Raw genomic sequence first — 57671 nt, 5'->3', positions numbered from 1 at the left:
CTGCTGCAAGAGACCGAGCTTTTCTAGCAGAGGCAGGACAGTATCTAGGTGATTGGCCACCTTCATCAGCACAATCGAGTCATGCAGCTCAAGCGCCGCCTCAATCTTCTCAGCTGAAGCCGTAGCCGGCATGACCGCCAGAGACTCCTCATCCATGGTCAGAGGCTGACCTAGCTCAGAAGCCATGCTACAGAAAGAGGTGATACCAGGGATGGTCTGACAGTCGATTTCCTTTTCCAGCAGGGCCAGCAGATAGCTGTAAGTACTATAGACCATGGGGTCACCCAGTGTGATAAAGCCGACATTCTTGCCAGACTTGACATCCTCTGCGATTTCAGCAGAGATGGCCTGCCACTGGACTTCTTTGGTCGAATTGGAACGGACCATAGGGAAATGCCGCTGCTTGATTTCCAGTTGCTCTTTCAGGTAGGGCTCTGCAATGCCTAATGCAAAGCTCTTACTCCCTTTCTTAGCCTCAGGTGTATAGAGAATATCTAAGTCTTCCAAAAGCCGACTGGCCTTGATAGTCACTAGCTCGCTATCACCCGGTCCCACACCAATTCCGTAAAATTTTGCCATGCCTTCCTCCTATTCGATGATTTCTTCTAAGTGCTGGATGTAGAGCTGCTGAACTTCAGGATATTCGCCCAGACCGACCAGATGGGCCTTGACCTCATATCCCCGCTCCTTGAAGAAGTGATACCAAGAAACTTCCTCATCTGAGCTCATATCATTGGTCGCATGGTCACCCGCTACCAGCATGAAGGGTGCTAGATGAACTTCTCGGACACCTTCTTTCTTCAGTTCCTGCTCAATCAGCTCAACCGGAGGATAGCTTTCTACACATCCGATATAGACTGAGTTTCCCTTCATCATATGATCCAAGGCTGCATAAGCTGTAAAGGCATAATGCTGACTGCCGTGGCCCATCAGAACTGTTGCTGCATCCTGACCTTCATGGCCATACCGTTCCAGCAGAATATCCTTGACAGCCTCATAGTCTTCCTGACTGTTGAGCAGAGGCTTGGCAACGACCAGCTTTTTAAAAGCTGATTCAAACTCTTTGGCTTGAGCGAGAATCTTCTCATACTCGCTGCCCAAAATGACATGGAGAGGCTGGATATAGACCTCTTCAGTGCCCGCCTCCAAGAGCTGCTCCAAAACCTCTTTGACCGTAGGAATATCTAGCCCTTCCTGCTTCTTAATCCGCCGTCTAACGACATTGGATGTAAAAGCTCGGTGTACCGGATAGTCTGGAAAATGTTCCTGAATAGCCTGCTCACAAGCCTCAATTGTTTTGCGTCTGGTCTCGGGATAGGTCGTTCCGAAACTGACTACTACTATAGCTTTACTCATGACCTTTATCCTTTCAGAGAATTTCCCGACATTTATCAATGATGGAAGCAATCGTCGCTTCATCTGTCTCAACAATATTGCTAAAGCCTGCTTCCTCTAAAACAGCCCGCGTGCTAGCACCCATGACAACGATAGGGACATCTGTCCAGTCGAATCCAGCTTCCTGACTGGCTGCTACAAAGTTCATGGCCGCAGCAGAGTTCGGAAGACAGACAACTTCAATCTCTGACCAATTGTCACTGCTAATCTGACTGTCAAAGGCCAGCCTGTGGCTAGCAATAATCGGCCGAGAATATAGTTCTGCCAGACTGGCTTTCTTATGCTCAGCTGTTACAATATACCAGTTGCCGCCTTCTTTTTCAAGAGCAGCTGCAAAATCCGCATCCGACTGCTGAGGCGTCATCCGATCCAGCACAATCCCGCTCGCTTCGATAGACTTAGCCGTATGATGACCAATAGCCGCAAAGCGGATGTCCGGCAGACTGCGCAAGTCTCTGCCTGCCTTGCGGAGGGCTTTCAAGAAGAGCGGCCAGCTCTGCATGTCTGCAAAGAGGAGACCGTCTACCTGCTCCAAGTCCGGCAGCTGCAATTCTAACCCTTCAACCAAATCTCGAGCAGGGAAAGTGGTCAGCGCAGCTCCAGCATCCCTGAGCAAGCGAGGAAGTCTGCCCGTCTCTGACTGCTGGATGAGGATTTTCCGGCCAAAAAGCGGCAGATTCTCATGGAAATTCAGCTGCTGTCTATAGGCCACGACATCACCTACCACGATGACACTCGGCGCCTTAAAGTCCTCAGCTTCTGCTAGTTCTACTATGTTACCCAAGGTTCCATCCACCGAGCGCTGTTGAGGATGGGTTCCCCATTCAACGATGGCGGCTGGCTTGTCCTTGCCATAGCCTCTAGCCGTCAGCTCTTGGACGATGGAAGGCAGATTTTTCATGCCCATGAGAAAGACCAAGGTTCCTTTGAGCTCAGAAATTGCTTCCCAATTGAGCATTTCTGTCTCATCCTTGAGATGGGCTGTAAAGACATGGAAGCTAGTCGCTACATCCCGATAAGTCATAGGAATCCCTGCATAGGTCAGACCAGCCACAGCAGAGGTGATACCTGGCACCACTTCAAAGTCCACACCAGCTTCCACCAGCTTGACTCCTTCTTCTCCGCCTCGGCCAAAGATATAGGGATCACCGCTCTTGAGGCGGACTACCCGCTTGCCCTGACGGGCTTTTTCGATGAGAATCTTTTCAATCTCTTCCTGTTGGATGCAGGGCTGGCCTGGCTTTTTACCGACATCTATCTTTTCGCAGTCAGACTTTAGATGCTGAAAGAGCTCCTGATTGACCAAGCGGTCAAAGACCAAGACATCTGCTTCTTGAAGCCGTCTCTTACCTTTGAGGGTCAACAGCTCCGCATCGCCTGGGCCTGCTCCCAGTAATGTTACTAAACCGGACATTTTTTCTCCTTTTATTAGCTATTTTGTCAGATAAGCCTCTAGCTCTTCTAAGCTAGAAACCATCTGCGGATAGGCCACAATTGGCCGAGAGATGATAATGCAGTCCATCCCCAGCTCTTGACAGCCATCAATCTTTTCACGAATACCACCGACCGTACCGCTCTCCTTGGAAACAAAGACATCTGCTCCCGAGCGCAGTAAGAGCTCTTTATTACACTCTTTGGAAAATGGAGCCTTAATCGCATCAATCTGATCCGCTACCAGTCCCAGCTGCTCACAAGCCAGAAGCACTTCCGAAGTCGGCAGAACGCGAACGACAATCCGCTGCTCTGGTAGGCCATTGACAAAGAGCGGCAGGGTCTTACTGCCCGTTCCCAGATAGACTGTTTTGTAGCCGCGCTTAGCAATCTCATCAATGGCTTCTTGGGTCGAATGCACCACGATGGCCCCGCTCAAATCCAAGGTAGCCTGACGCTCAAAGCGCAGGTAAGATACACCAGCCATCTCTGCCGCCCGAATGGCTTCCTTGGAAACGATATCCGCAAAAGGATGGGTGGCATCAATGATTTCATCCACATCATTCTCTTTGATGAAGGCAACCATATCATCGGCTGTCAATCGCCCCTGAATGACCGGCTGGCCGTATTTGGAAGCCAAGTACCGGCCGTAGTCTGTGACAACAGAGCTGGTCACATCGATTTTCAAGCGGTCAAGCACTTCTAAAATAGCGGTGCTGTCGGATGTCCCTCCCAGCAGTAATTTCATCATAAAGTATATCCTCGAGGTGTGATCATGCGTCCGTTTTTAACATAAGTTTCTTTGTTACCAACGATAACGATTGTCGTCATATCTACCAAAGTCTCATCCAAGTCTTTGATAGTCGTCAAGATGATTTCCTCATCCTTACGGCCAATGTCCTTACCGATACCGACAATAGTATCCTCTGACTTGTACTCAGACATGATAGAAAGTGCTTTTGCCAAATGGTCTGGACGTCCTTTACTCCGAGGGTTATAGAGACAGACAACAAAGTCACCTTGAGCTGCGGCATGCAGACGCTTCTCAATCATTTCCCAAGGAGTCATCAAGTCACTCAGACTGATATGACAGAAGTCATTCATAAGAGGAGCTCCCATAGCAGCAGCGGCACCCAGACTAGCTGTGATACCTGGAACCACCTTAACTTCTACATCACTGGCATCTCCCAGCAATTCTAAAATCAAGCCAGCCATTCCATAGACTCCGGCATCTCCACTGGAAACAACTCCAACATTTTTGCCGGTCTCTCTAGCCAAATCAATAGCCTTTTGGCAACGGTCGATTTCCTGACGCATACCATTCGCTACGAGCTCCTTGTCCTTGACTAAATCAAGAATCAACCGCATATAAGTCGAGTAGCCGACGATAATTTCACAATCTGCTATAGCAGCCAATGCTTCTTGTGACATCAATTCTTCTTTACCTGGGCCTAATCCGATAACGTATAACATATATTTTTTCTCCTTTATGGGTATGATAAAATTTTATAAGGGCAGTTGGTTCATAGGACCATCTGCTTTTTCTTCTGATTTACTTTTTGGTTATTGCTTTTGCAAGCGCATAGGTACAGCCGTTCTTGGCAAAGCGCTCTGTCAGGACTTGACCCTGACTGGCCAAATCTGCGCTGGCCAAGGCGACACTGCCGACCCCGACTGTCTTTTTGACAAAATCTGACTGAGGATAGCGGTCTGCTACAACAGACAGCTCCTCCTTAGTAAAGGTCTCAAAGGGACAGCTCAATTCCTCAGCCAAGGCCAGAATGGCTGCTTCATCCTTCTTGACATCAATGCTGACAATTTTAGAAATCTCGCTGGCAGAAATCCCCTGCTGCTGACAAAATTCCTCAAAGCCTTCTCGGAAGACAGCAGGAGCCACATCTTTCCTAGCACCAACTCCTAAGATATAGGGTTGAGGATAGATGAGAGCCAGATTTTCTCTTTGAAGGTCCTTTTTTTCTGTAGTCAGCAGAATCAGCGGTTCCGTTCCCTTGAGAACAGCCACAAGTCCTTCCTCATCCACCAGAGTCAGACCGCGAAGGTCCGTAACCCAGTCCTTTTCCTGATAGAAATAGACGGTTCGGCCGCTGCCTAGATAGCTGTTGAAAGGTTTGATGAATTCTCTCAATTCCGGCCGCCAGCCATTGACTGATTTGGCCAGATTGTCCAAGGCTGTTACATTCTGCACATCTGTCGCTGTCGTGATAACAGGATTGGAACCGAGCAATTCTGCGATGTCTAGCGTCACTTGATTGGCTCCGCCTAGATGTCCGCTCAGCAGACTAATGACATTGGTCGCTTTCTCATCCATGACTACCACAGCTGGGTCAGTCGCCTTGTCTTTCAAGACCGGAGCAATAGCTCGCACAACTGCACCGATAGCCATGATACAAATGAGGACATCCACTTCCTGAAAGAGCTGACCAAGCGCCTCAATCACACGTCCTTCGATGGCAATGACCCTGTCATCTGCCAATCGAGGTGTCGTATAGATAGGGATTTCCTTGACCAGCTTTTCTCGCAGAGTCAGAGCCAAGTCCTTGCCGACCGCTGTCACTGTTGCGATTGCGTAGCGAGGTTGAGAATTACTTGGCATGGCTGCTCTTCCCCCGTCTAAACTCATGCTGGAAATCTGCATGATAGAGCTTGGAATAGTAGAATTCCTGACCTAAAAAGTCACCGACCAAAATCAAAGCTGTTTTTCTAATCTTAGCTTCCTTGACCTTCTCAGCAATGTTTGTCAAATCGCCAAAGACCTTCTTTTCATCCGGCCAAGTCGCCTTGTAAATAACAGCCACAGGCGTTTCTGGAGGATAGCCACCCTCGATCAGCTCGCTAACGACCTTTTCGATGCCTTGAACGGACAAGAAGATGGCCATAGAGGTCCGATGCTGAGCATAGCTTTTCAGAGATTCCCGATCTGGCACAGGCGTCCGGCCGGCCATCCGAGTAATGATGAGGCTTTGAGAAACCTCTGGCACGGTGTACTCTGCCCCGATACTGGAAGCAGCTCCCAGAAAAGAACTGACGCCCGGCGTACAGTCAAACTCTATATCGCGCTTCTTCATCTCTTCGATCTGCTCTCGAATGGAGCCATAAATGGAGAAATCTCCCGTTTGCAGACGAACCACATCTTTACCAGTCTTGACTCCAGCCTCCATGACATCGATGATTTCCATCAAGTGCATGCTGGCACTGTCGTGAATCTCAGCTCCTTCTTTACAGTAGTTGAGCAAGTCTGGATTGACCAAGGAGCCTGCATAAATGACCACATCAGCCTCAGACAGCTGCTTGTAACCTTTGAGCGTAATCAGCTCCACATCACCTGGGCCTGCTCCAACAAAATGTACTTTGGACATCAATTAGCCTCTCTTTCTTTTTTCTTGCAGGAAACGATAATAGTCGGATTCTGAGGCTTGAAGTAGTGCCCCTTGCCTATAGCTGTCCAGCGGCTAGCCTGAACCGAGACAATCTCTAGATCCTCCCAGTCCATCTGCTCCGCTATTTGAGCTGCTTCCAGAGCATTCTCCAGCAGGATAAAGTTCAAGACCAACCGACCGCCCGGCTCCATGAGCTGGGCACACCAGTCGAAAATCTCCTGCATGTTGCCCCCGGTCCCTCCGACAAAAATGGCATCAAAGCTGCCTTCCAGCTCAATCGGAGCCAGTCCTTGATGGAGACGGACATTGTGGCAGCCAAAGTGCTGGATATTCTCCTGCGTCAAGGCCACCGCATCTTCATTGCGCTCCACTGCCACCACTTCCAGTTCTGGATAGGTTCGGGCTGCCTGAATCGTAACACTGCCAGTTCCAGAGCCGACATCCAGCATGCGCTTGGCTCGATGCAGCTCCAACTTATCCAAACTGATGGCTCTGACTTCTTCCTTAGTCATAGGGACTTTAGCCCTGATAAATTCCGAATCCCTCATCTAACACCACCACCACATTCATTTCATATTCTCTGTCTTCTACCTCACTCGCAGGTAGAATGGTAATACGCTCGTCTTCATAACTCAGCTGCTCACCGATGACCAGCACCTTATCTAAACCTCTTTTAACAGCCTCTTGAGCAATCTCGTAGGGACCTACTTTCTGATCCGTCACCATAAAGACTTTTGACAGACTCATAATCAGGTCAAAATTAGGCACCTTAGCATGACTACTCGTCAGATAAGCATCGTTCATTGGCAGGGCAATTCTGCTGGCCAGATACTGCATAGCGCTGATACCCGGCGAGATGACCACGCGCCCCTTGAACTTCTCTGACAGCCACTTGCCCAAGCCGTAAATCAGCGGGTCGCCTGAGGCCAGATATAGAATTTCTTCATCCTCACCAAAGCTTGCCAGCAATTCCGCCAGCGCAGCTAATTTTTTAGGCGGGACTAGGCCCTTATCCTTATAAGCTGGCGGCAAAATTTCCAGATGGCGTTCACTGCCCAAAATGCGGTCAGCCTTTTCAAAATAGGCTTCCTGTCCCAGAAGACCATAGCTCGGATCTCCCGGACCAATTCCGATAACATAAATCATGTCCATTCCTCCTTTATCTGCTCTAAAGGCTGGGTTGATGCCAGATAGCCTTCCTCAGTCCCAAAGACAACCACTTCAATACTGACTTCTGGTTTACGATAGCGGAGCAGACGCTCACTTCTAGCCTTGATCTTATCCGCCAAGACCTGATAGACACCCTCGTAAGAAAATTCTTTAATGGCTGTTCCAGCTGCCTCTGTCGTCAAACACTTATCAACCTTTTCCAGCAGCTCCATAGGCGCTCCCATCAGGGCTAGATTAGATACCAGCGTTTCCATACGGGCATCCGAGTCCTTGCTATGGGTAGAGAAAATCCCAGCCGCCACTTTGACAAACTTGCCCATGTGACCAATCATCAAAACCTTGGTAAATCCGATGCGCTGGACTTCTTTGAGGACGTGGCCGACAAAGTTACTCATATTGACGATACGCCCAGCTGGAATCCCCACAGTATTAGTAGCAAAATCTTCACCATAGTTCCCCGGTACCAAGACGACTGAGCGATGCCCTTGATTGTAGAGCATGGTTAGCTCGATCGTGATGGACGCTTTCCAGCTGTCCTCGGACATTGGATTGACAATCCCTGTCGTTCCCAAAATTGAAATGCCACCTACAATACCTAGTCTGGAATTGTAGGTCAGTTTGGCCGTTTCTTCCCCACCAGGAACGGAAATGATAACCCGTGCTCCACAGTTGGGACCGATAATCTCACGGACATGCTGCTCAATCATCCGTCTAGGAGTTGGATTGATGGCTGCCATGCCGACATCGCAAGCCAGCCCCTTCTCGGTCACGCGCCCGACGCCCTGACCTCCGTCAATCTCGATTTCCTTCTGATCTGGAAGAAGGGTCACGGTCGAATAAATCAAGAGACCGTGTGTCGCATCCGCATCATCACCGCCATCTTTTTCAATGGCCGCTGTCGCTTCTTCTGTCCCAAAGGAAGGATTGTGAACATCCATGGTCACTTCTACACCTGAAGCCGTATGAACAGTAACCTTTTCTTCTCTTTCCTGATTTAAGATCATGCTCAAGGCTGCAACAGTCGCTGCCGTCGCGCAAGTACCAGTTGTAAAACCTTTTCTTAATTTTTTTCCATTGACATAAGCGTATTCATCCATCATCAGCCCTCTCCTTTCTCCGGAGCCTGCTTTTTATCTGAAACACTGTAACGCTCATAGTCTGTAGTGCCTAGCTTGAGCTGGTAGAGAATGGCATTGACCACAGCTGCTGCGATGGTACTGCCGCCCTTTTGACCCAGTGCCGCGATAGAAGGCACCGAACTTTCATGCAGTTTGAGCTTGGATTCTGCCGCTCCGACAAAGCCGACCGGAACTCCGACAACCGCATCCGGCTGCAAGCTTCCTTCTTCGACCATATCCAAAACCTTGAAGATGGACGTTGGAGCATTCCCAAAGACAAATAGTTTTGGACCGTCCACTTTAGCTGCATATTCTACAGCGGCCATGGAGCGAGTAATTCCCTTTTCCTTAGCTTCCTTAAAGACTGCCGGCTCATTGACCAGACAGCGATAGGAAACACCTAAGTCATCCAGCAGTTTTTTATTAAAACCACCCAAGACCATGGTCGTATCCGTAAAAATCGTACCCTTGTTTCGGAGGACATAGAGGATTTTTTCAATAACCTGATTGGAAAACTTGATATTGTAGAGGTAGTCAAAGTCTGCACTGGTAAAGACAACCCGCTTGAGTACTGCCTCTTCAAAAGGATCCGAAAATTGAATATCTGGATGCTCTTGATCAATAATTTCCTGAATCTTGCTAAAACTAGCTTCTTCAATCTTGTGCGCTGCTTTTAGATAGGACATCTAGTTCTTTCCTCCTTCTTTACTGGATGGTGTAGAGTAGCGGACATAGTCATCCGTCACCACTTCTCTCAGCTGGTAGATAATGGCATTAACAATGGCTACTACAATCGTGCTGCCGCCTTTTCTGCCGAGATTGACAAGGGCAGGAAGACCTGACTTAAGCAGTTCTTCTTTTGACTCTTCGACATTGATAAAGCCGACTGGAACCCCAATCACTGCATCCGCTTCTACCAGTCCCTGCTCTGCTAGCTCAATCAGATAAGACAAGGCAGTCGGAGCACCACCAAAGGCAAATACTTTAGGACCTTCAATCTTGGCAGCTATCTCAACAGCCGCCATAGCTCTGGTAATCTGCTTTTCCTTGGCCAGCGCAACCACTTCTTCATCGCTGATCAAACAGCGGTAGCTCACACCCAGCTGGTCAAGCACGCGCTTGTTAATCCCATTGAGAGAGATATTGGAGTCCAGCAGGATAGTCCCCTTAGCTCTGATTACTTCTTCTATTTTTTTAAGGACATCATGCTCAAAGCGCATGGTGTAGAGATAATCGAAATCTCCCGTCGTATGGATAGCCCTCTTGATAATGGATTCTTCCATTTCCGAATGGAAGACATAATCAGGATCTTTTTCAGTAATCATAGACTGAATAATTTGAAAACTCTTTTCCTCGATAGAGGAAGGATTTTGGATATATGTCATAGTATACTCCTAGAAATATGCTTGCTTTACTAAATAAAAAAGAGTGAACAAGATTAAACCTGTCATGGTGCTTGTATAAAGCAGAGAGATAGCCGTCTGAATATCATCCGCCGCAACCGGCTTGGAAGCCTCTCCAATGGTCGGCTTCTCGATTAGCTCTCCGTGATAGACGTGCGGTCCGCCCAGCTGAATCCCCAGAGCTCCAGCTACAACTGCCTCCGAAAAAGCACTGTTGGGACTGGCATGCTGATAGCGATCCCGCCAGCCAATTCGCAGGGCTCCTTTGACATCCAGCAGTAAAATCTGACTGCTGAGAATCAAGAAAAGCCAAGTCAAACGTGCAGGAATCAGATTGGCCAGATCATCCATCTTGGCAGATATCAGGCCGATTTTACGGTATTTCTCCGTCTTATAGCCTACCATAGAGTCCAAGGTGTTGATGGCCTTATAGGTCATAGCTAGAATGGGTCCGCCCAGAAAGAGGCAGAGCAGCGGTCCGATAACCCCGTCACTGGTATTTTCAGCCACCGTCTCAATCGTCGCCTTGCTGATTTCCTCTGGTGTCAGCTGAGAAGTTTCACGGCCGACAATCATACCAACTTGCTTTCTAGCTTCTTCCAAAGTGCCAAACTTGAGTGTATGGTAAACCTTCTGGGCCTCAAAAGCCAGACTTTTAGCTGCCAGACTGGCATAGGCCAGATAGATCCAGACAATCCAGTAGAGGACGGGATGAACCAGACCAGCCAACCAAAGCAGCCCGTAGCTCACTCCCAGCGCCAGTCCAACTGTTGTCAACCAGAGGAAAAAGCCAAATAGATAGGGCGAAAACTGCCTTTTCTCCTGCGAGCGCATACATATATAAATATAGGAACCCATCCACTTGACTGGATGAGGCCAGCTATAGGGGTCGCCAATCAGCCAGTCCAGTAAGACGGCCAAAAAAATTGCAATGAGTGTCATATCAATTCGCCTCTTTGATATAGTTCAGCCAGTTGGCTAGCAGCTGCTCATCCTGATAAAAATGAACATGCAGGTAGCTGGCAAAGGTACGGCCCTTTTGATAACCGCCTGTCCAGGCAGCTACGACCTGACCGTCTCTGACCTTCTCCAGCTTGAGGACAGTATCTTCCTCCGTCTCAAAGACCGAATGGTGAAACTCATGTCCCCTGACAGCTGTACCTTTAGGACCAAAAAGGCTGTCTATCTGCGTTTCTGCTTGGCAGTAGCCAAAGCTTTTCAGGCCGGGGGTCATCAGGCTCTTGCCCTTGAAAATGCCGACCATTTCATAGACCTGACCCTCTACTTCCAGCAGCTCTCCCAGATACATGAGGCCACCGCATTCTGCGTAGATTGGCCGGCCCTGCTCGTGAGCTTTCTTAACCGAAGCCCGGAAATCAACATTTGTCATCAGCTCCTGAGCATAGACTTCTGGAAAACCACCGCCAAAATAATAAGCATCTGCAGCTGGCAGTTCCTTATCTTTCAGGGGGCTGAAAGGTACCAGCTGGACATTGAGTTCTCTTAAAAAGTCCAGATTGTCTTCATAGTAAAAGTGGAAAGCATCATCCAAAGCATAGGCCAAAGTCAAGGGCTGATCATTGTGGATATGAAAAGGATTGGTCATCCGCTTATCGGGAAGTTCTGCCTTTTCCAGCAGCCTGTCTAGATTAATATGCTTGGCTGCTGCCACTCCCAATTCCTCAAATCGACGGTCCAAATCATCCATTTCTACGTCAGGGATTAGACCCAGATGACGCGATGGCAGCTCTTCTGTTGCATTTTTAGGAAGATAACCCAGCACTTCCACATCCGTGTAACGCTCTATGGCACCCTTGATGAGTTCATAGTGATTCTGAGAAGCCACCCGATTGATAATGACCCCAGCAATATCCAAATCCGGATCAAAGGTCGCAAAGCCATGGACCATAGCAGCTGCCGAGGTAGATGTCGCCTTTCCATCGATAATCAAGACAACCGGAATACCTAACTTTTTAGCAACAGAAGCAGAAGACGCACAGTCCTTGTCCGTGCCCAGACCATCAAAGAGCCCCATGACTCCTTCGACTACTGCCACATCCGCGTTTCCATGCCATTTGTAGTAGGACCAAGCCAGACTCTGATCGTCCGGTATCATAAAGCTGTCCACATTCCGTGAAGGCCGCTTGGTAATCCGACTATGATAAGCTGTATCAATATAATCAGGTCCTACCTTATAAGGCTGGACCTGATAACCTCTGTCTGCCAGAGCTTTCAAAATCCCTAGGGTAACTGTGGTCTTTCCGACACCGCTGGAAACACCAGCCAGCATAAATTGCTTCATTACTTTACTCCAGATTTGCTGATAAAAAAGTACTACAAAAAAAATAAGGAATTTTTATTTTTTGTAGCACCGTTGCTTACTTATATGTAGAGCAAACACCCCGTTGTGTTCGCTTTCAGTTCTTATATTAAATTTATTTTAATATAAAGCGTAGAAACTGTCAAGTTTTTGATAGAGCATCTGTGAAAAAAGTCAGGATTTTAGAGCGTCTTCACTGAAAATTGAGCATTTTTTACAATTCTGTTAAATTTAAAAAAACATCAGAAAAACGAACATTCCTGATGTTTTCTTTGAGCATCAACCTGCATCTTCCTCTACAAACTGGCTATTATAGAGGTCCGCATAGAAGCCATTCTGTTCCATGAGTTCATCGTGGTTGCCCTGCTCGATGATATTTCCATCGCGCATGACCAAGATAAGATCTGCATTACGGATAGTGGACAGGCGGTGAGCAATGACAAAGGAAGTCCGACCCTCCATGAGTTTGTCCATAGCCTTTTGAATGAGCTCCTCCGTCCGCGTATCGACTGACGAAGTTGCCTCATCCAAGATCAAGAGCGGTGCATCTTTCAGCAGAGCACGAGCGATTGTCAACAGCTGCTTCTGACCGACCGATAAGTTGACCGTATCATCCAACACTGTATCATAGCCCTGCGGCAGAGTCATGATAAAGTGATGAACACCGACCGCCTTCGCTGCGGCAACAACTGCTTCATCCGTGACATGCTCCTGATTGTAAATCAAGTTTTCTCGAATAGTTCCTTCAAAGAGCCAGGTATCCTGCAAGACCATTGAAAAGGCATCGTGAACCTCGGAGCGTTTCATATCCTTAATATCTATACCATCAATGCTGATACGCCCTTTATTAATTTCATAGAACTTCATAAGGAGATTAACGATAGTCGTCTTACCAGCACCCGTTGGGCCGACAATGGCAATCTTCTGTCCGGCTTTGGCTTGGGCCGAGAAATCATTAATGATTGTATGGTCCGGTTTGTAGCCAAAGAAGACCTCTTCAAAGGCAACATTTCCCTTGACAGCAGTAAGCTGCTGCTCTTTATGCCGGTCGTCTTCCATCTCAGGCTCAGCCAGAAATTCAAAGACACGAACCAGTGCAGCACCAGCCTGCTGCAAGACGGCGATACCTTGAGCAATCTGTGACAGGGGCTGAGAGAAGGTCCGCACATAAACCATAAAGGCGACAATAATTCCGATACTAATAGAGCCATTAATCGCCAGAGCAGCACCGACCAAAATAACCATCACATAGGCAAAATTCCCCGTAAAGAACATGAGCGGCATCATCATGCCAGAGATAAATTGAGATTTCCAAATACTGTTATAGAGATTGTGATTGAGAACTGCAAAGCGCTCCTTAGACTGCTCAATGGCATTATAGCTGGTAACAACATTATGACCAGAGTACATCTCCTCCACATAACCGTTTACCGCAGCCAGATCGTTTTGTTGGGCGGTGAAATAACCCTGAGACTTGCCCATGATGAGACCGACAAAGACAAAGCCTAATACAGTAGCTAAGATGGTTACCAAGGCCAAGATCCAGTTCATGAAGAACATGGTCAAAACCACAGCCACCAAGAGCAGGCTGGCAGAGATAACATTTCCCAGACTCTGGTTGAGGGATTGGCCGACCGTATCCACGTCATTGGTCACGCGCGACAGAGTATCCCCCTGAGAATGAGCATCGAAATAGCCCAGCGGCAGCTTGTTAATCTTCTCCGCAATGGCCGTCCGCAGCCGCTTGGAGAAATACTGGATAACCGTACTGATGATAAAGGACTGACCGTAGTTGAGCAGAGCTCCGACTGCATAGAGCACGGTCAGCAGAAGGGCAATCTCAGACACAGCTTTTAAATCAATACTGGTAGCCAGACCATCAGAAATGAGATTGGTAATTTCTTTTAATTTATTTGGCCCATAGACCGTGATAATGTTTGACAAGACAGCTCCCACAAATGCCAAAGCAAGAGGAAGCTGGAAGCCTTTGAGATAAGGCCGTATCTGGCTAAATAATGAAGGCTTCTTATTTTCCATTTTCTAATTCCTCCTTTGATAATTGTGAGTAGGCAATTTCTTGATAGACTTCGTTGCTGGCCAAAAGTTCTCGGTGGGTACCTTGACCGACCACCTTACCAGCATCCAAGACCAAGATTTGATCCGCATCCATGATAGTAGAAATCCGCTGCGCCACGATTAGCTTGGTCATATCCTGCGTCCGCTCAGCCAGTTCCTTGCGCAAAATGCGGTCTGTCTTATAATCTAGCGCTGAGAAGGAGTCGTCAAAGATGAGGATTTCTGGCTTACGAGCCAAGGCTCTGGCAATGGCCAAGCGCTGACGCTGGCCACCAGAGAAGTTGGTTCCGCTTTGAGCCACTTCAGCTTTCAGCCCCTTTTCCTTCTCTTGGACAAAGGGCTTAGCCTGTGCAAGGTCAAGAGCCTCCCACATTTTCTGCTCATCCAGCGGGCTTTCTTTGCTTTGACCGAAGTTCAGATTGCTCTCGATATCGCCAGAGAAAAGCACCGCCTTTTGCGGGATGTAGCCGACCTTATTATGCAGGTCTTCCAGCTGGTAATCCTGAACATTGACACCATCTACCAGAATCTCTCCTTCAGTTACATCGTAGAAACGAGGAATGAGATTGACTAGCGTGGATTTCCCTGAACCAGTTGAACCGATAAAGGCCACGGTATCACCAGCCTGCGCTGTAAAGCTGACATGCTCAATGACCGCTTCTGAATTCTTGGAATAGCGGAAGGACACGTCTCGAAAGACCACCTCTCCCTTGCTATCCGCTGCTGCCTTAGGCTGTTCCGGACTGGTGATAGAAGAATGCAGGTCCAGTACTTCATTAATCCGGCCAGCGGATACAATGGTCCGAGGCAGGACGATGAAGAGGGCACCCATGAGCAAGAATCCAATCACAATCTGCATAGCATAGGACATAAAGACGACCATATCACTGAAGAGTGGGAGACGCTCCTGCAGCCCAGCCTCCTGGATCAAATAAGCACCAATCCAGTAAATAGCCAGTGTCAATCCGCTGGAAATCCCCATCATAACTGGATTCATCATGGCCATCAGACGACCGATGAAAAGATTGAGCCGGGTTACTTCATCATTGGCCGCCGCAAATTTCTCATCCTGATAATCCTCAGCATTGTAAGCCCGGACCACGCGAATCCCAGTCAGACTCTCTCTAGTGACACTGTTTAGCTTATCGACCAAGCGTTGCGCAACTGACTGTTTGGGAAAGGCCAATGTCACCAAAACTACTGTCAGCAGGATATTGACTATAACAGCAATAAGAACTGCTATCAGCCAGTTCTCGGACTTGCCAATAATCTTGGTCATGGCCCAAATCGCCATAATCGGTCCCCTGGTCACCACCTGAAGCCCCATGGTAATTAAGGTCTGTACCTGGGTAATATCATTTGTCGTCCGAGTCAGCAGACTAGGGATTGAAAATTTCTTAATCTCCGTCTGCGAATAGTCTAGCACACGGTTGAAAATATCGCTCCGCAAGCTCTGGGTAAAGCTGGCTGCTATACGAGCGGCAAAAAAGCCAACCACAATAGCTGACAGCAAGCTAGCAAAAGACAGGCCGATCATTTTCAGACCTGGCTCCCACAAATCTGCCAAACCAGTCCCTGGTGTTTGCAGCAACTCTGTAATCGTCGAAATATAGGTCGGAACTTCTAATTCCAAATATACCGTCAGGAAGGTGAAGAGCACACTGAGAACAATCATGCTCACTTCCCTTGCCGTCAGCCGTTTAAATAACTTAAACATCTTTTCCTCCATTTTCTAAACTTTCGATATTCTGATAAAACTTGGCCATGACTTGAGAAAAAATCAGCAGTTCCTGCTCAGAAACACCATTCAAAATAGAACGGTTCATTTCATCAAAAAAGTCACGGATTTTCTTCATTCTTTCCTGCGACTGCGGAGTAAGACGGATATACTTTGCCCGCTTGTCCGTCTTGCTCATTTCCAGCTGGATAAAGCCATTCTTCTCCATCCTTTTCATTAAGTTAGAGGCCACCGATTTGGAAATATCCAACTCCTGCTCAATATCCTTGATAAGAGTGTCCTTCCCCTCTTCCATACGACAAGCGACAATATGCAAGACCTGCCCCTGCGGCCCAGCCATGGACTCAATCCCTTGCTCCTTAGCAAGCTTTTCTACTATGAGGTGAATCTTTCGTCCAAAACGCTTCATTTCTAACAAAGGCTTTTCCATCAAAATTTCCTTCCTAGATTGGTTCTCGTGAGAACTAATTAGTTTTCATGAGAACTATTTTACCACATAGAAGAAAGATGTCAAGAAAAAAGTTTCTATGAGAACTATTTTTTTGATAAAAAAATTCAGCCCTTCTCAGGCTGAATTACTTCCTTAAATCAAGATTCCTTCCAAATGATCCAATTCATGCTGGCAGATTTGGGCAGGCAGGCCTTTCAAGGTCATGGTCTGCTGCTGCCAATGTTTATCCAGATAATCGACTGTGATTTCCTGATAACGTTGAGTGGGACGGCTTCCAACCAAGGACAGGCAGCCCTCTTCTGTCTTATAAGGGCCTGACTTAGAGAGCAGCACCGGATTAAACATGACTACCGGCACCAAGCCATATAGAAAGATAATGACCCGCTTACGGACACCAATCATATTTGCTGCGAGCCCTATACAGTTTTCTCGATTGGCCTGCAGAGTATCCTGCAAGTCTTGAGCCAGATAAAGGTCTTCTCTGCTAGCCCGCTCAGACAGCTGCTGCAGAAAGAAAATATCTTTGACAATTGCTTTTTCCATTGCTTTCCCTCATAGAGAAGAGCCTGATAAATCAGACCCTATAAGCTTATTTTGCGTGGCGTTCACTAACTTCTTTAGCCAGTACAAAGTTGCCCAGCGTTGCGGAGCCATTTCCAGCCACAGCCGGTGTCACGATATAGTCACGAACATCAGGAACTGGCAAATAGCCATTCAGAAGAACTGTGAATTTCTCACGAACTCGATCCAGCATGTGCTGCTGAGCCATAACTCCGCCACCAAAGACGATGACATCTGGACGGAAAGTCACTGTCGCCTGAATAGCCGCCTGAGCGATATAGTAAGCTTGAATATCCCAGACAGAACTATTGAGTTTAATATTTTCCCCACGAACTCCGGTCCGCGCCTCTAAGCTTGGTCCAGCCGCCAATCCTTCCAAGCAGCCATTGTGGAAAGGACAAACGCCATTGAACTCTTTTTCCACATCCATAGGGTGCTTAGCTACATAATAATGCCCCATCTCTGGGTGTCCTGTCCCCCCTACAAATTCGCCTCGCTGGATAGCGCCAGCACCGATTCCTGTCCCAATCGTATAATAGACCAGATTTTCAATACGGCCGCCAGCATTGTTGCGGGCTACTACTTCACCGTATGCCGAGCTATTGACATCCGTTGTAAAGTAAATGGGCACATTGAGGGCTCGGCGCAGAGCGCCAACAATGTCCACATTAGCCCAGTGCGGCTTAGGAGTAGTCGTGATAAAGCCGTAAGTCTTTGAATTAGGGTCAATATCAATTGGCCCGAAAGATCCAACAGCTAGACCAGCTAGATTGTCGAAACGAGAAAAGAACTCAATCGTCTTGTCTAGCGTTTCAATAGGCGTGGTCGTTGGAAACTGTGTCTTTTCAACAACTTCAAACCGTTCATCGCCTACAGCACAGACAAACTTAGTGCCGCCCGCTTCCAAACTTCCATACAATTTTGTCATTATAAATCCTCTTTTAACATTTGATTTTTACTCTATTCATTATAGCATATCTCTTGCAGACTTCTTGCCAAAAACAGTCTTTTTAAAGCTTTTTCAACAAGACTGTACTTATGACATAAAAAACGAACAAAAGCTGATTTGTTCGTTTTCTAAATTCCATTAGGCTTTCACTTCAATAACTGCGTCACCTTTAGCAAGTGCTCCTTCTGCTACTGGAGTCACAGAAGCGTAATCAGCTGTGTTGGTAACGATGACCATAGTCGTATCATCCAGACCAGCGGCTGCAATTTTCTCAGCTTCAAATGTTCCCAGAACATCACCAGCTTTGACCTTGTCGCCTTGAGCAACCTTTTGGTCAAAACCTTCGCCATTCATAGACACTGTATCAATTCCGACGTGAATCAGAATTTCAGCACCATTAGCTGTCTTCAAACCATAGGCATGGCCTGTCGCAAAAGCGATCGTAACTTCTGCATCAGCTGGGGCGTAAACCACACCCTCACTAGGCTTGATGGCAAGTCCTTGCCCCATCGCTCCGCTAGAGAAAACAGGATCATCAACATCGCTCAAAGCTACTGCCTGACCAACAATTGGAGAAATAATTGTTTCATCTTGGAGGGCAGCTGGCACATTACCAGTTGTTTCTTCCTCAACCAGTTTTTCAGTTTCGGATTTTTCATCTTTTTTATCAAGTGCAACTCTCAAAGCAACGCTAGGAATTGAAGCTTTTGATAAAACATCCGTCATTTTATCTTGCCACTCATCTTTCTCATCTTCAAAACCAAACATATACGTCAAAGCAAATCCAAGCGCAAATGATACAGCAACCATGAAGAGATATTGTAAGAGTTGTCCATTACCGATATAAAGCATTGTACCTGGGATGATAGTGATACCATTACCAGTACCAGCAAGTCCAAGGAGAGATGCCAAGCCACCACCAATTGCACCAGCAATCAATGAAAGGAAGAAGGGTTTGCGGTAACGCAAGTTAACCCCGAAGATAGCCGGCTCTGTAATGCCAAGAAAGGCAGAAAGAGCAGCTGGGAAAGCAAGAGCTTTTAATTTAGGATTTTTCGTTTTGAACGCAACGGCTACAGTAGCTGCACCTTGGGCTGTCATGGCAGCAGTGATAATCGCATTAAATGGATTCACCTTATCAGTAGCGAGTAACTGAATTTCAAGCAAGTTGAAGATATGGTGAACACCTGATACGACAATCAATTGGTGAACTCCACCAATCACCAAACCACCTAAACCAAACGGTAAAGCAAGGATTGCTTTTGTTCCAAACAAAATGTAGTTTTCAACAACGTGGAATACTGGTCCTATGACGAAAAGTCCAAGGATAGACATTACCAAAAGTGTAACGAACGGTGTCACCAAGAGATCCAAGACATCTGGCACAACCTTGCGGAGAGCTTTTTCAAACTTAGCTCCAACAACCCCGATAATGAAGGCTGGAAGAACAGAACCTTGCAAACCAACAACTGGGATGAAGCCAAAAAACTTCATCGCAGTCACTTCACCGCCAGAGGCTACTGCCCAAGCATTTGGAAGCGAGCCGGACACTAGCATCATCCCAAGGACGATACCAACAGCTGGATTTCCACCAAATACGCGGAAAGTTGACCAAACAACCAAACCTGGCAAGATAATGAAGGCTGTATCCGTAAGGATTTCTGTATAGGTCTTCACATCATCTGGAAGTGTCATCCCAAGAGCGTTCAAGAGTCCACGCACACCCATGAAGAGACCTGTCGCTACGATAACTGGGATGATTGGCACAAATACGTCACCAAATGTACGGATGGCGCGTTGGAACCAATTCCCTTGCTTAGCAGCTTCTGCTTTCATGTCATCTTTTGATGAAGTTGGCAATCCTAAAGCTACAACTTCGTCATAGATTTTATTAACCGTACCGGTACCAAAGATAATCTGGTACTGGCCGGAGTTAAAGAAGGCACCCTGAACTTTTTCCAGATTTTCGACAGTGTTTTTGTCGATTTTACCCTCATCTTTAACCATCACGCGCAAGCGAGTCGCACAGTGAGCCACACTGTTGACATTCTCACGTCCACCAAGGGCTTCGATGACTTTTTTTGCAATTTCAGTATTATTCATTTGCAAAAATCTCCTTATAAATATTTTTAACTTTTTTGAAAGCGATTTTATCACCTTTACGAATATTATTTTACCATGATTCAAAAATATGTCAAGCGTTTTGCAGAAAAAATATTTTTTTACTGTTAAATGTTGATTTTTCATCGGAAAACGTTTACTATAGTAATAAGAAATAATATGATTCGGAGGACAAAAGATTGGCTTGGACGACTGAAAAACGCTACAAACGCTATGAAGACTGGACTCAGGAAGAGATACAGCACATCAAAGACAATATCGTTAAATCTCCTTGGCGGGCTAACTACCATGTGGAGCCTCAGACAGGTCTCCTCAATGACCCCAATGGCTTTTCTTATTTTGACGGCAAGTGGGTGGTTTTCTACCAAAACTTTCCTTTCGGAGCAGCTCACGGTCTCAAGTGCTGGGTCCAGATGGAAAGTGATGACCTAGTCCACTTCACGGAAACTGGTCTTCGGGTGCTGCCAGATACTCCTCTGGACAGCCACGGTGCCTACTCTGGCTCTGCCATGCAGTTTGACGACAAGCTCTTTCTCTTCTATACTGGTAATGTTCGTGATGAGAACTGGGTACGTCATCCTTATCAAATCGGTGCCTTGTTAGATAAATCAGGCAAGCTCGAAAAAATTGACAAGGTCTTGATTGAACAACCTGCTGAAGCGACTGACCACTTCCGCGATCCCCAGATTTTCAACTACAAAGGGCAATTCTATGCTATTGTTGGCGGGCAAAATCTAGACAAACAAGGCTATGTCAAGCTTTACAAGGCAGTTGATAATGACTATACCAACTGGGAAGTTGTCGGCGATTTAGACTTCGCCAATGACAAGACAGCCTATATGATGGAGTGTCCTAACCTAGTCTTTATCAACGACCAACCAGTCTTGCTTTATTGCCCTCAAGGTTTGTCCAAGGACGTACTGGACTATGGTAACATTTACCCGAACATGTATAAAATAGGTCAATCGTTTGACACAAGCAAGGCTGCTTTGATTAATCCTAGCCCTATCCAAAATCTGGACTACGGTTTCGACTGCTACGCCACCCAGGCTTTTAACGCACCTGACGGTCGGGCACTCGCTGTCAGCTGGCTAGGCTTACCTGATGTGGAATACCCATCTGACCGCTTCGACCATCAAGGGGCCTTCTCCCTCGTCAAGGAATTAAGTCTGAAAGACGGAAAACTCTATCAATACCCAGTGCCTGCTATCAAGAACTTGCGAACAGATGAACAGCCTTTCACTGCTTTGGCAGAAAGCAAGAACAGCTACGAACTAGAACTGAAGCTTGCTGCGGACACCGAGCATGAAATCGTCCTCTTTGCGGACAAGGATGGCAAGGGCCTACGCATCAATTTTGACCTCAAAGCAGGTCTAGTAACGGTTGATCGTAGTCAAGCGGGTGAGCCATTCGCTCTGGACTTTGGAACCAGCCGAAGCTGTGATATTGACAAAGAAGCAACGAGCGCTACTATCTTCATCGATAAATCGATTTTTGAAATTTTCATCAATAAAGGAGAGAAAGTATTTTCCGGCCGTGTCTTCCCGAGAGAAGACCAAACAGGTATTGCTATTACTACGGGCAATCCAACCGGTACTTACTATGAATTAGATTATGGTCGCAAAGCTAACTGATGTAGCAAAACTAGCAGGAGTCAGCCCCACAACTGTTTCCCGCGTCATCAACAGAAAAGGCTACTTGTCTGACAAAACGATTTCTAAGGTTGAGGCAGCCATGCGAGAATTGGCCTACAAGCCCAACAATCTGGCACGCAGTCTCCAAGGAAAATCAGCCAAGCTAATTGGACTCATTTTCCCTAATATCAGCAATGTCTTTTATGCAGAATTGATTGACAAGCTGGAGCATGAGCTTTTTAAACAAGGCTATAAAACCATCATCTGCAATAGCGAGCATGACTCCGACAAGGAGCGTGAATACCTTGAGATGCTGGAAGCCAATCAGGTGGACGGCATCATTTCTGGCAGCCACAATCTAGGCATCGAGGACTACAATCGTGTGACCGCACCAATCATTGCCTTTGACCGCAATCTTTCGCCGGATATCCCAGTTGTCTCCTCAGACAACTACGGAGGCGGAGTGCTAGCGGCTCAGACCTTGGTCAAGGCTGGAGCGCAAAACATCATTATGATTACCGGCAATGACAATTCCAACTCACCGACCGGCCTGCGCCATGCTGGCTTTGCTTCCGTCCTGCCTGATGCTCCTATTATCAATGTGTCCAGTGATTTTTCACCCGTCCGAAAGGAAATGGAAATCAAGCAAATCCTGAGTCAAACTAAGCCCGATGCTATTTTTGCTTCAGATGATTTGACAGCCATCTTAATTATGAAGGTCGCACAGGAGCTGAACATCCAGATCCCTGAAGATTTGAAAATCATCGGCTACGATGGCACCTACTTTGTGGAAAACTACTACCCGCAGCTAGCAACGATCAAGCAGCCACTGAAAGATATTGCCCGTCTCTCTGTAGACCTACTCCTCAAAAAAATTGCCGGCCAAGAAGTCCAAACAACTGGCTATTTCCTGCCAGTCAGTCTCTTACCTGGTAAGAGTGTTTAACACAGATATAAGCAAGCAAAGACGACATCCATTATTGGAAGTCGTCTTTATTTAGCCATAGTCTAAAAAATTTCTCACAGGGCAATAATCAATTATTACTCTTTCTTTCTAAAGGTTAACAAACCGGCCAGGAAAGCAAGGAAGCCACCTAAAAGTGCCAGCAGGGAAGTGCTTGTTCCGGTTTTTGGCAAGGCTTTTTCTGTTTGGATAGCTGCTTCTTTTACTTCTGAAGCCTGAGTTTTTTGCCCATCCAAGGATAAAGCCTGAGGCTGAGCGTTGGCTGCAGAAGGGGCAGACAGCTGCTCTTTTTGAGCTACTGGAGCTTGAGATTTTTCTTCCTGAGCTGGGGTCACTTTTCGAAGTCGCAAAATAGTCGCTGTCAGCGGAGCTAGGGCTAAACCATTGCTGTTTCTGGTGACACCTGCTGGATCAGAAATGGCAGTCACTCCTGCGGTATTGCCATCTGCCACAACCTCTGCACCTGCTAGATGCTTGTAGGCTTCACCAAAGTTAAATTGTCGTTCCTTGGTGTCCGCATTGACAAAGACAGCATAAATATCGCCATTCGACGCAACCACTTGGTAGCCGAGAACAAGGTCTTCTTTCTCAACACCATCCTTGCCAGGCTGGGTGATGAGGGTCACATTTTGCTCCACTTCATCTTTGGAGCTGCGGGTAAAGGCATCCGTTGATTTCCGCAAGGCAATCAAGCCTTTCATATAGGCACGACTCTTGGCATTTTCAGGGAATTTCTCCGAATCAGTCGCCTTGGTCCAGTCAAAGTGGTTGACCGCGTCGCTCGAATCATAAGAATCATGAATGAAGTACGGATAGTCAAACGGCGTGCCGTCTTCATTGGTCAACAAATGCGCTTTATTTGGAACCTTGTCTTCAGAGACAGGATATTTGTAGGCAGGATCGCGGAATTGCTTGGTCCGGCCGTACTCTTGACCAGAGTGGATAAATGGTGTCCCTTGCGAAGTCAGAATCATCAGATTTCCCAGACGCAGGCGGCGATGAATCTCTTGATAATTGGCAGCCACTGCCGGATCTTTCTTGATTGACTGAGCAATGATATCAAAGAGCGTCAGATTATCATGGGCTGCGATGTATTGGATCACATCTCCTGGGCTATCCGCCTCAAAATTGGTTGGCTGCGCCTTGATGTTTTTAAAGACATTTTCCACACTGCGTTTGCCACCGGTGATAAAGGCTGGTGTTCCCTCATTTGGATAACCTGATTTCAAGGTATTGCGAATATCATCTGAGAAGACTGCTACCGTGTCTGTTGACTTCATCCAAGATTGGTCAGCCGGCTGGACAGCTTTATTTTCATCACCTGCATAAGTCTTCCAGCCCTCACCCAGCATAATGAGATTTGGATTCAGCTTCTTGGCTTCTTCAAAAGCTTTTTGGATGGACTCAGCATCATGGTCCCCCATCATATCAAAGCGGAAACCATCTACCTTGTACTGCTCTGTCAGGTACTTGATCGAATCCACCAAGACCCGTCTGCTCATATAGTGAGTAGTACCCAAGCGGCCGCCACCAAAGCTGGATCTCGGTGTACCATCCGCATCCATAAAGTGGTAGTAATTGGGCTCCAAATCCTCAAAGATAGAGGTTTTAGCCGTATGATTATAGACCACATCCATGATAACGCCCATGCCGCGCTTATGAATTTCATTGACAAGATTTTTGAATTCCTCAATGCGCTTGGCTGGATCTGTCGGCGCACTGGAGTACATACCTGTCAGCGAGAAGTAGTTTTGCGGGTCATAGCCCCAGTTATAGTTGCTGTTGCTGGAAGCGTACTTGTCCATACGCTCAGCATTTTTCAGCTCATTTACAAAGTAATAACTTAGAACCGGCAAGAGCTGAACGTGGGTCACTCCCAATTCTTTCAAATAATCCAATTTCTCAATGAAAGCTGAGAAGGTTCCAAATTGAGATTTCAAATCCTTTGAAATAGCCGGATCAGAGGTGAAATCACGAACGTGAGCCTCATAAATCAAGGCATCTTCCCGCTTCTTAAAGTTCGGAATAGTAGCATAGGTCAGGTCTTTCGGTCCATATTCACTTGGATCTACAAAGGCTGCCTTGGCAATCTTGTAGGCACCTCCCTTGTCTGTATCTTCACTGTTCCAAGCGGCTAAAGACTTGGCATAAGGATCCAGCACAAGAAACTTTTTACCGCCACGAGTAATTTCATAATGATAGAAATATCCACGATAGTCAGAAATCCCTAGGCCGCTCTCAGGCGTCAAGCTGCTAGTCCATGTGCCAGACGCACCTTTCTGCATAGCCAGGCGTCCAATGACCTTGTTCTGATCCTCTTTGTCGTAGACTACCAAATCAACTTGGTCCGCACTTGGTGACCAGAAAGTTAGGTCCACTTGTTTGCCCGCTTGAGAAACACGAGCTCCCAAATCACCATCATACTTGTAGATACTATCCTTCAGCTGCCAGTTCATGCTGGTTTTGAATTGGTCATTGCCATATTTGATAAGATAAGGTGACTGAGCTTGGTTAAAATCACCGATGAATTTGGCGCTTTTGGTCTCAGGAGCCAGAACCACATCTTTAACAGCGACTTCATGGCCATCTTTGTCTGTAATCTTTAAGTTCTTTAAAATGTCCTCTTTTTTAGCACTTTCTAAGGTAGAAAAGCTGGCCTCAATCTCAGTCAAGCCAATATGCTGGGCTCCCGTCATACGAATATCATTGGCAAAGTAAGGGTTGGTATAAACTGTCGGATCCGCATCACGCAAGAAAATTTGGCTGTTTTTCTCCAAATTCGTGAAATTATAATCCTGATTTTGAATCTTCACATCATCTCCTGATTTGCTTTCGTCTAAAAGTAAGAAGCCAATCGTCTTAGCAGCATCCTTCAAGGGAACATCTACATAGCGGCCATATTTCCCAGTCTTCTCAAAGTTCACTCCGTCAGGCCAATTCTTACTTGGATTTTGGACATCTCCCCAGAGCCAGAGCGACTTCTTATCATACTGGCCGTCTGTACGATAGTAGTTGATTCGAACCATACCTTTTTTCAAAGGCTCGTAAGTATGAGGTTGATAGTCTGTGTCAAACCAAATCTCATTCATCTGAGGACTGAGTAGCTCGACCGTCTTGTCACCTGTAATATTTTGCCCTGCTGTATTATTGATTAGAAGGCTGATTTTGCTTCTTTTCTCAGCCATTTTAACATCAAGATAATAGCCGTAGTCATCTTCTTTAGCAGTCGCAAAGCTAGTTGCTCCGGTTGGCCAAGCTCCCTTTTGACTAGAAGGTGTCTCAACATCATCCCAAGTCCACAAGCCCAAGCTGTCTAGATTTTGTGAAGGCAGGGTTTTGAAATGAAATCGAATATTGCCTTCTTCAATAGCATCTTTCGCTGAAGCTTGCGGCTGACTAACTGCTTCATGCTTGTCTTTTTCACTTGGATTTGCAGCTTCTTGACCAGCTACTTCTGAAACTGCACTAACTGGAGCTTGATCTGCCACTACATCAGTTGGAGCAGCCTGCTCTGAAGCCCCCGCTCCTGAACTATCTGCCTCTCCAGTTTTTTCTTCATCTGCTGAATTAGGTTGGGCTGCTGCATTTGCATCAGAGACTGCTTCTGTTGCTGGGCTGGCCGATGTGCTCGCTTCATCCGCTTGGACTAATTGGGCATTTCCCAGTAGGAAACCTGAGGCAATGACAACAGAGGCTACTCCTACTTTTAAGCGACGGATGCCGAAATAATGACGCTTTTCCCCCATCCGAGACTGTAGGTGATCGTTATTTTTCATAAACAGAAAACTCCTTTATTTTTTCTTATAGAGAACATCTATGCAAACGTTTTCTGTATTTATTATACCGATTCTTTTTCAAGTTGTAAAGGCTTTCAATAAGAGTTTTTCTCACTCAGATACTTCATGCTCTCTGTACGGATTTTGATGATTCGATAAGCTATTTGCGATTCAAACAACAATTGACAAGCAAAAAAAGCCAAGACACTTGTCTCGACCTTCATTTTATTCAACTTATTCAACGATAAATTGACTCAAAATCCCATTAATGAACTTACTGGACTTTTCGTCAGAGAATTGCTTGGAAAGCTCAATGGCTTCGTTGACTGCTACCAACTGTGGGGTGTCAAACTCTGTAATCTCAAAGATACCCAAACGCAGGATATTTTTCTCTACCAGCGTCAGACGATCCACTGTCCAGCCCTTTTTGAGGTGCTGGGCAATTTTCTTGTCCAAGTCGTCCTTGGACTGGACCACACCGGAGACCAGATTGAGCAGGAAGGCTGGAATATCAGCTTCCGCCACTTTGTCTGCCTCTTCGTCCTTATCATAAGAATAGGCAAAGCGACAAGCTTCCACAAGATCCCCTTCATACTCTAGGCTCATCAGGGCCTGAAAAGCCCGCTGGCGCAGACCTCTTCTGGATTCCAATAGTATATCAGTCATTGAGGAAGTCCTCATCAAATAGATCTTTCAAGTCTGGCTTCGGTGCCTTTTCTGGAACAATGCCTGCCACATGGATATTGACAGCAGACAGCTCTACCTCAGCCATATCAAAAACAGCGCTTTTTACAGCCTTCTGAATCGCTACTGCAACAGTCGGAACGCTGACACCGTATTCCAAATACAGGTAGATGTCCACAGTCACATCACCTGTCTCATCGGTATGAAGTGACACTCCGCGACCGAGTGAGCGCATAGAAAGACTGTCTGACATACTCTTATTTGCGAAGGAATAAACACCTTCTACCTTTGCTGTTGCAATGGCAATGATTTTTTCCAAAACACGTGGCGCAATGACGATTTCACCTAATTGTTCAGCTGCCATAGTTATTACCTCTTCTATATTATGCGCGAGAAACGTAAGTTCCTTCTGCAGTATTGATAATTAATTTTTGTCCAACTTCGATGAAGTCTGGTACGTTGACAACAAGACCTGTCTCCAGTGTAGCTGGCTTACCAGATCCGGTAACAGTAGCTCCCTTGATAGATGGCTGAGTATCAGTCACGACCAATTCAACTGTTGTTGGTACAGTCACACCAATCACTTCTGTTCCGTAGAACTGGATTTTCACATCAGAGTTTTCAAGGATGAATTTCAATTCTTCTTCTACATTGACTACTGGAATTTCATATTGATCATAAGTCTCAGTATTCATGAAATAAGCAGTGTCATCCATTTGGTACAAGTATTGAGCTGGAACAGTTTCAATAATGGCTTGTTCAAATTTTTCTTCTGGACGGTAGCTGGTATCAAAGGTAGAGCCAGTACGAACATCGCGCAACTTCATCCGCATAATCGTATTTCCCTTACCTGGCTTGTGGTGGCTCGCTTCCAAAACGCGGATGAGTTTTCCATCAGCTGTTTCGAAGGTCATTCCAGCTTTCAGCTTACTTGCTTCAATCATTCTATATTACCTCTTTTTAAAATTATATTTCTACTTATTCTATCATAAAGACTGATAATTCTCAAATAACAATCAACTCTTTCGGCGCAAGAGTTAGGACTTCGCAGCCTGTTTCTGTGATGAGGAGATCGTCTTCGATGCGGACACCGTATTTGCCGTCCAGATAAATACCCGGCTCATCAGTCAGGACCATGCCCGCCTCAATCGGCTCTTCTGACTTGCCAAAGTAAGGAATTTCATGTATATCCAGGCCGATACCGTGGCCAATCCCATGGCTAAAGTAAGGACCGTAGCCAGCATCGTTAATAATCTGCCGTGGAATCCGGTCAAAATCAATCCGGCTAAGACCAGCCTTAGCAGATTCTATCAGGGCTTGATTGCTGCGCAGGACAATATCATAGATTTCCCGCTCTTCATCTGTCACTTGCCCCACATGAACAGTCCGCGTCATATCGCTGACATAGTGGTTGTAGTAGCAACCAAAGTCCATGGTCAGGGTTTCCCCATTTTGAATGATCTTGTCACTAGCCACGCCATGTGGCATAGCAGAGCGGTAGCCCGAAGCGATGATGAAGTCAAAAGAAGCACCTGAAGCACCTAGCTGCCGCATACGGGCATCTAAAAAGTTCATCACAGCCAGCTCTGTCGTCTCACCAGGCTTGATAAAATCCAGTACATCTAGGAAGGCTTGATCCGAAATCTGACAGGCCTTGCGAATAGTCGCGATTTCTTGCTCATCTTTAATCATGCGCAGATTTTCAATAAAGCCCGTCATGGGAACTAGTTCGTAGGCCGAGAAGACACTTTCCAGCATCTTGAAGTAGGCATAGGAAATCTCGTCATCAAAACCGATTTTTTGCAGCTTGTCATCCGCAATAATCTTGACAATCTCACCAATCGCGTCGCGTGTTTCGACAATATCAAAACCTTGGACTACTCCCTTGGCAATCAGCGTATAGCGCGCATCCGTTAGGAAAATCCGACGTGTTTTGCTGATGAAAACTGTCGCTTCTGTCCCGCTGAAACCAGTCAGGTAGTAAATATTTTTCAGATTGGTTACTAAAACAGCATCGCAGTCTGTCTGAGCCAATGCTGCTTCAAACTTTTCAACTCTTGATAACATGAGGCACCTCCGTGAAATAACTAAGCTTATTATATCAAAAAACCAGTCAAATAGGACATTTTTTGACAAACCTTATCCAGGAATTAGAATCCAACGAGCATTCTCTGACATGAAAAATCCCTGTTTTTAATATCAAACAGGGATTTGATGAATTATTTTACGTGCAGCTTGCCTTTCAAATATTGACCGGTATAGCTGGCTGGATTAGCTGCGACTTCTTCCGGTGTCCCCGTCGCAATAATCGTACCGCCACCGACACCGCCTTCCGGTCCCAAATCAATGATATGGTCAGCTGTCTTGATAACATCCAAATTGTGCTCGATAACGAGGACTGTATTGCCATCGTCCACAAAGCGTGATAGCACTTGAAGGAGCTTGGCAATATCTTCAGAATGCAGACCCGTGGTCGGCTCATCCAAGATATAGAAGGACTTACCAGTCGAGCGCTTGTGAAGTTCGCTGGCCAGTTTCATCCGCTGAGCTTCACCACCTGACAAGGTTGTGGCTGGCTGCCCTAGAGTCACATAGCCTAGTCCCACATCCTTGATAGTCTGGAGTTTACGGGCAATCTTGGGGATATGCTGGAAGAACTCTACCGCATCATTGACCGTCATGTCCAGAACCTGAGCGATATTCTTCTCCTTGTAGTGGACTTCCAGAGTTTCGCTATTATAGCGAGTGCCGTGACAGACCTCGCAGGCCACATAGACGTCAGGCAGGAAGTGCATCTCAATCTTGATAATCCCATCACCCGAGCAGGCCTCACAGCGACCGCCCTTGACGTTAAAGCTGAAACGGCCCTTCTTGTAGCCGCGAATCTTGGCTTCATTGGTCTTGGCAAACAGATCGCGAATATCGTCAAAGACTCCAGTATAAGTGGCCGGATTAGAGCGCGGTGTCCGACCAATCGGACTTTGGTCAATATCAATCAGTCTGTCCACATGCTCAATGCCGCTGATTTTCTTGAACTTACCTGGCTTAGCAGAGTTGCGGTTGAGTTTTTGGGCGATGGCTTTTTTAAGAATAGAGTTGACCAGTGTTGACTTGCCAGACCCAGAAACTCCTGTCACAGCGATGAATTTGCCCAAGGGGAATCTGGCCGTGATATTCTGCAGGTTATTTTCCTGAGCACCTGTCACTTCGATAAAGCGGCCATTGCCTACACGGCGTTCCAATGGTACTGGGATCTCGCGCTTACCTGACAGGTATTGGCCTGTGATGGATTTCTTGCTCTTAGCCACTTGTGCAGGAGTGCCGGCTGCGACGATTTCACCGCCGAAAACACCAGCTCCTGGTCCCACATCAATCAGCCAGTCAGCCTCTCGCATGGTATCCTCATCATGCTCAACCACGATGAGAGTATTGCCCAGGTCACGCATCTTCTTGAGGCTGGCAATTAGGCGGTCATTGTCACGCTGGTGCAAGCCAATAGAGGGCTCGTCCAGGATATAGAGGACCCCACTCAAGTTAGAACCAATCTGAGTCGCCAAGCGAATCCGCTGGCTCTCGCCTCCTGATAGAGTTCCTGCCGAGCGAGACAAAGTCAGGTAATTGAGGCCAACGTTATTGAGGAAGGTCAGGCGGTCGTGAATTTCTTTGAGAATAGGGCGCGCAATCGTAGCTTCATTTTCAGTCAAGCTAAGCTTATCCAACTGAAGCAAATGATCAGCAATGGACAAGTCTGAAATCTCACCGATATGCAAGCCAGCTTCGCCGCCAACCTTGACAGACAAGGCCTGAGGGCTGAGTCGATAACCGTGACAAGCCGCACAAGTCAGCTCATTCATATAAGCCCGCATCTGCGTCCGAGTAAAATCACTATTGGTTTCATGGTAGCGGCGGTTGATATTGGTGACAACCCCCTCAAAAGGAATGTCAATATCGCGCACACCGCCAAATTCATTTTCATAATGAAAATGGAACTCTCGTCCATCTGAGCCAAAGAAAATCAGCTGCTTTTCTTCCTCAGTCAGCTCCTCAAATGGCTTGTCCATATCAATGCCAAAGGCTGCCATGGCCTGCTCCAGCATCTGCGGATAGTAGTTGGAGGAGATGGGATTCCAAGGCGCTAGCGCTCCTTCGCGCAAGGTCTTGCCAGCTTCTGGCACAACGACATCTAGATCCACCTCCAGCTTAACCCCCAGACCATCACAGTCCGGACAGGAGCCAAAGGGCGCATTAAAAGAAAAGAGTCGCGGCTCTAGCTCTGGCACTGTAAAGCCACAAACAGGGCAGGCATAGTGTTCAGAAAAGAGTAGCTCTTGACCATCCATGGTATCAATCACCACATAGCCCTCAGCAATCCGCAGAGCAGCTTCGACTGAGTCAAAGAGGCGGCTGCGCACTCCTTCCTTGATAACAATTCTGTCTACTACGACCTCAATATCATGCTGCTTGCTCTTAGAAAGCTCTGGCACTTCCGTCACATCGTAAATATCGCCATCCACGCGCACACGGACATAACCGTCTTTCTGAATCTTGTCAAAAACGGTCTTATGCTGGCCTTTTTTCTTGCGGATGACCGGCGCTAAAATCTGCAGCCGCTGACGCTCTGGCAATTCCAAGACCTTGTCAACAATCTGCTCAACAGACGAAGCCGTAATAGCTCCATGACCATTGATACAGTATGGCGTCCCAACACGAGCATAGAGCAGGCGCAGGTAGTCATTGATTTCGGTTGCAGTTCCCACTGTTGAGCGGGGATTTTTACTGGTCGTCTTCTGGTCGATGGAAATAGCCGGGCTGAGACCATCAATCGAGTCCACATCCGGCTTTTCCATATTGCCCAAAAACTGCCGAGCATAGGCCGACAGACTCTCCACATAGCGGCGCTGCCCTTCTGCATAAAGGGTGTCAAAAGCCAGACTGGACTTGCCCGAACCGGACAGCCCCGTCACCACGACCAGCTTGTCTCTGGGAATTTCTACATCAATATTTTTTAAATTATGAGCTCGCGCTCCATGAATCACAATTTTATCTTGCATCTTGACCTCGTTTCACTTATAAACCTTCTCCATTATAACAAATTTTTCTGCAAACTTTTGCCCCAAAAACCCGAATTTGTAGTATAATAGTACGGTATGCAAAAAAACTCTGGAAAGGAAAATGATTATGAAGCAAGTCTTTTTATCAACTACGACAGAATTCAAAGAGATTGATTCGCTCGAATCGGGCACCTGGATCAATCTTGTCAACCCTTCCCAGAGCGAATCAATTGAAATCGCCAACGCCTTTGGTATTGACATCGCCGACCTGCGAGCACCGCTCGATGCAGAAGAAATGTCCCGACTTACGATCGAGGATGAGTATACACTGATCATCGTTGACGTGCCCATCACTGAGGAGCGGAATAACCAGACTTACTATGTCACGATCCCCCTTGGTATTATCATCACGGAAGAGGCTATTATTACCACTTGTTTGGAAAAATTACCTCTGCTGGACATCTTCATTCACAGGCGCCTGCGCAACTTCTATACTTTTATGAAGTCACGTTTCATCTTTCAGATTCTCTACCACAATGCCGAGCTGTATCTGACAGCCCTGCGCTCCATTGACCGCAAGAGTGAGCAGATTGAAAGTCAACTGCACAAGTCCACGCGAAATGAAGAACTGATTGAGCTTATGGAGTTGGAAAAGACCATCGTCTATTTCAAGGCCTCCCTTAAGACAAATGAGCGCGTGATTAAGAAGCTGACCAGCTCCACTAGCAATATCAAGAAATACCTGGAGGACGAGGACTTGCTGGAAGATACCTTGATTGAGACCCAGCAGGCCATTGAGATGGCTGATATCTACGGCAACATCCTCCACAGTATGACAGAGACCTTTGCCTCTATCATTTCTAATAACCAGAACAATATCATGAAAGCCTTGGCTCTGGTGACCATCGTAATGTCGATTCCGACCATGATTTTCTCGGCCTATGGGATGAACTTCAAAAATAACGAACTACCTCTCAACGGTGAACCACATGCCTTCTGGATTATCATGTTCATCGCCTTTGCCATGAGTGCTTCGGTCATGGCCTATCTCATGCACAAAAAACTATTTTAACCCTTAGAAAGAACGCCTATGTCACAAGTATCCCTCGACAAACTCAGCAAAAAAAACAAAGAATTTATCCATATCGCGACTAACCAGCTCCTACAAGACGGCAAAACCGATCAGGAAATCCAGACTATCTTAGAAGGCATTCTGCCGGAAATCCTGGAAAATCAAGCCAAGGGAATCACAGCTCGCGGCCTCTACGGAGCCCCAACTACTTGGGCAGCTTCTCTGACCGCAAAAGAGCGCTATGATGCCGAACATCCAAAAGAAAATGACGATCCTAAATGGATGATGCTGGACTCTGTCCTCTTTATCTTTGGTTTCTTTACCCTTCTGACCTCTATCGTCAATCTGGCTTCCTCTCAGCCATCTGTCTATGGACTGACGACTCTCGTACTCGGAAGCATCGTCGGTGGCCTTTCTTTCTATGCCCTCTACCACTTTATCTACCGTTTCTACGGACCAGATAAGGACCGCAGCCAGCGCCCTAAACTGCTCAAGTCCATCCTTACCATGGCAGCGGCTATTCTCCTCTGGAGCATGTCCATCGTATTGACCAGCCTCCTGCCTGAATTTCTCAATCCCCGCCTGTCCAATATCGTAGTTGCTATTGTCGGCGCTATTACCCTAGCCCTGCGTTTTTATCTCAAGAAACGCTTCAACATCAAGAGCGCGACTATGGGACCGACGAGATATTGATATCACACAAAAAGAGGTCAGTGACCTCTTTTTGATTTGCTTCGGAAATATTTCCAATAAAGAGAGTAGGGAATGGGCAAACCGAGAATCAACCAAAAGCGATTGACAACAATGTCCGCCTTTCCTGCGCTGTTAAAATGAATGGGAACCTGCTCTGGCAGCAGGCAGATAATCAAAAATATGATTACTGCTAAGATAAACAAAACGAATAAATCTTTCTTTTTCATTAGCCATGAACCTCCTTAAAATATCCTTGTTTTATTAAATGCCTATAAAGGACGGCTGCCAAAAGCAAAAGTCCAAGAGCTGAGATTCGCAGCGAAATCTCCAAGTCCATACCAAATAGTAAGGATAAGCAAAGAGGGAACACAAGAACCAAGATGCCAATTCCTCCAGACAAGATAGGCGCAAAACTTTGCTTAATAATAATCATTTCATTGTCCCAGATGAACTTAGGAAAATGAAAATTGACCACAAGTCCCTGAAGAGCTGTAAATAGAGAATAAGCCAGCGAAATAAGGACCAAATCCACTACTTGCAAGCCTCCTAGCGAGAAACGCCAAACCAGAACAGGCAAGCCCAGCAGCAAGGCTGTAAAGTGTAAGGACACCGTCAAGGCCAGCTTTGCCATCATTATCTGCCTCATAGAAACCGGGAGTGTCTGAAGCAGCCAAATCTCTTCCCCCTCCAAGGAAATACTGACAGCTGCAGGATTGGAAATACTGAGACAGCCAGCCAGTAATAGGGGTAAAAATTCTCGGCTATCTCTGAGTCCAATCGAAGAAAAGAGGACATCAGGAGTCATAAAACAAAGCGAGATGGCTAAAACGATGATTAAAATGGTTCCCAGTCCACTATTGAGCATATAAAGATAGGAACTCATAAAATTCGAAATTTCTTTCCTATAAAGAGCCATAAAGGGAAACTTCTGCCAGCTTCTATAGACTTTGCTTTCTGACTTCACCCCTGTTATCATCTGATTTATTTTTAAATAATTTCTACTTAAATACCTTAGAAAAAGTCCTGTCAGTGCAAACGATATAAACATCAACAGAAGACTTGACCACCAAAAATGCTGAGGGTTAAAAAACAAGCTTGCCGGAGGATAGAGAGAAGTCAGCTGCTTGGTAAGCAAGAGACCAACATTTTCCCCTGACAGTCCAGCTCTCATAGCCCACAGACTGCCTGTTGCCAGCCCCAAAAGCAAGAGGAGAGAAAAAAGGAAGGCAACTAGATTTTTATGAGTGACCTTTGAGGCTATGTAGGCAACGCACAAGCCAAGTAAAGATGCTAAACAGAGAGGTAAAAGAGGAACAAATCCCATTAAAAGCAGATAAAGAAGCAACTCCAACAAGGACGCACCATAACCAAACCAAACGAGGCCTGCTGGGAGCATGAGAAGGACGGCAAACACACTGTTCAAAAGATAAAGAAAAGCATATTTCTCATAGACGATTTCCCTAATACTGAGCGGCAATACAATGAGCCTGTCAAGTTCCTCTTGGTCAAATAAGATACCATTTGACTGCATTAGACTAAAAAAGAAAATAATAAAACTAACCAAGGCAATCATATAGGCTGGAATCAAAGTTGACTGCCCCAACTTGACCAAGCTCAAAGCCGTCAAAAGGTTATAGCCTGAAAATAGAAAAACAAGCAAGAAGAGCAGGCCAAGCTTAAAATACTTGCCCAACCCTCGTCCTTTCCTTAAATCATTAAGCGAAAATGTGCTGTATAATTGTACTTTAAAAAGCAAAAGAATATTAATCATCATCCTGTAACTCCATAAATACTTGTTCCAAACTGGATGTCCCCTTAACTTCAGAGGTCCTTCCATTAGCCACCAAACGTCCTTTTTGCAGAATTGCTACCTTATTGCAGAGTTCTTCCGCAACCTCTAAAACGTGAGTAGAAAAGAAAATCGCATGCCCTTGACTGGCTAGCTCTCTCATGATTTGCTTAAAATAATATGCGCCTTTCGGATCTAAACCGACAAAAGGTTCGTCTAAAATCAGTAATTCTGGCTCATGCAAGAGGGCCGCTATTAGTGCCAATCGCTGCTTCATTCCATGTGAATAAGCTGATATCAATTGATCCAAAGACGTATCCAGCTCAAACATTTTAGAATACTTTTCTATAGCCGCTTGCCTTTTTTCCAAAGAAACTCTATAAATATCTGCTACAAAGTCCAAAAACTGCCTTGCAGTCAGATTTTTATAAAGGTCTGGGTTATCCGGCAGAAACGCCATCTTTTTCTTACAAAGCAAGGGCTCCTTCCTGATAGAGTGCCCGCAGATATAAATCTCCCCTTTATCGAAATCATGAATCCCCACAATGGACTTAATGGTAGATGTTTTACCTGCTCCATTAGCGCCAATGAAGCCATAAATATCTCCAGGTTCCACTATCAGACTAAGATCGTCCACTGCCTTTTTACCGTTGCTATATACTTTTGTTAAATGTTCTATTTTTAACATGAATTTCTCCTTTTATTTAAACTGACATTTTGTCAGTTTTAGCGTAAAATTTATTAAAATTTAGATTAAGAGATTGAAGGCTTGAACTGACATTTTGTCAGTTATGTTTCTAAATAAAAGGCAGAAAACTGCCGATTATTCTAAAAAAATAGATTCTTCTAATCCTAAGGTTTTTTCTAATATCGCCTGGAAGCTGGTGAGATAATCCTGCAAAGTTTCTGGTTTTTCCTGACTCATCTTGATATCATTGGACACAAATACGTAGGCAGTCATGAGAAAAGAAGCTGTCTCATGCGGATATTTCAAATGAAAATCTCCAGATTTCTGACCTTCCTCCAAGATATGAGTGAAGAAAACAATCATCCGCTCACAGAGTCTATGATAAAAGCGATCCAAGACATAGCGATTCGTTTCTAAATTGACTGTTTCCTGCAAGACTTGATTTTCCTGTGTTCTGCTTTCCTCTTGGATAAGGGTTGCCTCAATAAAAGTTCTGATTTTTTCCTTGGCTCCGACATTTGGCTGATAGCTGATTTTTTCTAACTTTCTCAGCAAGGGTTCAGAGTTCTTTTCAATCAGACAATAGAGAATGTCTTCCTTATCCTTAAAATGATAGTAGAGCAGACCTCGAGAAATTCCAAGCTTATCAATAATGTCTTGAGTTCTTGTCTTTAGATAGCCCTTTTGGGCAAAGAGCTGTAAGGCTGCAGACATAATCTCTGCCCGCCGTACCTCTACCTCCTTGACATCACGCATGATTTCTGCCTCCTTGTGGTCAGTATAGCACTTCACTGACATTTTGTCAATGACAAAACAAAAAAACAGCAAGCCAGAGCCTGCTGTTAATCTAATTAGTCTTCATTTACGAAAGGCATCAAAGCCATTACGCGAGCGCGTTTGATAGCTGTTGTTACTTTACGTTGGTTTTTAGCTGAAGTTCCTGTTACGCGACGAGGAAGGATTTTCCCACGTTCTGAAACGAAACGGCTAAGAAGCTCAGTATCTTTGTAATCAACATATTCAATTTTGTTCGCTGCGATGTAATCAACTTTTTTACGGCGTTTGAATCCGCCACGACGTTGTTGAGCCATGTGTTTTCTCCTTTATATTATAGTTAAATTCGATCCTTAGAAAGGTAGATCGTCGTCTGAGATATCCATTGGGTTAGAATTGCCAAATGGGCTCTCATCACGAGAAAAGTTCGGTACTTGGTTAGATGAGTCTGCACTGCCATAACTTGGAGCAGAACTGCCGCCGAAGCTGTTCCCACCGTAACCGCCAGATGACTGACCTTCACGATTAGAGCGGCTTTCCAAAAGTTGGAAATTGTCCGCAACAACTTCTGTGACATAGACACGCTGGCCTTGCTGATTCTCGTAGTTACGCGTTTGAATACGGCCTGTAATTCCGATCAGGGCTCCTTTTTTAGCCCAGTTTGCAAGATTTTCTGCCTGCTGACGCCAGATGACAACATTGATAAAGTCCGCTTCTCGCTCGCCACTTTGATTTTTAAAGTTACGATTGACAGCCAGAGTAAATGTTGCGACCGCTTGGTTCTGCGGTGTATAGCGAAGCTCGGCATCACGGGTCATGCGACCCACCAGTACAACGTTATTAATCATAGTCTACCTTCTTAAGCGTCAAGTTTGACGATCATGTGACGAAGAATGTCAGCGTTGATTTTTGAAAGACGGTCAAACTCTTTAAGAGCTGCATCGTCGTTTGCTTCAACGTTAACGATGTGGTAAAGTCCTTCACGGAAATCTTGGATTTCGTATGCAAGACGACGTTTTTCCCAGTCTTTTGATTCAACAACAGTTGCACCATTGTCAGTCAAGATAGAGTCAAAGCGTGCTACCAAAGCGTTTTTAGCTTCTTCTTCAATGTTTGGACGAATAATATAAAGAATTTCGTATTTAGCCATTGATTTTTCCTCCTTTTGGTCTAATGACCCCGAGACTTTGCAAGGGGTAAGTGAGGTTTGCTCACAAATAACTATTATAGCAGACTTCCAGCAGAATGGCAAGGGAAAGTTTTGGTATAAAGAAAACTCTCCCTGTCACCAGAGAGAGTCCGAAAAATACGATTCGTTTTTAGAGAGGCTAGACGATTCTTCCTTGATCGACGACCAGTTTTCCGGCCTTGTAGACCTGATGGGTCAGGTTAGTCGCAAAGAAATAAAGTGGATAGTCAATATTCTTAGCGTCTAGAATGGTAATGTCCGCCTGCTTGCCAGTATCAAAGCTACCAATCTTATCTTGACGGTTAACTGAATAGGCCGCATTGATGGTTACAGCGTTAAGGACTTCTACTGGTGTCAGGCGCATCATAAAGCAGCCCAACTGCATGACGAACTGCAGGTTAGCTGTTGGACAGGAGCCCGGATTGCTGTCGGTGGTCAGAGTGATAGCCATACCAGCTTCCAGCATCTTGCGGGCTGGTGCATAGGTATCTTCCATCAGACTGAAGGTAGTTGCTGGCAGGAGATTGCCGATAACCTTAGCTTCTGCCATCTTGCGAATGCCCTCATCGGTCGCCATCATCAAGTGCTCTGCACTAGTTGCTCCTAGTTCAGCTGCTACATCTACTCCACCGATAGACTCGATTTCATCAGCATGGATACGGAGCTTGAAGCCCATTTCCTTAGCCTTAGAAAGCAGGTAGCGTGACTCATCAGCTGTAAAGACGCCTTTTTCACAGAAAATATCACAGAACTCAGCTAGATTTTCTGCTTTTACCCGAGGCAGCATTTCCTCGACGATGAGCTCCAGATATTCCTGAGAACGTCCCTTGTATTCTGGTGGAACGGCGTGGGCAGCCATAAAAGTAGAAACGAGATCAATCTCGTGGTCACGGTCCAGAGCCCCAACGACATCCAGCTGGCGCTTCTCTGTTTCCCAGTCCAGACCATAGCCACTCTTGGCCTCAACTGTTGTCACCCCATGCAGCAACATATAGTCTAGCAGCCTCTTGGACTTATCGTAGAGAGTATCAAAAGAAGCTTCTCGAGTTGCCCGGACTGTACTGAGAATACCACCGCCTTGGGCAAGAATTTCCAGATAAGGGACACCAGCTAATTTCTTAGCAAATTCATGCTCCCGGCTGCCGCCATAGACCAAGTGAGTGTGACAGTCGATCAAGCCAGGTGTAGCAATCTTGCCTTCATAAGACTGAATCTTAGTATCTGGTCCAACCAGACTGGCATCCGGCTCTCCGCTGCCAACTGCTAGGATTTTGCCGTCTTTGACTGCAATGTAGCCGTCCTCCAAGACCTGAGCTCCCTTCATCTCCTCGCCAAAAAGGGGATGCCCGAGATCCTTGGGACAGAAGACTTGATTAAAGTGAGTTAATAGTAAATCAGCAGTCATGCTTGTTCCTCCATTTCATTTTCCGACATATTTGCTTTTCATCATAATACACTATCGTCAAATTATAGTCAAAAGCTTCTAAAAGATAGGAGACTCTCTTTTTTTACTGCTTTTGTCATTTTCTTGACTCTTTATGGACGGGAGTCTTATAGAATGTAGGAGAAAGATATTTTATACTTGACTAAAAGGAGGATTTTTCATGTCATATTTTAGCGAAAATGAAATTGCAGCAGCAATGACCGTCAAATTAGACGATGTACTGCCTGAAAAAACAGTTTTCCAAGAAGGCATCCGTCGAGCACCTGACCGGGGCTTCCGTTTGACTCAAGCTCAAACCGAAATTGCTCTTAAAAATGCCCTTCGCTATATTCCAAAGAGATTCCATGAGGAAGTGATTCCAGAATTCTTGGAAGAACTGAAAACTCGCGGACGGATTTATGGCTACCGCTGGCGTCCAAAAGAACGCATCTACGGCAAACCAATTGATGAGTATAAAGGGAACTGTACCGCAGCCAAGGCTATGCAGGTCATGATTGACAACAACCTGAGCTTTGAAATCGCTCTTTATCCTTATGAATTGGTTACTTATGGGGAAACTGGATCTGTCTGCGCTAACTGGATGCAGTACAACCTCATCATGAAATACTTGGAAATCATGACCGACCATCAAACCTTGGTTGTGGAATCTGGCCACCCACTCGGACTCTTCAAATCTAAACCAGAAGCACCTCGTGTTATCATCACCAACGGCCTCTTAGTCGGTGAGTACGACAACATGAAGGACTGGGAAATTGCAGAAGAAATGGGCGTGACTAACTATGGTCAAATGACAGCCGGCGGCTGGATGTACATCGGCCCTCAAGGTATCGTCCATGGTACTTTCAACACCCTCCTCAATGCTGGACGCTTGAAACTGGGTGTAGCTGATGATGGCGACCTGACTAGCAAACTCTTCATCTCTTCTGGTCTGGGCGGCATGAGTGGAGCTCAAGGGAAAGCAGCAGAAATTGCTAAAGCTGTAGCAATCGTGGCAGAGGTAGACTATTCTCGGATTGAAACTCGCCACTCCCAAGGATGGATTAGCCAATTAGCCGAAAGTCCGAAGGAAGCCATTGACTTGGCTCAAAAAGCTCTGGAAGCTGGCGAATCAACTTCTATCGCCTATCATGGTAACATTGTAGATCTCTTGGAATATGTCAACGAGAACAATATCCATGTTGATTTGCTGTCTGACCAAACTTCTTGCCACAATGTCTATGACGGCGGCTACTGTCCAGCTGGCATTAGCTTTGAAGAGCGGACTCGCCTCCTGGCTGAAGACAAGGAAACCTTTGCTAATTTGGTTGACCAAACATTGGAACGTCACTTCAAGGCAATCAAGACCCTGACTAACAACGGCACCTACTTCTTTGACTACGGTAATGCTTTTATGAAGGCAGTCTATGACTCTGGCATCAAGGAAATTTCTAAGAATGGCTTTGACGATAAAGACGGCTTCATCTGGCCATCTTATGTAGAAGATATCATGGGCCCAATGCTCTTTGACTATGGTTACGGTCCTTTCCGTTGGGTATGTCTGAGCGGCAAACACGAAGACCTAGTCACTACTGACCATGCAGCTATGGAAGTGATCGACCCTAACCGCCGCTACCAAGACCGCGACAACTACAACTGGATCCGCGATGCAGAAAAGAACCAGCTGGTTGTTGGAACTCAGGCTCGGATTCTCTACCAAGACTGTATGGGACGCGTCAATATCGCCCTCAAGTTCAATGAATTAGTCCGCGAAGGCAAGATTGGTCCTGTCATGATTGGTCGTGACCACCACGACGTATCTGGTACCGACTCACCATTCCGTGAAACTTCCAATATTAAGGATGGTTCTAATGTCACTTGCGACATGGCTGTGCAATGTTACGCTGGTAATGCCGCTCGTGGTATGAGTCTGGTAGCTCTCCACAACGGTGGTGGAACTGGTATCGGTAAAGCAATCAACGGTGGCTTTGGCTTGGTACTGGACGGCAGCGAACGCATTGATGAAATCATCAAATCTGCTATCGCTTGGGATACGATCGGCGGAGTTGCACGTCGTAACTGGGCTCGCAATGAGCATGCTATTGAGACTGCTATCGAGTATAACCGCCTCCACCAAGGAACAGACCACATTACCATTCCATACTTAACTGACGAAGATTTGGTCAAAGAATCTGTTAAGAAATTGTTCGAATAGGAAAAACTTGTCCCCCAACTTCCGACCTGAGCTGGGTATCAGTCTAGCTCAGGAGGAGGTTCTGCTTTATTAAGTTCATATTATAAATTAAAATTATTGATATCACGAGGTAATATCTTATGGCAAAAATTGTTGAATGTATTCCTAACTTTTCTGAAGGCCGCAACCAAGCGGTCATTGACGGTCTAGTGGAAGTAGCTAAGAGCGTGCCAGGCGTAACACTTTTGGACCACTCTTCTGATGCCAGCCACAACCGCAGCGTCTTTACCTTGGTCGGTGATGATCAAAACATTCAGGAAGTTGCCTTTCGTTTGGTCAAATACGCTTCTGAAAATATTGACTTGACCAAACACCAGGGTGAACACCCTCGTATGGGCGCAACTGATGTCCTGCCTTTTGTACCGATCAAGGACATCACAAGTGAGGAATGCGTAGAAATTGCGAAGACAGTATCTGAGCGAATCAACCGTGAGCTCGGTATTCCTATCTTCCTCTATGAAGATGCAGCGACTCGCCCAGAGCGTAAAAATTTGGCTAAGGTTCGTAAAGGTCAGTTTGAAGGCATGCCAGAAAAACTCTTGGAACCTGACTGGGCGCCTGACTACGGTGAAAGAAAGATTCACCCAACTGCTGGTGTCACTGCTGTCGGAGCTAGAATGCCGCTCATCGCCTACAACATTAACTTGGATACAGACAATCTAGAAATTGCCAACAATATTGCCAAAATTATCCGTGGATCAAGCGGTGGTTACAAGTACTGTAAAGCTATCGGCGTTATGCTGGAAGACCGCAACATTGCTCAGGTTTCTATCAACATGGTCAATCTGGAAAAATTCCCACTCTATCGCGTCTTTGAAACAGTTCGCTTTGAAGCTAAACGCTATGGAGTTGGAATCCTCGGCTCAGAGGTCATCGGTTTGGCACCAGCCAAGGCTTTGATTGACGCAGCAGAATACTATCTGCAAATTGAAGACTTTGACTACGGCAAGCAAGTTCTGGAAAACCATTTGCTGGGCTAGGAGGACAGAAACCTATGAAATTAGTAGATTTAAGCTTGACAGAATTTGCCCAAGTCCTAGGCTCAGATGCTCCTGCACCAGGAGGCGGCTCTGCCGCTGCTCTTTCCGCAGCGAACGGTATTTCCCTGACCAAGATGGTTTGTGAATTGACCCTTGGCAAGAAAAAATACGCAGAATTTGAAGCAGAAATTGCTCAAGTGCACGCAGAAAGCGCCCGCCTCCAAGAAAGCCTGCTCGCAGCTATTGACAAGGACACTGATGCCTTCAATCTAGTCTCTGCCGTCTTTGATATGCCTAAGGAAACAGACGAAGACAAGGCTGCCCGTCGAGAAGCGATGCAACAAGCCCTCAAGGAAGCGACCAAGTCGCCTTATGGCATGATGGAAGACATCTTGGCTGCCCTGCAAACAACTCAAAAAGCTGTTGGCAAGTCCAATACCAATGCTGCCAGCGACCTGGGGGTAGCAGCTCTCAACCTTAAGGCTGGCCTGCAAGGTGCTTGGCTCAATGTCCTCATCAATCTGTCAGGTGTCAAGGATGAAGCATTCGTCACAGACTACCGGAGCAAGGGTGAGGACCTCCTGCAAAAAGGCTGCGCCCTAGCCGATGAAATTTATCAAGAAATTTTGAAAGTTGTCTAATAGATAAGCGGAAGAGAAGTCCACTCTTTCCTGTGAATGGACTTCCTCTTCTCAAGAGGTAACAATATGGTTTTATCAGATATTGAAATTGCGAATTCGGTTCAAATGAAGCCTATCAAAGAGGTGGCAGAAAAGCTAGGAATTGCTGAAGATGCCTTGTCTCTTTATGGAAATCACAAGGCAAAAATCAGTGCCGGCCAACTAGAAGCCTTAAAAGACAAGCCAGACGGCAAACTGATTCTCGTGACCGCTATTTCTCCGACACCAGCTGGAGAAGGCAAGACCACAACTTCTGTCGGATTGGTCGATGCTTTGGCTGCTATCGGTAAAAAAGCCGTTATCGCTCTGCGGGAGCCTTCTCTCGGACCTGTCTTTGGTATCAAGGGCGGAGCTGCTGGTGGTGGACACGCTCAAGTTGTGCCCATGGAGGACATCAACCTCCACTTCACTGGTGACTTTCATGCCATCGGTGTTGCGAACAATCTGCTGGCGGCCCTCATTGATAACCACATTCACCATGGCAATGCCTTAGGCATCGACTCTCGCCGCATCACTTGGAAGCGGGCAGTGGATATGAATGATCGGCAGTTGCGCCACATCGTAGACGGCTTGCAAGGTAAAGTCAACGGTGTTCCGCGTGAAGATGGGTTTGATATTACAGTTGCTTCTGAGGTTATGGCTATTCTCTGTCTGTCAGAGAATATCACTGACCTCAAGAACCGTTTGGAAAAAATCATCATTGGCTACAGCTTTGAAGGTAAGCCAATAACTGCTAAAGATCTGAAAGCTGGTGGTGCTATGGCGGCTGTGCTTAAAGACGCTATACATCCAAACTTGGTTCAAACTCTGGAACACACACCAGCCTTGATTCACGGCGGACCTTTTGCCAACATTGCCCATGGCTGTAACAGTGTCCTAGCTACTAAGCTGGCTCTCAAATATGCTGACTATGCAGTTACAGAAGCTGGTTTCGGTGCTGACCTCGGTGCTGAAAAATTCATCGATATCAAGTGTCGTACATCTGGACTTCGTCCAGCAGCTGTAGTTCTAGTTGCTACCATCCGCGCTCTCAAGATGCACGGTGGTGTGGCTAAGAGTGATTTGGCCGAAGAAAATGTCCAAGCCGTTGTAGATGGTCTGCCAAACTTGGAAAAACATCTGGAAAACATTCAAGATGTTTATGGATTGCCAGCAGTCGTTGCCATCAATAAATTCCCGCTGGATACCGAAGCAGAATTGCAAGCAGTTTATGATGCCTGCCAAAAACGCGGAGTTGACGTAGTGATTTCCGACGTTTGGGCAAATGGCGGAGCTGGTGGTAAAGAGTTGGCTGAAAAAGTCGTTGAACTGGCCGAAGGAGACAATCACTTCCAATTTGTATATAATGAAGAGGACTCCATTGAAACCAAGCTAAACAAAATTGTTACCAAGGTCTATGGAGGCAAGGGCGTTCGCCTGACTCCTGCCGCTAAACGCGAACTCAAACAACTGGAAGAGCTGGGCTTCTCCAACTATCCTATCTGTATGGCTAAGACTCAATACTCCTTCTCAGACGATGCTAAGAAACTGGGCGCACCTAAAGACTTTGTCGTGACTATCAGCCAGCTCAAAGTTTCTGCTGGTGCAGGCTTTATCGTTGCTCTGACTGGTGCAATCATGACCATGCCAGGACTGCCTAAGGTACCAGCCAGCGAAAAGATTGATGTTGACAAAGACGGCAATATCAGCGGTTTGTTCTAATAAATACCAAAAATGACACATATAACCCTTTTAAGAGTAAATGATTTTCAAGTTTCCGATTGGTCGGGGGGAAAGACGAAACAGCTTTATCTTTCCCCGCCAACTGGCCACTATGGTAAGCGGAAGTTTGACTATCGACTCTCGACAGCAACTGTGGAGTTGGCTGAAAGTCAGTTTTCTGACCTCAACGGCTTTCACCGCATTCTCATGAGCCTAGACCACACACTTCATCTCCACAATGCCAGTCGGCAGGAGGAAACGGTTCTAGCTCCCTTTACTCCCTATGTCTTTGAAGGGAGTGATGATATCACAAGTCGGGGGACTTGTACCGACTTTAACTTAATCTACAGCGACCATTATCAGGGACAGATGATTGCCATCTCGAATGGGCAAGAACTTAGCCGAGATGACGAAATTCAATTTATCTATGCTTTAGAGGATCTGACGGTGACGGGAACAAACCTGCCAGCGCTTAACCTAGAGGCAGAGCAGCTTCTGATAGTGGAAAAAGAGACTCAGGAAACTGAGCTGCATATAATGTTTTCGAGTAACCAGCCAAAGGGGACACCCCTTGCTATTTGGGCTGGTTTGACCCACATCCCTACTAAGTAAAGATACCATGATGCCTTGTCACCAGTCTATCTTTACTTGGAAAGGATCCCATATCTCTAAAGGAGAAACATTATTATGGATGCAACTAAACTCACTGCACAAGAACAAGAACAGGAAAAAGCGAAATTCAGCTTTTCCGGTGCAACTCTCTACGGTATCAATGCCGTTATCGGTTCAGGGATTTTCCTCCTACCGCAAAAGATTTATAAAGGACTTGGTCCTGCCTCTCTAGCTGTCATGCTTGGAACTGCCCTTCTCGTTATTCTCCTAGCCGTCTGCTTGGCAGAAACTGCAGGTTATTTTAATAAAAACGGCGGAGCCTTCCAATATTCTAAAGCAGCCTTTGGAGACTTTGTCGGATTTAATGTTGGCTTCCTAGGCTGGGCAGTTACCATCATCGCTTGGTCTGCTATGGCAGCAGGATTTGCGAGACTTTTTGTCATTACTTTTAAATCCTTTGCCCCCTATGAACTTCTGCTCAGTGTGAGCCTGATTATTTTGCTCAGTCTAATGAATATATCAGGTCTTAAGACTTCCAAAATGTTCACCTTGACCGCAACCGTAGCCAAGCTCATCCCAATTGTCGCTTTCAGTCTATGTGCGATTTTCTTCATCAAAGGAGGAATTGACAAAGGAAACTTCACTCCGTTTCTTCAGCTAGAACCTGGCGTAGATATCATGAAAGCTATCTCTAGTACAGCCATTTATATCTTCTACGGATTTATCGGATTTGAAACCATGTCTATCGTTGCTGGTGAAATGCGCAATCCGGAAAAGAATGTACCTCGAGCTATTTTGGGCTCTATCAGTATTGTCTCTGTTCTCTATATGCTGATTATCGCAGGAACTATCGCCATGTTAGGCAGCCGTATCCTGCAAACAGATGCTTCTGTACAAGACGCCTTTGTCGAAATGATTGGCCCTGTTGGAGCATGGATTGTTTCTATCGGAGCGCTGATTTCTATTGCTGGACTTAACATCGGGGAATCTATCATGGTTCCACGTTATGGTGCAGCTATCGCAAATGAAGGTCTGCTTCCTAAGAAAATTGCAGAAACCAACTCTAAAAATGCCCCTATAGTTGCCATTATTATTTCAGGAATCCTGGCCATCGTCCTGCTCTTCTCTGGTAAATTTGAAGAATTAGCAGCTCTCAGCGTGGTCTTCCGCTTCTTCCAATACATCCCAACTGCTCTAGCTGTACTAGTATTAAGAAAGAAATATCCAGACAAGAAAGTAGTTTTCCGCGTTCCATTTGGTCCAGTAATTCCAATTTTGGCGGTTCTAGTCAGCCTCGTCATGATTTGGGGTGAAAACCCAATGAACTATGTCTACGGCCTCATCGGTGTCCTTATCGCCAGTGCAGTATACTTTATCTATATAGTACTGATTTGTAAAAATAAAGTTCTTGAACAAGAAGGAGAATGAATCTTATGACACATGTAATCAATTTGGATGGCGAACACCTTACTTTAGAAGACGTTATCGCAGTAGCCCGTCATGGAGCCACCTGCGAAATCGACCAAGAAGCTAAAAAAGCAGTAGAAGCTTCCCGCAAAATCGTAGATGACATCGTCCGCGAAAAGCGGGTCGTATACGGTGTTACAACTGGCTTTGGCTCTCTCTGTAATGTCAGCATCTCACCAGAAGATACGACTCAACTGCAAGAAAACCTAATCCGTACGCACTCTTCAGGCTACGGCGATCCCCTGCCTGAAGATGCAGTCCGTGCGATTATGCTAATCCGGATTAATTCCTTGGTCAAGGGCTATTCTGGTATCCGTCTCTCTACTGTCGAAAAGCTCCTGGAATTGCTCAATAAAGGTGTCGTGCCGTTTATTCCAGAAAAAGGCTCTCTCGGTGCCTCTGGTGACTTGGCACCGCTGGCTCACATGGTTTTGCCTATGTTAGGACTAGGCCGCGCTTACTATCAAGGTGAATTGCTCTCTGGGCAAGAAGCTTTGGACAAGGCTGGTATTGAGAAAATTGCTCTAGCAGCCAAGGAAGGGCTGGCGCTGATTAACGGAACGACTGTCCTGACAGGTATCGGAGCTCTGGCTACCTACGATGCCATCCAGCTACTTAAGCTGTCAGATGTCGCTGGCGCTCTTTCCATGGAAGTCCACAATGGTATTACCAGTCCTTTCGAAGAAGACTTACATACCATTCGACCTCAAAGCGGACAGCTGGCTACAGCCCGCAATATCCGCAACCTTCTGGAAGGCAGTGGCAACACAACCGTAGCCACTCAACAACGGGTCCAAGACCCATACACCCTGCGTTGTATTCCGCAAATTCATGGTGCCAGCAAGGACTCTATCGCTTATGTCAAGACCAAGGTTGAGGTTGAGATCAACTCCGTCACAGACAACCCTATCATCACCAAGGAAGGCCATGTTATCTCAGGTGGTAACTTTCACGGCGAACCAATGGCACAGCCATTCGACTTCCTCGGCATCGCTATTTCTGAAATCGGAAATGTATCCGAGCGTCGTGTAGAACGTCTGGTCAACAGCCAACTGAGCAAGCTTCCATCATTCTTGGTCAAACACCCAGGACTCAACTCTGGCTTTATGATTACCCAGTACGCTTGTGCTTCGCTTGCTTCTGAGAACAAGGTCTTGTCTCATCCAGCCAGCGTAGACTCTATCCCATCTTGTGAAAACCAAGAAGACTTTGTCAGCATGGGAACTACTGCAGCACGTAAGGCAGCTGAAATTCTCAAGAATTCTCGCCGCATCGTGGCAACAGAAATCATGGCAACCTGCCAAGCTCTGGATCTGAAACCAGAAAACCATGAACTTGGTAAAGGAACCAAGCCAGCCTACGACCTCTTCCGTCAGCATGTCCGCTTTATCGAGTTTGACAAGGACATCGAAATCTATGAAGAGCTCAACAAAGCTTCTGAGCTGATTGAAAACGAAGAATTCCTAGCAGCCGTTGAAAAGGCTGTAGACTTGAGCATTCAGTTCTAAAGCTGATGACTCTGTAAAAAAGCTAACCTAAGAAGCCCGCTCTCGTTCAGCTGGGCTTCTTTTCCCGCCAAAAGCCATTGACAGGCTTAGCGGAAACTCTTATAATAAAGTCGCAAGTATCGTTATGGAAAAGGACAAAATCATGTTAGAAGATTACTATCAGCTAGATAACAGCTACTATCATAAGAGACTAGATGATGATTTATATGCTGCCAAATGGGGGATGGTTATTGAATTTTTGGACTTAAACGACCCTAACTTAAGACCCTTTGACGGCGTCAACTTTGCCTTGATTGGCTTCAAGAGTGACAAAGGGGTTTATATCAACCACGGCCGAGTGGGCGCTGTCGAAGGACCACAAGCTATCCGAACCCAGCTGGCCAAGCTTCCTTGGCATCTGGGCAGAAACGTCCGCGTCTTTGATGTTGGCGACATTGACGGTCCTAACCGCTCTCTGGAGCAGCTGCAGCAAAGCTTGGCTCGAGCAGTCAAACGTCTGCGAGCGCTCAATCTCCGGCCTATTGTTCTAGGAGGCGGCCACGAAACAGCCTACGGCCACTATCTGGGCCTCAAGTCATCACTAGGACCTGACCAAGACTTGGCTGTTATCAATATGGATGCCCACTTTGATTTGCGTCCCTATGACCAGACTGGTCCTAACTCTGGAACCGGTTTTCGCCAGATGTTCGATGACACTCTGGCTCAGAAGCAGGCCTTTAACTACCTCATCCTGGGGATTCAGGAGCATAATAACAATCTCTTTCTCTTTGACTTTGTGGCAAAATCCAAGGCCATCCAGTTTCTGACTGGAATGGATATGTACCAAATGGGCTACAAGGAAGTCTGCAAGGTGGTTGATGTCTTTCTGGCCGACAAGGAGCAGGTCTATTTGACCATTGATATTGACTGCTTTGCAGCTGGTGCAGCGCCTGGTGTCAGTGCCATTCAGTCTCTCGGTGTGGACCCAAATCTAGCTGTTTTGGTCTTCCAGCACATCGCCGCGTCAGGTAAGCTGATTGGCTTTGATATCGTCGAAGTCTCTCCGCCTCACGATATAGACAACCATACGGCTAATCTGGCAGCCAGCTTTGTCTTTTACCTGACCCAAGTCTGGGCACAAGCACATGACTAACGGGGATTTAAAAACTTCATTACAAACATCAAAAGAGGATGAACATTGCTTTCATCCTCTCTTATTTTGTGTTTAATGCCTGAGATAAGCCTTGGCATAAGTTTTCTAATTCCTTTAGCTGATGACGATCCCGGTAGGGATTGAGCTGGCTTTTGGCCGTTTCATAGTAGGTCTCAAAGTCCTGATTCAGCAAGTCTTCAAAGTCTGCATTCTGCAAACTGCCAGTCAGCAGACGATACTTAATCACAGCCATCAGATAGTAGATCAGCCCCTTGTCCCGCGGATTGCCATAGCGGCTGATAAGACCATCCTTTTTCCGCAGCAGATCAAGCACCGGATGGTAATCTCTCTTCTCACAGCCAATCAAGGCCAAATACACTTCCAACTGGGTCTCTTTCCAAGGAAAGCTAAGGGACTTCAGAGCTGTTTTGGCTTTGATGAAAATCCGCTCCGCCTGCTCATAATCTTTCAGCTGATAATAGGTCATGCCCAAGCTGATGTAGAAAGCAAAAATCGAAGGCTCTGCTATTTTATTTTCCGTCAGCTTAATGGCCTCCTTCTGATGAGCCAGAGCTGCCGTGAAATTCCCGCGAATCTGCTCAATCTCTGCCAGATAGTCTAGAGCCGCCGCAATCTGAATCGAGTACTTGGAACGCAGCGAAGCCGTCAGGCTGAAACAGTCAATAGACTGGTAGAGATGATGAAGCGACTGCTCCTCATCTCCAATCATGAGATGATAGAGCCCCTTGAGTCGGAGGTTGATAGCAATGGCCTCGTGATTGTTGGCCTGGACCGAAGCATCTAGAGCCAGCTCCGTATAGTAGCGCATCTCAGGGATATTCTCCGTCTGGATACAGTAGTAAATCATCTGCCGATAGCCTTCTAGGAGAAAATCCATCTGCTGCAGCTCCTTGGCCGAAGCAATCACCTGCTGGATATTGTCCATCCCCTGCTGGTAATCCCCTGTCCGGATAGCATAGCGCCCTTCTAGATAGAGAAAGCGGAGAACCAAGAGCTGAAAATCCTTGTGATTCTGGTGTTTTCTCTCTAAGCCCTCCATCTCCCGACGGATACGGTCAAACTGGTCCAAAATTGCGGACTGATTGCTATCATCCGACTTTTCGATAAATCCAAACTCCCGTGAATAAATCGGAAAGAGCTCGTGATGAAACTGCAGAGTAGCCTCGAGATAATGCAGCTCGTACTCCAGAGACTTAATGGGCTGCTTGGACATCTTGTAGTGATAAGCGATTTCATTGAGCAGCTGAGCATGATAGAGAGAGTCTCCCAACTGGTCTTCCATTCCTTGGGCAATCTGGTGATGCAGCATTCGCTTCTTAGCCAATGACAAGCGCTCATAGGCGTAGATTCTCAAAAGCTCCTGGCTGAACCGCACTACCAATTCCTCGCCCTGCTCCTCTTCCATCAACAGCTGCTTCTGTCCAAACTCCTCAGTGATTTCGACCACTTCTTCCATCGGCAAACCTAGTAGCCTAGCTAAGAGCGAAACCGACGCAGGAGCCCTAAAGCAAGCCAGATAGTCTACCAACTCCTCCTCTTGGCTGCTCAGATAATCCAACTTCAGAGACAGCTTGGCCTTGATGGCCGGAGTCAGCGGATGAAACTTCTCTCCTCGCAGGAGCTGCTCAGCATACTCCGATAGGAAGAAAGGGATGCCTTGACTGACCCGATAAATATCCTCAAGTCGTTCTTCAGATATGGCTAAATGCCCCGTCTGGGCTTGCAAATAAGCAACACTATCCTTAAAATTCATCTGCTGCAGCTCAATAAAGCCCAGCTTATTGCGTACCAGCAGGTGATTGAAAAAATGTTCCAAATAAGAAGGTGTGCTCAAATGCTTGGTCAGCACAAAGGCCACAGGATAGCCAGTCAAATGATTCATGACCTGCTCCAATACAGCAACGCTGGCCTTATCCATCCAGTGACAGTCCTCAATCAAGATTATCAAAGCTTTTTTCTTAGAAATCTTCTGCAGAATATCCACCACAAACTGAGCCAGCTTGTCCGCATCCAACTGAAGTTCTGAAGCGCCTCCTGTCAAAATGGGAAAATAACTCTCCAAAATGACCTGCCACTGGCTGATAGAAAGAATCTGGTGCTGAATAACCAAGTCGCCAAGGCCGTCCAGCAAGCCACGCCAAGGCTGGAACTCTGCCTTCATCTCTTCCTTGAAGCACTCAGCCATGACAATCTGGAAATACTTGGTCTGATTGGCCAATACTTGACGAGTCACTGTCCGCTTACCAATACCAGTACCACCGACTAGAACCAGAGCACGCGCTTCCTGAGTCTCTATCACTTTGGAGAAATAAGATTCCAAACGCTTGATTTCATCGACCCGCCCGAAAAAGTGGTCCGTATTGCGCAGAAACTGCTTGGTCTTACGCTCGCTCCGATCCTTGGCCAGCACTTCATGGTAGAGTTGCTGGATAGACTCATTTGGACTGATGCCCAGTTCCTTATCCAAAATATTGACCAATTTGTAGTAGGTCTCTATCACCTTACCAGGCCGATCATTATCCTGATAGAGCTTCATGAGCAGATGATAATTCTTCTCATCAAACTCATCAATGCTGATCAAGCGGCGCAAATTCCGCTCAGCCTCTTCCAAATCCAGCTGGTCTTTTTCTGTTTCCAGCTGTTGGTAGCAAGCTTGGATATAAAGCTGCTCATATCGCGTCCGCATCTTGGACACCCAATAATCAAAGGCCTCGCTGTCCTTGAGATAGAAGCCCTGCAGAAAATCCCCTTGATAGAGAGACAGATGCTCTGCAGGATGATCCGTAAAAAGTTCTACATCACTTTCAATCGCACACTCGGGATTAATCGACAGCACAGTCCGGTTTGGAGCGACAATCCATTCCCCACCTAGTAGCTTGTTAGCTTGATAAATCGTGTTGCGCAGATTCTTTTTGGCAGTCTGATTATCCTTGTTTTCCCAGAGGATTCCTGCAATCTCCTCCCGATTGACTGCTCCATTGATGTGAAGATAGTAAAGCAGAGCATTGATTTTGGCAAAAGGAAAAAAGACTTCCTCCTGATTGAGAAAGACACTCGGACTTCCCAGCAATTTCAACCTCAACAGATTTTTCGACATGCAAACGCCTCCAAGAAACCTTATAAAACTAATATAAACAAAAAGAGACAGTTTGGCAAGTAAAGTATTATACTAGCCCTTAATTTCCAGTTTTTAAATTGGTTTTATTTAGGATTTTTTTGTTATACTAGGATGAAAATAAAATTTTAGAAAGTTACTTATGAAGAAAAATATTGTTCTTTTCATTTTTCTCCTTCTGAGCGCGATTGGCTTAGAATACGAGACACAAGCCTATACTACTGGCAGTATGTCAGGTACTTCCTATGGGATTGTCGGACTGTCAGCCCTCTTGGCTCTGCTCTATATCGTCCCTGCCCTGCTCTTGATTCGTCAACTGGGAAAAAAATGGCAGACTCCTGCACTTAGCCTTGGGATAGCTCTGCTAGGCGGCCTTTTCATCTCTGGCTGGACCTCTGGCTTGGCCAACACCTATATCCACGAGTGGGTCAGCACCAGCTTCCCAAACACTTTGCTCAGCGACCTAGAAAATGCCATCGCAGCTCCACTGGTTGAAGAACCCCTCAAGCTGTTGGCAGTTGCCTTCGCTGTCTATCTAGTCCCCGTCAAAAAGCTCAAATCTTTCTTGATGCTGGGTATTACGGCTGGCATGGGCTTTCAGATTAGCGAGGATTTCTCTTATATCCTCTCTGACCTGCCCGAAGGCTTCTCCTTCACTATCTCTGGTATCCTAGGCCGCATTACTGGCGGCGTTGCCTCTCACTGGCTATACACCGCCCTGACCACTCTCGGTCTGGCACTCATGCTGCATTATGCCAAGACTCAGAAAAATTATTTCCGAGTGGGGCTCTTCTACTTCCTAGCAGCCTTCGTTCTCCACTTCTTCTGGAATTCACCGCTGACTGCTATCGAAACGGACATCCCAATCATCGTACCGGCTATGACTGCTCTAGCTGTCTTTATCTTTTACCAAGCCTACCGAACAGCCCATAAAATTGACCAGAAAGAATTGGAAGTGGAGTAATGCAAAAAAACGACCGTTATGGTCGTTTTTTTGATCTGAATGGCTATCTGATTAGATATATGATTATCCTAAGATTTATTTATAATGCTCGCTTTCGTACCATAAAGCATAAAGAGGATTAATTTTTTGCAGTAGCTCCTTTCCGTACCTATACCTCTTCCCCTGTGTCTCCCCAACTAATTGACTAACTTTATCAAATTCGTTTCTTTTAATTAATCTTTCTATTACATCCACATTTTTTTCATCAATCGCTTGTGAAGAAACAATCTCAATGATAATTTTTAAAATTTGATAAGCCACTTCGTCATCAGTTAGATTAGAAATCTCAGATGTAATTTTACCTCTTTCTGTAAAAATTAGATTATATTTTTCATTTCTATTTTCTATTATATTGATTCCTTCTGGAAAGTAAGGCGGTTTGTTTGAAAAATAGATTCCAAATTCTTCTAATTTTATATTTCCAATTTCGGAAACTCCATCTTCAATTTTGTTTTTTAATTTTGTTAACATAAAATCATTCCTTTTTTATTTTATGTAAGTAACCACCTTTTTCTAGTTCTCTCATCGGCAAATATGTATAATATTGAATACCCATACCAGGTTCATCAAACCAAGGTGCGACTAATCCTTCTCTTATTAGTATCTTTTTTAGAGTAATATAGTCTGAATCCGGTTGTAATTTCATAAAAGGAGGCAAAGCCTTTTCACCAAATGTTGCTCCTGCAGGAGAGAAATACCTTCCTGTTGGATTAGAACCAATCCTATTTATTCTGGTTCCTGGTAATATAACGGATTCTTTGTATTCACCATTCAAAAATCCATCTTTATGTATACTTCCATCAACTCTGCCCAAAGCACTTTCGGGAGTTCCTGGATAAATAGCGTTTCCGGTTAGCTGATTAAAATAATCTGGATTGTCAAATACTTTTTTGTTCTCAAGATAGAATTCAGGTTCAAGTAGTTGAGACCATTGGGTCAGCTTTGCTCTATCAGATGGCTCCAAGCCTTTATTCACATGACGATTCCATAGATCATAACGATGCGTATCAATCCTCTTTTCCTTGCCAATGTGAGGATAAAAATTAGAAGCCCTTCGAGCATTTGCGCTATCTGCTATGTTGTTTAAAACTTTTTCTGTTAAAGCAGACTGATGGCCTTTTTGCTCAAAATTATCAACTTTACTCTTAGTAGCATCAAATAGATTTTTCCCAAAATCTTCCGCCTTGTTTAAGGCTTTTCCAGTTTTAGAGGCAATGGCATGTGCTGCGCTACCAACGCCATTTTTTGCAATTTTTCCAGCTATAGATGCTTTCGACGCTGGTAAAGCAAACTCTGCCGCTTCCAAGGTAGTTTTAAGCTGATTTTTTTGAGCCAAACCGTCTCCGGCTATGAAATTTGAAATAGAGTTAATTTCGTGGGAGCCAGGAGAGACTTGACTCGCAAGATTCATTACATATCTGCTTACTCCTAATAACATCTCTGGTGCAGAGGTTGAATCCCATTTATCAATAATCCTTTGCCACACAGCAGAATCGCGATTATAAATTTCGTTCAATTCATCTTTAGATAGATTGACTAACCCAGCCTTATGAGCCGTAGTTTTCATTCCATCAAAGCTTAAATCGGCCAAAGAAGCCAGTCCAGTAACAGCATCATTATAGTATTCCTTAAAGGCTGCTTTCCCAGCTTCATGGCTAATTTTGGATCTTTTTTCAAATGCATCTAGACTAAAATCCTTTGGCAATACCTTCGTTTCGGCTAAATATTTATTCGAAGCGCTAGGATCTGCAAGAAGGTATTTATTGACAAATTGACTGAGTGCACCCGGCCTTACCTCTTCTAGAGTTGTTGGACGAATTTTTACCTCTTGGTAACCCGCTTGATAATTTGGCTGACCAAATCGGTTCGGTTTCGTAGGTGCGCTCAGGTTTGCCCATCCTTTAGCAATCTTTTGACTTTTGCTTTCACTGGATGAATCAGTATTTTGCTGGAGCAAATCGCTTAGTTTGGAAGTAGCGTTTGTTGGTTGTTCCTGCCAGATTTTCCTTGCTTGAGAAGCTCTGTTTTGTCTTTCTTGAGCTCGTGCCAAGGCCTTAGCTTCTTCTTGGGCCTGACGGAAAGTATCAATTTTATTTTCTGCCGACTGGATTTTGTTAAATCCTTTGGCTAATGCACTGATTTCTTCTGATGTATAGTTAGATAAATCTACATTGACCTTATTACCAGGTGTCAGATTAATACGATTTTGTTTATTATTGATGTTCAGCTTATTCTGTCCATGCAAATCCTGAAGAGCCAGCATAGAAGCTGCTGCTGCTTTTTCCTTATCATCTGGATAATGGAGATTGCCGATTTTGGCTAAGCTATCACCTTTCTTGATCTGATAGTCATTACTTGCAGATTGATTAAATAGAGGCTGACTTTCTTTACTATTTGCAAGATCCAACAAGTCTTGATAAGCCGACGTAGGCTGACCTTGGCTATCAGTAAGAGTAGACTGACCATAAGGAGTAAAATCTAACTTTCCCTTGTTACTTGAAGAAGTTGAGCTTAAAGTATACTCTGGAGTTGTGGTAGCCGACGTTTCAGAATTATTCAGACCATAACCATAGTCTTTCAACGCTTTAATAAACTGATTTCTATGTTCTTCTGACAAGGAATCTAAAGCTGTTTCAACTTCCGGTGAGACAGCTAAGTTATAGCGGCTACTGCCTGTGCTTGCTTTTTGAGTTCCAGCATTGGCAGACTCCAAGGCCTTTTCGGTAACATCTACTGCACCCAAAGCGTCTGTCGTAGATTGATCTACTTTAGAATCAGCCATTTTCAAGGCATCATCTTTACCTTTTTTAGCAAGACTGTCTGTCGTTACAGTATCATCTTTACCAGCAATCGCCTTATAATCAACAGAATCCGCCAAACTGTCTGAAGCACTTACAGATGAATCGCTGATTGGTTTGTAATCGCTAGGCTTGATATTGCTGGCGTCCTCGCTTACCGACGGTGTATTAATTGGACGATAGTCGCTCGAACTAACGTTGCTAGCACCTTCGCTTACTGACGGTGTGCTAATCGGACGATAGTCGCTTGAACTAACATTGCTGACACTTTCGCTTACCGATGGTGTACTAATTGGCTGATAGTCGCTCGAACTAACGTTGCTGACACTTTCGCTTACCGACGGTGTACTAATTGGACGATAGTCGCTCGAACTAACGTTGCTGACACTTTCGCTTACCGACGGTGTACTAATCGGACGATAGTCACTTGAACTGATGTTGCTAGCACTTTCGCTTACCGACGGTGTGCTAATCGGACGGTAGTCGCTCGAACTAACGTTGCTGACACTTTCGCTTACCGACGGTGTACTAATCG

General features: G+C 45.8%; 50 protein-coding genes (1 of these 50 running past the window's edge). 13 read left to right on the top strand and 37 right to left on the bottom strand.

Annotation, left to right across the window (positions count from 1 at the left end; all coding sequences use genetic code 11):
• The 20 genes from RP262_RS01875 to RP262_RS01780 all read right to left on the bottom strand — a co-directional run.
• Positions 1–579, bottom strand: the 5' portion of a protein-coding gene (locus RP262_RS01875; protein WP_311154109.1) for a cobalt-factor II C(20)-methyltransferase. 123 nt of this gene lie to the left of the window's left edge; the window shows 579 of its 702 coding nt (coding positions 1–579); its start codon is at positions 577–579; its stop codon lies off the left edge, out of view.
• A gap of 9 nt (positions 580–588) precedes the next feature.
• The gene (locus RP262_RS01870; protein WP_311154108.1) at positions 589–1356 is read right to left on the bottom strand and encodes a sirohydrochlorin cobaltochelatase; all 768 of its coding nucleotides are present in this window, start codon (positions 1354–1356) and stop codon (positions 589–591) included.
• A gap of 13 nt (positions 1357–1369) precedes the next feature.
• Positions 1370–2809, bottom strand: coding sequence for a uroporphyrinogen-III C-methyltransferase (gene cobA, locus RP262_RS01865; RefSeq protein ID WP_311154107.1), 1440 nt, complete (start codon positions 2807–2809; stop codon positions 1370–1372).
• An 18-nt stretch (positions 2810–2827) separates the two neighbouring features.
• On the bottom strand, positions 2828–3577 hold the full coding sequence (cobK, locus tag RP262_RS01860; protein WP_311154106.1) for a precorrin-6A reductase: 750 nt from the start codon (positions 3575–3577) through the stop codon (positions 2828–2830).
• The gene (cobJ, locus tag RP262_RS01855) at positions 3574–4299 is read right to left on the bottom strand and encodes a precorrin-3B C(17)-methyltransferase (protein ID WP_002910545.1); all 726 of its coding nucleotides are present in this window, start codon (positions 4297–4299) and stop codon (positions 3574–3576) included. Before cobJ ends, cobK begins: the two co-directional genes overlap by 4 nt.
• A 79-nt stretch (positions 4300–4378) precedes the next feature.
• Positions 4379–5440, bottom strand: a complete 1062-nt coding sequence (gene cbiG / locus RP262_RS01850; protein ID WP_311154105.1) for a cobalt-precorrin 5A hydrolase — start codon at positions 5438–5440, stop codon at positions 4379–4381.
• Positions 5430–6203 (bottom strand): cobalt-precorrin-4 methyltransferase, encoded by a 774-nt coding sequence (locus RP262_RS01845; protein ID WP_311154104.1) that lies wholly within the window; start codon positions 6201–6203, stop codon positions 5430–5432. Before RP262_RS01845 ends, cbiG begins: the two co-directional genes overlap by 11 nt.
• Positions 6203–6772: a decarboxylating cobalt-precorrin-6B (C(15))-methyltransferase gene (locus RP262_RS01840; RefSeq protein WP_002896464.1), complete on the bottom strand. Its 570-nt coding sequence runs from the start codon at positions 6770–6772 to the stop codon at positions 6203–6205. The genes RP262_RS01845 and RP262_RS01840 overlap by 1 nt, the downstream gene beginning before the upstream one ends.
• Positions 6744–7376, bottom strand: a complete 633-nt coding sequence (locus tag RP262_RS01835) for a cobalt-precorrin-7 (C(5))-methyltransferase (protein ID WP_125445347.1) — start codon at positions 7374–7376, stop codon at positions 6744–6746. The genes RP262_RS01840 and RP262_RS01835 overlap by 29 nt, the downstream gene beginning before the upstream one ends.
• Positions 7367–8494 (bottom strand): cobalt-precorrin-5B (C(1))-methyltransferase CbiD, encoded by a 1128-nt coding sequence (gene cbiD, locus RP262_RS01830; protein WP_311154103.1) that lies wholly within the window; start codon positions 8492–8494, stop codon positions 7367–7369. The genes RP262_RS01835 and cbiD overlap by 10 nt, the downstream gene beginning before the upstream one ends.
• Entirely contained in the window at positions 8494–9198 is a 705-nt protein-coding gene (locus tag RP262_RS01825) for a cobalt-precorrin-8 methylmutase (RefSeq protein WP_311154102.1), read from the bottom strand. The genes cbiD and RP262_RS01825 overlap by 1 nt, the downstream gene beginning before the upstream one ends.
• Entirely contained in the window at positions 9199–9897 is a 699-nt protein-coding gene (locus tag RP262_RS01820; protein ID WP_311154101.1) for a cobalt-precorrin-8 methylmutase, read from the bottom strand.
• 9 nt (positions 9898–9906) lie between these two features.
• Positions 9907–10857 (bottom strand): adenosylcobinamide-phosphate synthase CbiB, encoded by a 951-nt coding sequence (gene cbiB / locus RP262_RS01815; RefSeq protein ID WP_311154100.1) that lies wholly within the window; start codon positions 10855–10857, stop codon positions 9907–9909.
• A 1-nt stretch (position 10858) separates the two neighbouring features.
• Positions 10859–12217: a cobyrinate a,c-diamide synthase gene (locus tag RP262_RS01810; protein ID WP_311154099.1), complete on the bottom strand. Its 1359-nt coding sequence runs from the start codon at positions 12215–12217 to the stop codon at positions 10859–10861.
• A 297-nt stretch (positions 12218–12514) separates the two neighbouring features.
• Positions 12515–14272 (bottom strand): ABC transporter ATP-binding protein, encoded by a 1758-nt coding sequence (locus RP262_RS01805; RefSeq protein WP_311154098.1) that lies wholly within the window; start codon positions 14270–14272, stop codon positions 12515–12517.
• The gene (locus tag RP262_RS01800) at positions 14262–16028 is read right to left on the bottom strand and encodes an ABC transporter ATP-binding protein (RefSeq protein ID WP_311154097.1); all 1767 of its coding nucleotides are present in this window, start codon (positions 16026–16028) and stop codon (positions 14262–14264) included. Before RP262_RS01800 ends, RP262_RS01805 begins: the two co-directional genes overlap by 11 nt.
• Complete coding sequence (locus RP262_RS01795) at positions 16021–16479, bottom strand: MarR family winged helix-turn-helix transcriptional regulator (RefSeq protein ID WP_311154096.1); 459 nt, start codon at positions 16477–16479, stop codon at positions 16021–16023. The genes RP262_RS01800 and RP262_RS01795 overlap by 8 nt, the downstream gene beginning before the upstream one ends.
• A gap of 153 nt (positions 16480–16632) precedes the next feature.
• Complete coding sequence (locus tag RP262_RS01790; RefSeq protein ID WP_125433961.1) at positions 16633–17043, bottom strand: peptide deformylase; 411 nt, start codon at positions 17041–17043, stop codon at positions 16633–16635.
• Between the two features lie 46 nt (positions 17044–17089).
• Entirely contained in the window at positions 17090–17989 is a 900-nt protein-coding gene (scrK, locus tag RP262_RS01785; RefSeq protein WP_002907200.1) for a fructokinase ScrK, read from the bottom strand.
• Between the two features lie 159 nt (positions 17990–18148).
• On the bottom strand, positions 18149–20113 hold the full coding sequence (locus RP262_RS01780; RefSeq protein WP_311154095.1) for a sucrose-specific PTS transporter subunit IIBC: 1965 nt from the start codon (positions 20111–20113) through the stop codon (positions 18149–18151).
• A gap of 197 nt (positions 20114–20310) precedes the next feature.
• Between RP262_RS01780 and RP262_RS01775 the strand changes: the two genes are divergently transcribed.
• Both RP262_RS01775 and RP262_RS01770 read left to right on the top strand, forming a co-directional pair.
• Positions 20311–21765: a sucrose-6-phosphate hydrolase gene (locus RP262_RS01775; protein ID WP_311154094.1), complete on the top strand. Its 1455-nt coding sequence runs from the start codon at positions 20311–20313 to the stop codon at positions 21763–21765.
• The gene (locus RP262_RS01770) at positions 21746–22711 is read left to right on the top strand and encodes a LacI family DNA-binding transcriptional regulator (RefSeq protein ID WP_268681674.1); all 966 of its coding nucleotides are present in this window, start codon (positions 21746–21748) and stop codon (positions 22709–22711) included. Before RP262_RS01775 ends, RP262_RS01770 begins: the two co-directional genes overlap by 20 nt.
• 95 nt (positions 22712–22806) lie before the next feature.
• On the opposite strand, the gene RP262_RS01765 is transcribed toward RP262_RS01770, so the two are convergent.
• The 6 genes from RP262_RS01765 to uvrA form a co-directional block, all read right to left on the bottom strand.
• Positions 22807–26505, bottom strand: coding sequence for a pullulanase (locus RP262_RS01765; protein ID WP_311154093.1), 3699 nt, complete (start codon positions 26503–26505; stop codon positions 22807–22809).
• Between the two features lie 234 nt (positions 26506–26739).
• Positions 26740–27171 carry a transcription antitermination factor NusB gene (gene nusB, locus RP262_RS01760; RefSeq protein WP_002919615.1) on the bottom strand — a complete coding sequence of 144 codons (432 nt, stop codon included), beginning with the start codon at positions 27169–27171 and terminating at the stop codon, positions 26740–26742.
• Positions 27164–27553, bottom strand: coding sequence for an Asp23/Gls24 family envelope stress response protein (locus RP262_RS01755; RefSeq protein ID WP_002896484.1), 390 nt, complete (start codon positions 27551–27553; stop codon positions 27164–27166). Before RP262_RS01755 ends, nusB begins: the two co-directional genes overlap by 8 nt.
• 19 nt (positions 27554–27572) lie before the next feature.
• The gene (gene efp / locus RP262_RS01750; protein ID WP_002896485.1) at positions 27573–28133 is read right to left on the bottom strand and encodes an elongation factor P; all 561 of its coding nucleotides are present in this window, start codon (positions 28131–28133) and stop codon (positions 27573–27575) included.
• Between the two features lie 61 nt (positions 28134–28194).
• Positions 28195–29256, bottom strand: a complete 1062-nt coding sequence (locus tag RP262_RS01745; protein ID WP_311154092.1) for a Xaa-Pro peptidase family protein — start codon at positions 29254–29256, stop codon at positions 28195–28197.
• 152 nt (positions 29257–29408) lie between these two features.
• Positions 29409–32240 (bottom strand): excinuclease ABC subunit UvrA, encoded by a 2832-nt coding sequence (gene uvrA, locus RP262_RS01740; protein ID WP_223310295.1) that lies wholly within the window; start codon positions 32238–32240, stop codon positions 29409–29411.
• A gap of 127 nt (positions 32241–32367) precedes the next feature.
• Here uvrA and RP262_RS01735 point away from each other — a divergent pair, with 127 nt between their 5' ends.
• Together RP262_RS01735 and RP262_RS01730 are read left to right on the top strand one after the other, a co-directional pair.
• Positions 32368–33312 carry a magnesium transporter CorA family protein gene (locus RP262_RS01735; protein ID WP_032912532.1) on the top strand — a complete coding sequence of 315 codons (945 nt, stop codon included), beginning with the start codon at positions 32368–32370 and terminating at the stop codon, positions 33310–33312.
• Positions 33313–33330: 18 nt separating this feature from the next.
• Positions 33331–34005: a DUF1129 family protein gene (locus RP262_RS01730; protein WP_311154091.1), complete on the top strand. Its 675-nt coding sequence runs from the start codon at positions 33331–33333 to the stop codon at positions 34003–34005.
• A gap of 17 nt (positions 34006–34022) precedes the next feature.
• Here RP262_RS01730 and RP262_RS01725 read toward each other — a convergent pair whose 3' ends face one another.
• From RP262_RS01725 to hutI, 8 genes are all read right to left on the bottom strand, one after another.
• On the bottom strand, positions 34023–34232 hold the full coding sequence (locus RP262_RS01725) for a DUF1648 domain-containing protein (protein WP_002926655.1): 210 nt from the start codon (positions 34230–34232) through the stop codon (positions 34023–34025).
• A complete protein-coding gene (locus RP262_RS01720; protein ID WP_050540671.1) occupies positions 34232–35842 on the bottom strand; it encodes a hypothetical protein in 1611 nt (536 codons plus the stop codon). Before RP262_RS01720 ends, RP262_RS01725 begins: the two co-directional genes overlap by 1 nt.
• A complete protein-coding gene (locus RP262_RS01715; RefSeq protein ID WP_002926659.1) occupies positions 35769–36482 on the bottom strand; it encodes an ABC transporter ATP-binding protein in 714 nt (237 codons plus the stop codon). Before RP262_RS01715 ends, RP262_RS01720 begins: the two co-directional genes overlap by 74 nt.
• A 135-nt stretch (positions 36483–36617) precedes the next feature.
• Positions 36618–37280 (bottom strand): TetR/AcrR family transcriptional regulator, encoded by a 663-nt coding sequence (locus tag RP262_RS01710; RefSeq protein WP_002918091.1) that lies wholly within the window; start codon positions 37278–37280, stop codon positions 36618–36620.
• Between the two features lie 53 nt (positions 37281–37333).
• On the bottom strand, positions 37334–37573 hold the full coding sequence (gene rpsR / locus RP262_RS01705; RefSeq protein ID WP_000068664.1) for a 30S ribosomal protein S18: 240 nt from the start codon (positions 37571–37573) through the stop codon (positions 37334–37336).
• A gap of 36 nt (positions 37574–37609) precedes the next feature.
• Positions 37610–38104 carry a single-stranded DNA-binding protein gene (locus tag RP262_RS01700; protein ID WP_002896496.1) on the bottom strand — a complete coding sequence of 165 codons (495 nt, stop codon included), beginning with the start codon at positions 38102–38104 and terminating at the stop codon, positions 37610–37612.
• 11 nt (positions 38105–38115) lie between these two features.
• Positions 38116–38406 (bottom strand): 30S ribosomal protein S6, encoded by a 291-nt coding sequence (gene rpsF / locus RP262_RS01695; protein ID WP_002896497.1) that lies wholly within the window; start codon positions 38404–38406, stop codon positions 38116–38118.
• A gap of 178 nt (positions 38407–38584) precedes the next feature.
• The gene (hutI, locus tag RP262_RS01690) at positions 38585–39850 is read right to left on the bottom strand and encodes an imidazolonepropionase (RefSeq protein ID WP_311154090.1); all 1266 of its coding nucleotides are present in this window, start codon (positions 39848–39850) and stop codon (positions 38585–38587) included.
• Between the two features lie 199 nt (positions 39851–40049).
• Between hutI and RP262_RS01685 the strand changes: the two genes are divergently transcribed.
• The 8 genes from RP262_RS01685 to hutG all read left to right on the top strand — a co-directional run bounded on the left by RP262_RS01685 (position 40050) and on the right by hutG (position 50199).
• Positions 40050–42080 (top strand): urocanate hydratase, encoded by a 2031-nt coding sequence (locus RP262_RS01685; protein WP_311154089.1) that lies wholly within the window; start codon positions 40050–40052, stop codon positions 42078–42080.
• A gap of 119 nt (positions 42081–42199) precedes the next feature.
• Complete coding sequence (gene ftcD, locus RP262_RS01680; protein ID WP_002903832.1) at positions 42200–43099, top strand: glutamate formimidoyltransferase; 900 nt, start codon at positions 42200–42202, stop codon at positions 43097–43099.
• 14 nt (positions 43100–43113) lie between these two features.
• Entirely contained in the window at positions 43114–43740 is a 627-nt protein-coding gene (locus RP262_RS01675; RefSeq protein ID WP_311154088.1) for a cyclodeaminase/cyclohydrolase family protein, read from the top strand.
• 66 nt (positions 43741–43806) lie between these two features.
• On the top strand, positions 43807–45480 hold the full coding sequence (locus tag RP262_RS01670) for a formate--tetrahydrofolate ligase (RefSeq protein ID WP_268697517.1): 1674 nt from the start codon (positions 43807–43809) through the stop codon (positions 45478–45480).
• Positions 45481–45492: 12 nt separating this feature from the next.
• Positions 45493–46092 carry a HutD family protein gene (locus RP262_RS01665; protein ID WP_311154087.1) on the top strand — a complete coding sequence of 200 codons (600 nt, stop codon included), beginning with the start codon at positions 45493–45495 and terminating at the stop codon, positions 46090–46092.
• Between the two features lie 75 nt (positions 46093–46167).
• Positions 46168–47520 (top strand): APC family permease, encoded by a 1353-nt coding sequence (locus tag RP262_RS01660; protein WP_002898305.1) that lies wholly within the window; start codon positions 46168–46170, stop codon positions 47518–47520.
• A 5-nt stretch (positions 47521–47525) separates the two neighbouring features.
• Entirely contained in the window at positions 47526–49067 is a 1542-nt protein-coding gene (gene hutH / locus RP262_RS01655) for a histidine ammonia-lyase (protein ID WP_311154086.1), read from the top strand.
• A gap of 142 nt (positions 49068–49209) precedes the next feature.
• Positions 49210–50199 carry a formimidoylglutamase gene (gene hutG, locus RP262_RS01650; protein WP_311154085.1) on the top strand — a complete coding sequence of 330 codons (990 nt, stop codon included), beginning with the start codon at positions 49210–49212 and terminating at the stop codon, positions 50197–50199.
• Between the two features lie 61 nt (positions 50200–50260).
• Here hutG and RP262_RS01645 read toward each other — a convergent pair whose 3' ends face one another.
• Positions 50261–53317, bottom strand: coding sequence for an AAA family ATPase (locus RP262_RS01645; protein WP_311154084.1), 3057 nt, complete (start codon positions 53315–53317; stop codon positions 50261–50263).
• Between the two features lie 160 nt (positions 53318–53477).
• On the opposite strand from RP262_RS01645, the gene RP262_RS01640 reads away from it, so the two are divergent.
• Positions 53478–54299, top strand: coding sequence for a PrsW family glutamic-type intramembrane protease (locus RP262_RS01640; protein WP_311154083.1), 822 nt, complete (start codon positions 53478–53480; stop codon positions 54297–54299).
• A gap of 75 nt (positions 54300–54374) precedes the next feature.
• On the opposite strand, the gene RP262_RS01635 is transcribed toward RP262_RS01640, so the two are convergent.
• Positions 54375–54809 carry an Imm63 family immunity protein gene (locus RP262_RS01635; RefSeq protein ID WP_311154082.1) on the bottom strand — a complete coding sequence of 145 codons (435 nt, stop codon included), beginning with the start codon at positions 54807–54809 and terminating at the stop codon, positions 54375–54377.
• Positions 54810–54813: 4 nt separating this feature from the next.
• Positions 54814–57216, bottom strand: coding sequence for a TNT domain-containing protein (locus RP262_RS01630; protein ID WP_311154081.1), 2403 nt, complete (start codon positions 57214–57216; stop codon positions 54814–54816).
• Between the last annotated feature and the right edge of the window lie 455 nt (positions 57217–57671).

The sequence above is a fragment of the uncultured Streptococcus sp. genome (assembly GCF_963456385.1).
In the GTDB taxonomy this organism is placed as follows: Bacteria; Bacillota; Bacilli; order Lactobacillales; family Streptococcaceae; genus Streptococcus.
Note: the sequence above shows the minus strand (reverse complement) of the source record. Positions and strands in the feature narration are given on the sequence as shown.

Excerpts from the sequence above, each read along its gene's own strand:
- efp (WP_002896485.1), bottom strand. The coding sequence starts at position 28,133 with ATGATTGAAGCAAGTAAGCTGAAAGCTGGAATGACCTTCGAAACAGCT.
- cbiD (WP_311154103.1), bottom strand. The coding sequence starts at position 8,494 with ATGATGGATGAATACGCTTATGTCAATGGAAAAAAATTAAGAAAAGGT.
- RP262_RS01730 (WP_311154091.1), top strand. The coding sequence starts at position 33,331 with ATGTCACAAGTATCCCTCGACAAACTCAGCAAAAAAAACAAAGAATTT.
- RP262_RS01645 (WP_311154084.1), bottom strand. The coding sequence starts at position 53,317 with ATGTCGAAAAATCTGTTGAGGTTGAAATTGCTGGGAAGTCCGAGTGTC.
- hutH (WP_311154086.1), top strand. The coding sequence starts at position 47,526 with ATGACACATGTAATCAATTTGGATGGCGAACACCTTACTTTAGAAGAC.
- RP262_RS01710 (WP_002918091.1), bottom strand. The coding sequence starts at position 37,280 with ATGTCAGTGAAGTGCTATACTGACCACAAGGAGGCAGAAATCATGCGT.
- RP262_RS01835 (WP_125445347.1), bottom strand. The coding sequence starts at position 7,376 with ATGGACATGATTTATGTTATCGGAATTGGTCCGGGAGATCCGAGCTAT.
- RP262_RS01840 (WP_002896464.1), bottom strand. The coding sequence starts at position 6,772 with ATGAGGGATTCGGAATTTATCAGGGCTAAAGTCCCTATGACTAAGGAA.
- RP262_RS01685 (WP_311154089.1), top strand. The coding sequence starts at position 40,050 with ATGTCATATTTTAGCGAAAATGAAATTGCAGCAGCAATGACCGTCAAA.
- RP262_RS01725 (WP_002926655.1), bottom strand. The coding sequence starts at position 34,232 with ATGAAAAAGAAAGATTTATTCGTTTTGTTTATCTTAGCAGTAATCATA.
- RP262_RS01820 (WP_311154101.1), bottom strand. The coding sequence starts at position 9,897 with ATGACATATATCCAAAATCCTTCCTCTATCGAGGAAAAGAGTTTTCAA.
- hutI (WP_311154090.1), bottom strand. The coding sequence starts at position 39,850 with ATGACTGCTGATTTACTATTAACTCACTTTAATCAAGTCTTCTGTCCC.
- rpsR (WP_000068664.1), bottom strand. The coding sequence starts at position 37,573 with ATGGCTCAACAACGTCGTGGCGGATTCAAACGCCGTAAAAAAGTTGAT.
- RP262_RS01800 (WP_311154097.1), bottom strand. The coding sequence starts at position 16,028 with ATGTTTAAGTTATTTAAACGGCTGACGGCAAGGGAAGTGAGCATGATT.
- RP262_RS01720 (WP_050540671.1), bottom strand. The coding sequence starts at position 35,842 with ATGGAAGGACCTCTGAAGTTAAGGGGACATCCAGTTTGGAACAAGTAT.
- cobJ (WP_002910545.1), bottom strand. The coding sequence starts at position 4,299 with ATGTTATACGTTATCGGATTAGGCCCAGGTAAAGAAGAATTGATGTCA.
- scrK (WP_002907200.1), bottom strand. The coding sequence starts at position 17,989 with ATGACAAAATTGTATGGAAGTTTGGAAGCGGGCGGCACTAAGTTTGTC.
- uvrA (WP_223310295.1), bottom strand. The coding sequence starts at position 32,240 with ATGCAAGATAAAATTGTGATTCATGGAGCGCGAGCTCATAATTTAAAA.
- RP262_RS01700 (WP_002896496.1), bottom strand. The coding sequence starts at position 38,104 with ATGATTAATAACGTTGTACTGGTGGGTCGCATGACCCGTGATGCCGAG.
- RP262_RS01735 (WP_032912532.1), top strand. The coding sequence starts at position 32,368 with ATGAAGCAAGTCTTTTTATCAACTACGACAGAATTCAAAGAGATTGAT.
- RP262_RS01870 (WP_311154108.1), bottom strand. The coding sequence starts at position 1,356 with ATGAGTAAAGCTATAGTAGTAGTCAGTTTCGGAACGACCTATCCCGAG.
- RP262_RS01765 (WP_311154093.1), bottom strand. The coding sequence starts at position 26,505 with ATGAAAAATAACGATCACCTACAGTCTCGGATGGGGGAAAAGCGTCAT.
- RP262_RS01745 (WP_311154092.1), bottom strand. The coding sequence starts at position 29,256 with ATGTTATCAAGAGTTGAAAAGTTTGAAGCAGCATTGGCTCAGACAGAC.
- RP262_RS01845 (WP_311154104.1), bottom strand. The coding sequence starts at position 6,203 with ATGTCCAAAGTACATTTTGTTGGAGCAGGCCCAGGTGATGTGGAGCTG.
- RP262_RS01670 (WP_268697517.1), top strand. The coding sequence starts at position 43,807 with ATGGTTTTATCAGATATTGAAATTGCGAATTCGGTTCAAATGAAGCCT.
- RP262_RS01675 (WP_311154088.1), top strand. The coding sequence starts at position 43,114 with ATGAAATTAGTAGATTTAAGCTTGACAGAATTTGCCCAAGTCCTAGGC.
- ftcD (WP_002903832.1), top strand. The coding sequence starts at position 42,200 with ATGGCAAAAATTGTTGAATGTATTCCTAACTTTTCTGAAGGCCGCAAC.
- RP262_RS01805 (WP_311154098.1), bottom strand. The coding sequence starts at position 14,272 with ATGGAAAATAAGAAGCCTTCATTATTTAGCCAGATACGGCCTTATCTC.
- cbiB (WP_311154100.1), bottom strand. The coding sequence starts at position 10,857 with ATGACACTCATTGCAATTTTTTTGGCCGTCTTACTGGACTGGCTGATT.
- cbiG (WP_311154105.1), bottom strand. The coding sequence starts at position 5,440 with ATGCCAAGTAATTCTCAACCTCGCTACGCAATCGCAACAGTGACAGCG.
- RP262_RS01665 (WP_311154087.1), top strand. The coding sequence starts at position 45,493 with ATGACACATATAACCCTTTTAAGAGTAAATGATTTTCAAGTTTCCGAT.
- RP262_RS01640 (WP_311154083.1), top strand. The coding sequence starts at position 53,478 with ATGAAGAAAAATATTGTTCTTTTCATTTTTCTCCTTCTGAGCGCGATT.
- RP262_RS01790 (WP_125433961.1), bottom strand. The coding sequence starts at position 17,043 with ATGGAAAAAGCAATTGTCAAAGATATTTTCTTTCTGCAGCAGCTGTCT.
- RP262_RS01780 (WP_311154095.1), bottom strand. The coding sequence starts at position 20,113 with ATGAATAATACTGAAATTGCAAAAAAAGTCATCGAAGCCCTTGGTGGA.
- cobA (WP_311154107.1), bottom strand. The coding sequence starts at position 2,809 with ATGTCCGGTTTAGTAACATTACTGGGAGCAGGCCCAGGCGATGCGGAG.
- rpsF (WP_002896497.1), bottom strand. The coding sequence starts at position 38,406 with ATGGCTAAATACGAAATTCTTTATATTATTCGTCCAAACATTGAAGAA.
- RP262_RS01795 (WP_311154096.1), bottom strand. The coding sequence starts at position 16,479 with ATGGAAAAGCCTTTGTTAGAAATGAAGCGTTTTGGACGAAAGATTCAC.
- RP262_RS01825 (WP_311154102.1), bottom strand. The coding sequence starts at position 9,198 with ATGTCCTATCTAAAAGCAGCGCACAAGATTGAAGAAGCTAGTTTTAGC.
- RP262_RS01660 (WP_002898305.1), top strand. The coding sequence starts at position 46,168 with ATGGATGCAACTAAACTCACTGCACAAGAACAAGAACAGGAAAAAGCG.
- nusB (WP_002919615.1), bottom strand. The coding sequence starts at position 27,171 with ATGACTGATATACTATTGGAATCCAGAAGAGGTCTGCGCCAGCGGGCT.
- RP262_RS01635 (WP_311154082.1), bottom strand. The coding sequence starts at position 54,809 with ATGTTAACAAAATTAAAAAACAAAATTGAAGATGGAGTTTCCGAAATT.
- hutG (WP_311154085.1), top strand. The coding sequence starts at position 49,210 with ATGTTAGAAGATTACTATCAGCTAGATAACAGCTACTATCATAAGAGA.
- RP262_RS01715 (WP_002926659.1), bottom strand. The coding sequence starts at position 36,482 with ATGTTAAAAATAGAACATTTAACAAAAGTATATAGCAACGGTAAAAAG.
- cobK (WP_311154106.1), bottom strand. The coding sequence starts at position 3,577 with ATGATGAAATTACTGCTGGGAGGGACATCCGACAGCACCGCTATTTTA.
- RP262_RS01755 (WP_002896484.1), bottom strand. The coding sequence starts at position 27,553 with ATGGCAGCTGAACAATTAGGTGAAATCGTCATTGCGCCACGTGTTTTG.
- RP262_RS01810 (WP_311154099.1), bottom strand. The coding sequence starts at position 12,217 with ATGAAGCAATTTATGCTGGCTGGTGTTTCCAGCGGTGTCGGAAAGACC.
- RP262_RS01770 (WP_268681674.1), top strand. The coding sequence starts at position 21,746 with ATGGTCGCAAAGCTAACTGATGTAGCAAAACTAGCAGGAGTCAGCCCC.